Genomic DNA, 50,435 nt, shown 5'->3' with positions numbered 1-50,435 from the left:
GGGTCGTTTATCACACTTAAACAACTTAATAGACTCATTTGACAAATTTTATTTTGTGCAAAGTTAAAGTATTTTCAATATATCAAAGAACTTAACAGCCCTGCTCCATCGGAGAGGGGAGAAAAAAGCGGAAGAATGCTCCCCTCTCCATCGGAGAGGGGCTGGGGGTGAGGTTTTTAGGACTTGCATTAATAAGTATACAGTTCCGAAACAAAAAATTGAAACTGTACGGGAATTAATTTATTGGTCTTATGCAAATTTAGCAATGGCTCATTCTGCCGTGGACAAGGGAAATGAGAAATATGGGATGTTAAATTTCATGATTCGTGCCTATTCGCTAATCCACAACACTCAAATACAGACAATGATAACCATCTGCTCGTAATTTTGTTGTTTTAATGTACAGTTCAAATTTATAATTATTTTCCAAGAACCATGTTAAAACGCATTTCAACCCTCAGTATTTTTTTATTGGCAACGATGTTTGCCATTACCACTTTTGCCAAAAGCAAACCACAATACTACGAAACCAGAGTGTATAGTTTCAAGAATGCCGCTCAGAAAACCGTTGTAGAAGATTACTTCAAAAATGCGGCAATACCAGCCTATAATCGTGCAGGAATTACTTCAGTTGGCGTTTTTGACGAAGCCGACCAAAAAGATGGATTAAAATTATATGTCCTAATTCCATATAAATCGTTGGAAGAATTTAGTAAAATTGGTGCTAAATTATCGGCGGATGCAGTTTATCAACAAGCGGCAAAACCTTATTTGGATACTGACCACACAATGCCCGCTTATGAGCGATTTGAAAGTTCATTATCGGTTGCTTTTAAAGATTGGACGACCTTGAAAGTACCGACTACGACTGCCCCAAAATCGGAAAGAGTATATGAATATCGTTTGTACGAAAGTCACAGTGAAGCTAAAGGAAACAAGAAAGTTGATATGTTTAATGAAGGTGGGGAAATTAATATTTTCGTAAGATTAGGCTTCAATCCTGTATTTTATGCTCAGACAATTATTGGTGGAAAACAGCCTAATTTAGTATATATGACCACTTTTGATAATAAAAAATCAAGAGATGAGCATTGGAAAGCATTCGGTGCAGATTCAGAATGGAATCGAATTAAAGTTCTTCCAGAATATGACCACGCCATGACAAAAGCAGAAACTCACTTTTTGACTCCTACCGAATATTCGCAGATATAAAAATAGACCACAGATTTTACGGATTAGGCAGATTTACACAGATTTTTTTTGATAATTAATCTGTGTAAATCTGTTAAATCCGCAAAATCTGTGGTCTATCTTTTTGAGGACTATTTCCGATAATCCAACGCAGGTTTTCTATCTCCCAAAAGAGCCTCATATTTAAAGTCAGCTCCACGTTTTTGTAGCCATTCAGCCTTTGCTTTTTCAATGAGTACTGCATCTTTGTACAAATCCAAAGCCGTGCAAGCCAATGTTTTAGCTGCCACAATCATTCCTTTTTGCCCAATTGTCATACCACTCGCCGCCGTTGATTGCCAACTGTGTGCCGCCGAACCCGAAACCCAAGTAGCAGTCTGTAAACCAACCGTCGGTACAGTCCAACTTACATCGCCTACATCAGTAGAACCTCCACTGGTAGCACTTGCCGAACCATCTCTGAAATCTTTTACCTTCGCTGCATTTTCTACGGGTTGTTTTTGGTCGCCTAACGTTTCACTGATTTTTTCGGCAAATTTTTTCTCTTCCTCCGTATAAGTTACTCCGCCAACCATTGCTAAATTATTGTGCATCGTTTCAGCTAAGGTAACGTTTGGCAATAGGTTAAAAACACCACCCAAAACTTCCCATTCTACTTTTGTTCCCGTTCCTAAAGCAGCACCCTGAGCGGCATTTTCAATGCGTTTCCAAACACTTTGTAAAATGTCACGGTCTTTATGACGAGCGTAATAATACACTTCAGCGTAAGCAGGCACAACATTTGGAGCTTCGCCACCCTTCGTAATTACATAATGGATACGAGTATCTTGAGGAATATGTTCACGCATCATATTTACCATCATATCCATTGCTTCTACGCCGTCCAAGCCAGAACGACCTCTTTCAGGTGATGCCGCAGCGTGTGCAGCAATGCCTTTGAAACGGAATTTAGCGTTTTTATTTGCCAACGAAGTTCCCGCATCGGCTGAATTTTGAGAACCTGGATGCCAGTGCAAAACCACATCAACATCATTAAAAAGTCCTTCACGCACCATGTAAACTTTGCCAGAACCACCTTCTTCGGCAGGGCAACCATAAATTTTTACCGTTCCTTTTTGTCCAGATTTTTGTAACCAATTTTTTACCTCAATCGCTGCTGCAACTGATGCCGTACCGAATAAGTTATGCCCACAACCGTGTCCGCCTTTTTGATTTGGAATAGGTTTTATTTCTGGAACAGATTCTTGTGCTAAACCTGGAAGTGCATCATATTCTGCCAAAATTCCAATGGTTGGTTTGCCTTCGCCAAAAGTAGCCAAAAATGCCGTTGGAATGCCTGCTACACCTGCTTGAACGCTAAAGCCTTCTTTTTTGAGTAATTCTTGTAACAAAATAGACGATTTTTCTTCCATATATCCCAATTCGGCATAATTCCAGATTTGCTTTGAGATGCCTGCGTATTCGTCAAAACGTTTGTCGATGTTGGAAATAACAATTTGTTTATCCGTGTTTTGAGGAGGAGGAATTGCCATTTTCTTTTTTTGTGAAAATGCCGATAAGGTTGATAGTGTTAGGAGGATAATTAGGGCTTTTTTCATTGTTGTTTGTTGATATTTAAGTTGTTGATGATACAACAAATATAGCCTTTCTGACCAAAAAACAAAAAAGTAGGTCAGCCACCCGACATTCTAATATCTACAATTTCATAAATTGCGTGGGTAAACCCGTACATTTTACTTCGTAAAATTCCATGAAAAAACTGATACTTCTCTTAATAGTTCTTCATACTTCAATCAATATAAAGGCTCAAGTTATCTCTGGACAAGTTTTTGATTCCCGCACCAAAGAACCTTTGCCCTTTGTGTCGGTTTCTGTCAAAAATACGACAAAAGGAGTCTTGTCTCATGAAGATGGGCGTTTTTCAATTACAGTAAATAATAAAGATACTGAGCTGATTTTTAGTTCGATAGGTTATTTTCCGAAGGTCATAAAAGCCGTAAATGCGAATGCCATTTATCTGGAAGAAAAGGATAATCAACTATCAGGCGTAACAGTTCATTATATCAACCCCGCTCATCGAATTATAGAATCTGCCATTAAAAATAAGCCTTTCAATGACCCCGAAAATTACCTTTCTTTTAAGTACGAAGTTTATCATAAAAGTATTGTAACGGCAGATATTGACTCCTTGAATGCCAATAAAAAGTTAGGAAAAATACTTCAAAATAATGATTTATTTGTGAATGAAAGTTATGCTACTCGGCATTTTATTCGTCCCAATTTAAGCAAAGAAATCGTTGTCGCTTCTCGTACTTCAGGCACTAAAAGTACCCTTTTTACCAGTTTAACGCCACTTTTGCAACAATTCGGATTTTACCGTGATTTCATTCAATTTCAAGGCAGACAGCTAAGTGAGCAATTAATTTATGTAAATCCACTCGCCACAGGAGCAATCAATCGTTACGATTTTGATTTAATTGATACGCTTATTACTGAAATCGGTGATAGCACTTTTGTCATAGAATTTGCTCCCCAAAAAAACTCAAATTTTGAAGGGTTAAAAGGTGTTTTACATATCCATTCAGACAATTTTGCCTTGCAATATGTAGAAGCCGAACCTGCCGAAAAAGGACTTTTGAATTTCAAATTAGAGCAGGTTTATGAAAAAAACGGGGAAACCAATAGATGGTTTCCTAAAGATTTGTCGGCTGAATGGCTTTTGTCAGAATTTAAAATTGGCGGACAAAGTTTGAGATTTAACATCAGAAGTTCTATTAAAAATGTCGAATTAGATGTTCCTATTTTAGCTTCATATTTTGATGAAAATGCCCTTGAAATCAAACCAGATGCCATTTATCAAGATGATAATTTTTGGAAAAACCTTCGTCCTGATTCTCTTTCGGTAAGAGAGAAAAATACCTTTTTGTATCATAAATCAATGTCTTTGGCTAAGAAATTCAAGCAAACAGCCATCTTGAATGCGTCAGAATGGTTTGTGGCGGGCATGATTCCATTGAGCAAAAAGTTAGATTTATCTATTCAAAATCTTTTTGATGCAAATGTTTATGAAGGAATTCGTCCTACTTTTAATGTATTAACGAATGAAAATTTCTCAAAAATTATTCGATTAGACGCAAAGGTTGGTTATGGATTTAATGATAAGGCTTTTAAATATGAAGGGAGAATTAGATTGACCCTCAGCGAAAAACTAAGAATGCGATTGAGTTTGCAGTATCGTTCTGATATTTCCGAACCGGGTAACGTCCAGTTTTTTATCTGGAATTCTCCACAAATCCCATACGAATTAATCCGTACTTTTCAGATTGCAAAAGCGGATAGTTTGAAACAAATGAAAGCAGAACTCACTTTTAAGGCGTTGAAATATGGCGTTGTATCTGTCTCATTTACAGACGAATATCGAAATCCGACTTATAAATATAAATACCATAATCCGATGCACGACCCCGCAAGTCCGATGATGGACGACTTTCATACAACTGAAATTGGGGTTGGAATTAGGTATGCTTTTGGCGAACAATTTTCACAAGTTGGGCGTGGTTCAATTATTACAACCTTACCATCTCCCATTTTTGCTTTGCATCTGGCACAGGGAGTTTTGTACTTCCCTGAAGGAAAGACTAATTACACAAAACTCAACGCAAGAGTAGAATATACTTTGAATACGCCAAGTTTTGGGCAAACTTTCTTACATTTTACGGCAGGAAAAACTTGGGGTGAAGTTCCTTATCCTTATCTATACAATGGGCGTGGTGGAAAGGCTGAAGACGGTAATTTGATTTGGGTTGCCAATCATTTTAACACTATGGGACTATATGAATTTACGTCCGACCAATACACAAACTTATTCGTAACTCATAGTTTTGGTAGTTTATTGTCGAAACCCAATATTAAATGGTTCAGACCAGATGTGTCTGTTTTTCAGGGAATTGCATTTGGTAATTTTAATAATAATAACAATGCTCATGAAGGAATTGATTTTAAAACATTAGAAAAAGGCTATTTTGAATCAGGGCTGATGGTAGATAATTTATACCGAAAACGCATAATGAAACTGTTTTACGTTGGAGCAGGAATTGGTGTTTTCAGAAGGTGGGGAGCGAATGAACTATCCAATAATCAGGATAATTGGGCGTATCGTTTGGTTTGGAATGTACGGTTTTAAGAACTAAAGAGTTCTGTTGTCTTCATAATAAATTCCTTATTTATGCCTAAACCAACAGTCTGTTCGGTCATTTTGATAAACCTTAAAAATAGAATTGATAGGCGACCCGTGAAAAAAACGGTCATTAAATTGGGTGTGAATAAGATAATTAAAAGCTCCCATATCTCCTGTATAAGCAGTTTTATTATCATGATTATATTGTTGATGGATATTGGCTAATTTCTCAATGAACGTCTGCATCACTCCAATATTTCCTCCAATAATACCACAATTAAGTAAGGTTGCATTTTTGAAATTTTCTTCATAATTGGCGTAGTCAGCTATTTTACTTCTCAAATGATTGGAATGTTCTTGCATCCATTCATTATGGAGTGGTTTTGGTTCGTCACCACAAAAAATATGGGTGGGATTGTTCATAAAAAGTGGTTGAATAAATGGATTTTGTACCACCACAACGTCTGAAACATCAGTAACAAAAATACCTTTGATTTTAGCCGTATTTTCTAGTAAAAAATCTCGATAAACTAAGTATCGAAATACGTTTGGATTGAAGATTGTTTGATGTTCAATTTTGATGAAAATAAGATTTTTACTTTGGTATTTGCTACAAGTTTCTTCCGAAAAATTATTGTGAAAAAGCACACCTTGCAACCCTAAATGGGCAATAGCGTCTGCCCAATCTTTCACCAACGAAAAATCGTCATTTTGCAAAGTCATATTGCGGTTTACATCATAAATACCTGTAAGATGACAAGCTAAAATAAGATGTTTTTTCAAAGCAGGAACGTACATGGATAATTTAATTAAGCGAAGTGTAATTTTCTCTTTTCTTGATTGAGCAAATACTATTGGGGATATTTCGGTAGTAAACGTAGGTTCTCAAATTTACTTTTCGGACTTTATATGTTTGAGAAGCTCGCTCATAAAAATGAGCATCTGCTGCATAAGAATCTTGAAATGGGAGCGTCATGAAAACTTCTCTTTTGCCGAATAAAGTGGCAAATAAAATACATTCATCTACATGAACAACTCGGCTTGGGTCGTGTTTGTCGGGTACGTAATAGTCATCATCCTTATCCACAATAGTCTTGGTGGTGGAAGCAATCAAATCGGTAAATTTCATTTCTGCCAAACAAGCCATCAAATGGTTGTGTTTATACTCATCGTCAGCATCAAGAATTGTAATATATTCGCCTTTACTATTTTGAAGTCCTCGATTAATAGCTTGTGACTGTCCACAGTTTTTGTGACGAACATAAACTATTTTATCTTCATGACTTTTTACATAGTTGAGTAATTGATTTTCATTATCTTCCGTGCTACCATCATCAATAATAATTAGTTCAAAATCTTGAAAAGTTTGATTAAGTACAGAGTCGATAGCTCTTTTTACCAAGAAAAAATCGGTATTATAAACCGCCATCAACACTGATATTTGGATTTTATTTTCCATTACTAATTTTTAAATATTTACGAAGGTAAATTCTTGCCTTCACAAGGATGTTAAACTATTGTCATATTTCTAACACAAACATTAAGTTTTTGTTTCCAAAGATGAAGATTCTTTATGATAGTATTTATAGAGGAACAACAAAAATGCTTTTTTCTCGTATATTTATAAAGGATTAATGCTACAATTTCCATTTTTGTTCAATTAGTTATCTGTACGTATTTCGTCAATTGTTATAAAACATATTTTACTTTATCTTCACAATAAAATAAATATTTTTGCCCATGAAACCTTACTTATTCCTACTATTTGTTCTATTTTTTACAAAATCTTTTGCTCAGAATGTCACTACGTCAGAAGAGCAAGATGCAATAAAACAAGCTATTGCTACGGAAGCTAAATATTTTTATGCTCGAAATATAGAGAAATGGGCGAATTGTTACCGACAAACTCCGCAAACCTACTGGGCTTTGGTAGAAAAAGACTACACGAATCAAAAAGATGGCTGGGATAATATTTCCAGTTTCATGACGAGTTATTTTAAGGAAAACTCAAAAGCTGTCAAATCTACTTTCAAAAGAGAAAACTATAATTTTAGAAAAGTAAATCCAACCTATATTTGGGTAACATTCGACCAATCAAAAACTTCAAATGGTAAAAAAGATAATTCTAAAGAAACTCGAATTTTAGAATTAATCAAAGGGGAATGGAAAATTGTGAATGCAACAGGTTTTTTTAAGCCTTCTGAGAAAACGACGAAAACGGAAGAAATTGTCAAAGAAAAAGGTAAAAAAGCAGAAGTGGTAAAGGAGAAAAAAGAGGAAACATCCAAAACTAAAAAAGAAGAATCCGTAAAAGAGAAGAAAAGTAAAGATACAAAAAAGGCTTCCTGAGAAATCAGGAAGCCTTTTTTGTAGAGACGAATGGCATTCGTCTTTACTTGAAACTTATATTACTGGCATGGCAAATAATTTCACATCATCAAGTGTGATAACGTCGTTACACATAATCACTAAACGCTCAACAACGTTACGCAATTCACGCACATTACCCGTCCACGGAAGGCTCTGTAAATATTTCATGGCATCATCATCTACTTCTTTTGATGCTTGTCCGTATTCATTGGCAACATCCCCCAAGAATTTTTCAACCAATAAAGGAATATCATCAGGGCGTTGAGCTAATGCAGGAACATGAATTGGAATGACATTTAAACGGTGAAATAAATCTTCACGGAAACGTCCTTCTGCAATTTCTGTTTGTAAAACTTTATTCGTTGCAGCAAAAACCCTCACATTGATTTTGATTTCTTTATCGCCACCCACTCTCGTGATTTTGCCTTCTTGTAAAGCTCTTAATACTTTTGCTTGTGCCGAAAGAGCCATATCACCAATTTCATCCAAGAAAAGAGTTCCCCCATCTGCTTGTTCAAATTTGCCGATACGCTGTTTGATAGCCGAAGTAAAAGCACCTTTTTCATGACCAAAAAGTTCTGATTCAATCAATTCTGAAGGAATCGCCGCACAGTTTACCTCAATCAAAGGCATGTGAGAACGACCACTTCTTTCATGCAAACGCTTCGCTACCATTTCTTTTCCTGAACCATTTGGGCCTGTAATTAATACACGGGCTTCAGTTGGTCCAACACGGTCGCAGGTATCTTTCACACGCTGAATACTGGCAGATTCTCCGACAATTTCATTGAGTTTATAAACCCTTTTCTTCAAAACCTTCGTCTCTACAATCATTTTGCCACGTTCAATGGCATTACGAACAGTCACGAGTAGGCGGTTCAAATCAGGTGGTTTTGAGATAAAATCAAACGCTCCACGTTTAGTAGCTTCCACAGCGGTTTCTACATTACCAAAGGCTGAAATCATAATGAATTGAGCCCCTTTGCCCATTTCAGTAGCTTTTTGCAATAAGTCAAGCCCTTCAATTTTAGGCATACGAATATCACATAGCACTACATCATAGTCATTTTGGGTAACTAATTCCAGACCTTGTTCGCCATCGCTGGCTTCTTCGATAGAATAGCCTTCATATTCGAGGATGTCTCTCAATGCTCCACGAATCGCTTTTTCATCGTCAATAATTAATAATTTTGCCATAGGGCGAGGGTATAATTTGTGGCGGTTAATTGTCGGAAAAATATTTATAAGTGTGTGTTTAGCAAGTAATTGTCAAAAATACGTGATTTTCGCCTTTTTATTAAATTTTATCATAAGAAAACTTACTTATATATTTTATTCTCTATTTTACAACCTATTTTTTGCGATAAATTGATTGTAATATTTTGAGGCTGTTTAAACTTTCGGTATCGTTTAAAAATTAGACAATTTACATAGGGAGCGAAAATTTCAATAGCTTCTTTAGCATAATTGGATGAATTGATAAACTTTTGGGAATGGTCGTTTAGCTGACAAAAGATGTTTTAGATTTTTTACAATTTTGTATCAGAAATAAATCAAAAAGCCATGAAAAAAACATTATTGATGCTCGCTGTTGTTTGTACAATGGGAGCTTGCGTAAAAAACGAGACGCTCACGCCAGTGGTACAAACACCAGCTCAATCAGTGACGGATGGTAAACAAGAAGCTTTAGGGAGTTTTTTGCCTGCCGTTCATAGTGTGTCTGGTTCTGTTAAATTAATCATTGATAAAAACGATGCGAAGAAGAGGTTTCTTTCTTTTGAGAATTTTAAAACTGACGAAGGCCCCGACCTTTATGTTTATTTGGCAGAGGATAAAAGTTCGAAAGGTTTTATTTCGGTAGCCAAACTGACTAAAACAGGTACTTTTACACTTGAAATTCCAGAAGGGGCGGTTTTAGAAAAACAGAAACACGTATTGATTTGGTGTCAACAATTTTCGGTATTGTTTGGAAGTGCCAAATTGGAATAGCGATTTAATTTAATCCCTGAAATTTGTTTATTTAGCTTTAAATTTACTTTCAAAATATCGGTGATATTTAACCTCAATTCTCAATTAATATAAAATAATCATTAAAATCATGAAAAAAATCATTCTGTGCTTATTAGTAAGTTTTTTAACTTTTGATATTACCGCTCAAGGATTAGACAAATCCTATAAAACGCTTGACTTGGCTTTGGCTGGAGGCAATGGTTTTTCGCCAGCTTTGTCATACACGAAAATGTATGGTATCGGTAAATCGAATCGTTTTAAATTGGGCTATGGCGTTAGACTAACTTCTTTTTTTAGTAATTCTTCAACTGATTTCAGAACAGCACCTGCTAAATTAACATCGGGAAGTGCCAGTTTTGCAGCTCTTTTTGCAGAAGATATTGTGGCTAATATTGATACTTTTAGATTAAAATCAATTCAATCCAACACATTGAATATTTCGATAAATTTGCAATATGCTTTATCGCAAAAATTAGAAGTGGGTTTTAACATTGATGCTTTGGGTGTAGCTTTTGGAGGAAAACAAACGGGCGATATTGTTTCTGTGAAAAATAAAAGAAAATTCATAGATGGCTCAACACAGTCAACGGCAAGTCCAAGCGGATTAAATTTATTATTAGTGAGTGATTCTGACATTGGAGGCTTAAATTCAGAGCTTTATGGACGTTATTGGGTTTCGGATAAAATAGGAATTAGAGCAGGAGTAAGTTTTCTATTTGTGGAGTACATGACAGATAAAAATGTAAAAGTAAACACAGATGATAACAATCGTTGGAGATACAAAAGCCTTTTGCCAATGGTAGCAGTTTCTTATAAGTTTTAACCTAATCTAAATAATGAATACGCTGATGAAAAAAATCTTGTTCTTTTGTTTTTTCGTAAATTTAATGGCTATTTCCAGTTTTGCCCAAAACTGGAAACCTGTAACAGCAAGCGTTTCCTTCAAAATAAAAATGCTCGGAGCTACTGTTGATGGAAAGTTTAAGGGTTTTTCGGGGACAATGAAATTTGACCCTAATAATTTATCTGCATCCAGTTTCGTTGCAAGTGTAGATGCCAGTACAATTGATACTGACAACAACCTCAGAAATAAGCATTTGAGAGAAAAAACTGATTTTTTCAACGTCGCAAAATATCCTAATTTGAAAATGAAAACTACCAAAATAGAAAAAGAAGGTAGTAATTATGTTGGCTATTTTGACTTGACGATAAAAGAAACGACCAAAAATGTGAAAATTCCATTCACATTTAAACAAGATGGTGATAAAGCATCTTTTCAAGGTTCAACAATCATTAATCGACGAGATTGGTCGGTAGGAGGAGGGACTTTAGGAATGAACGATAATGTTACCTTTTCAATACTTGTCAATACCATAAAGGAATAATTTGCCCGAATACTCATTTTAACTAATAATAGCATCCAACAACTATGCTTCAGAAAACCAATATAGAAATAATTAATCAACTCATTGATTTACTGACTGATATAGATTCAGATGTGTATAGAGATAGTTTACGCCCTTTACATTACAGTACAGTGGGGCAACACGTCAGACACATTACAGAGTTTTATCAGTGTTTATTGAAAAGTCAGGCAAATGGACTTGTCAATTACGATGCTCGTGAACGAAATATTAACATTGAGGTTGATAAAAATTTTACTATTGAGTTATTAGAAGTCATAAAAAAACAATTGGATAACTTAAAAACTGATTACCCATTATCATTGAAAACAGAATTTGCGGCTGAGCAAGTAACTGCAGTTCCCAGTAGTTTTTATCGTGAATTAATCTATCTAATCGAACACACCATTCATCATTTAGCCATTATCAAGATTGGATTGAATGAAATGTATCCAGAAATTAAAATTCCACAAAATTTTGGAGTTGCTCATTCCACAATTAGGTTTAGAGTTATTGGCTAATGATAAATTGGAGTAACGCAACAAATAATGGCTGTTAATTTCTCCACTACTGATAACCAATTCCTAATAACCAGTAACTAATCCCCCAATGTGCGTCCTTACATATATTCCAAAAAGCAACAAAGGTTTTATCTTGACTAATAACCGAGATGAAGCACTTGCTCGACCGAAAGCAATACCACCCAAAAAATACATCATTAATGGTAAACAAGTATATTTTCCCAAAGACGCTCAAGCAGGCGGAACTTGGTTTGCCACTTCCGATGATTATACACTTTGCTTATTAAACGGTGCATTTGAAAAACACATTCATCAACCTCCTTATCGACAAAGTAGAGGGCAAGTCATTTTAGATTTTTTCAAATACGAAACAGTCGATGATTTTATCGGGAATTATTCTTTTGAAGGAATTGAAAATTGTACTTTAATCATTGTTCATACCAAGAACAATCTTCAACTTTGTGAATTTAGATGGGATGGGCAACAGTTACATTATGCCTCTAAAAACCCCAATGAAGCACACATTTGGTCATCTTCAACTTTATATCCAATAGAAATACGTATTGCAAGAGAAAAATGGTTTGCCGATTTTAGAACTCAAAATCCTAATCTGTCAAATAAGCAAGTGATTGACTTCCATCTAAATGGCGGCACAGGTGATACCCACAACGATATGCGGATGAATCGTAATGATGAGTTGCTGACACAATGCGTTTTTCAAGTAATGAAAGAAAATGAATATTTATCATTTTCTTTTCACGATTTACTTTCTGAGCAAGAGTTATATTATCGGGTTTTGTAGAATTTCTCAAATAAAAGTTTCGTTATATGGAAACTTTTATTACCTTTGTATGTGTTATTTGCACATTGCAAATAACAAGGTTACCTAAAATAGATAAAAATATGAAAAAAGAATGCAGACTAAATTTGAAGTCCAATTTTTAGAAGAAGCAAGAGTTTTTCTCTCTAAGTTAGATGAAAAAACTTCGGATAAAATCATTTACAATATTAGAAAATCTAAAGAACAAAATGACCCTAAATTATTTAAAAAGTTAAAAGGTGATATTTGGGAGTTTAGAACACGATTCAATAGTTTACAATATCGTTTATTAGCATTTTGGGATAAAACAGGAGAAGTAGAAACATTTGTGATAGCGACTCATGGATTTATAAAAAAAGTAGATAAGATTCCTAAGAATGAAATTGAAAAAGCAGAAGATATTCGAGAACTATACTTCGAAAACAAAAAATAAAATTCAGTAATCAATGTGATCTGAAAATTAATTTATTTTATAATAAAATGTGTATGAAAACGTATTCACTTGATGAAATACAAGATGAATTCATTGGGGTTAAAGGTACTCCAAGAAGAGATGAATTTGAGTTCAGATTACAACTCGACTTATTGGGAGATATGATAAAAAATACCCGAAAAGAGCGAAATCTCACTCAAGAAGCATTAGGGGAATTAGTTGGTGTGAAGAAATCTCAAATCTCAAAATTAGAGAAGAACGCCAGCAATGTTACCATACAAACAATTTTGAAAGTCTTTACAGCCCTAAGAGCTAACGTAAATTTCAAAATTCAATTGATGGATACAGAAATGAATATCTCCTGATATATTTTAATTTCAAGCAAAAGCCCTATGCAATTTTTGACATAGGGCTTTTTGCTTTACCATATTTCAGATATTTTTATAGTTATTCATCTTTTTTCTGGAATGTATAAACCTCAATTAGAATGCTCAAATCGTAATTTCTGATTACCCAAACTTAAACCAATCCAACAAAACGATACTTTTTGAGCAAAAAATATAGTAAAAATCCAAAAACAGCATTGTTAATCTGAAACTTACCAAGTAATTTTGCACCCTAAATGTGAACCAAATTTGTAGATTTTTATAATATTCTAAAAATCGGTAAATTATCAGTCCGCATTTAAGGATTAATAAGCATAATTCAGATAACAAAATCACAATACAAAATGGCAAATGCAGTCAATAAAGGAAAAGTTACGCAAGTAATCGGACCGGTTGTGGACGTGAGCTTCGAGGGTGCAGACTCTCATCTCCCCGCAATTTTGAATGCCTTGGAGGTTACAAAAGCCAACGGCACCAAAGTAATTCTTGAAGTACAACAACACTTAGGTGAAGACCGTGTTCGTACCATTGCAATGGAAGGAACAGAAGGACTTCAAAGAGGTAAAGAGGTAATAGACTTAGGGCAACCAATGTCAATGCCTACTGGTGATAGCATCAAAGGTCGTCTTTTCAACGTAGTTGGTGAGGCAATTGATGGTATTCCTCAACCAAAGTCTTCTAAAGGAATGCCTATTCACCGTCTTGCTCCAAAGTATGACGAATTGGCAACTTCAACTGAGGTGCTTTTCACAGGTATCAAAGTAATTGACTTACTTGCTCCTTATGTAAAAGGTGGTAAAATTGGTTTATTCGGTGGTGCTGGTGTAGGTAAAACTGTATTAATCATGGAACTTATCAACAATATTGCAAAGGCTTACGAAGGTCTTTCAGTATTTGCTGGTGTGGGTGAGCGTACTCGTGAGGGTAACGACTTATTGCGTGAAATGATTGAATCAAACGTAATTCGTTACGGAGAAGACTTCAAACACGCCATGGAAGAAGGACAGTGGGATTTATCTAAAGTAGATGAAGAAGCTCTTAAAGGTTCTCAAGCTACTTTGGTATTCGGTCAAATGAATGAGCCTCCAGGAGCGAGAGCAAGAGTTGCCCTTTCAGGTTTGACAGTTGCTGAATATTTCCGTGATGCAGAAGGAGAAGACCAAGGTCGTGATATCCTTTTCTTCATTGATAATATCTTCCGTTTTACTCAAGCAGGTTCTGAGGTATCAGCCCTTTTAGGTCGTATGCCTTCAGCGGTAGGTTACCAACCAACACTTGCTACGGAAATGGGTGCTATGCAAGAGCGTATTACTTCAACAAAAAGAGGTTCAATTACTTCGGTACAAGCGGTTTACGTACCTGCCGATGACTTAACTGACCCTGCTCCTGCAACAACCTTTACTCACTTAGATGCTACGACGGTATTATCTCGTAAAATCGCCGAGTTAGGTATTTATCCAGCCGTTGACCCTCTTGATTCATCTTCACGTATTCTTTCTGCGGAGGTTTTGGGAGATGTTCACTATAACACAGCTCAACGTGTAAAAGAGATTCTTCAACGTTATAAAGAATTACAAGATATTATTGCCATCTTAGGTCTTGATGAACTTTCAGAAGAAGATAAATTAGTAGTATCACGTGCAAGACGTGTACAACGTTTCTTATCTCAACCATTCTTCGTGGCTGAACAGTTTACAGGTTTGAAAGGTGTATTAGTTGATATTAACGATACAATCAAAGGCTTTAATGCAATTATTGATGGAGCGTATGACCACCTTCCAGAGGCAGCCTTCAACTTAGTAGGTAGCATCGAAGACGCTATCGCAAAAGGAGAAAGATTGATTGCTGAGGCAGGAAAATAATTCAGTTATCAGTTATTAGTTAACAGTTATTAGTTATGGATTCCCAATAATTTTATTGAGCATCGTTTACTAATAACTGTTTACTGCTAACTGTTTACTGCTAACTGATAAAAAAATGAATTTAGAAATTATCACTCCCGATAAAAAAGTGTTCTCTGGTGAAGTTGACGTAGTTACTTTACCTGGCACTAATGGTTCTTTTCAAATTTTGAAAGACCACGCTGCCGTAGTTTCGACATTAGGCAAAGGCACTTTGGCGGCTGACAAACAAGAGTTTACCATTGATGGTGGTGTTGTAGAAGTATTAAACAACAAAATTCTTGTATTAGCAGAAGCGGTATTGTAAGTTGTATAGAGTCCTAAGTATTAGGTATCAAAAAATTTAGGGAAGAAATATACTTCACTATTTTTTATACTTATTACATAACACTTGTTACAAAACTTAAACTAAAAGCACAAATTCTTCGGAGTTTGTGCTTTTTTGTTTAAATTGATACATTTGTTGTAAAATTATCCCCATCCTCCCAAAATGACTATTCTAAACATTTTTGAACCAGAAACTACCAAATTACTTACGGCAAGAATAAATGAACTTACAGCCAAAACTACACCTCAGTGGGGTAAAATGGACGTGGGGCAAATGTTGGCTCATTGTAGCGTAGCTTATGACCAAGCTTTTGACCCAAATACAAAGCGTCCGCCTCTGCCTGTGAGGTTTTTATTGAAGTTGCTGCTCAAAGGAAAATTGACCGATGCAAGAACCCCTTACAAGAAAAATTCAGGAACAGCTCCCGCTTTTATCATCAAAGATGCTCGTGATTTTGAGCAAGAAAAAAATCGTATTTTAGCTTATATTCAACGAACAGAAAAATCAGGAGTTGCTTATTTTGATAATAAAGAATCTGCTTCATTTGGCAAAATGACCGCTGACGAATGGAATAATTTGTTTTATAAGCACCTCGACCACCATCTTATGCAGTTTGGCGTTTAGTCTTTTCGATATTGCTATTAATAACCTAACTTTGTTTTATATTTAATCTATCCACAAAATCATGCTATATTATTTATTTGATTATTTAGATAAGCACTTCAATTTTCCAGGTGCTGGACTTTTTCAATACATTACTTTTAGGGCCTTTGCCGCAACGGTTACCTCGCTTGGAATAGCTGCAATATGGGGAAAAACTGTAATTAACTTTCTTAGAAAATTGCAAATTGGAGAAGACATTAGAGACTTAGGTTTGGAAGGACAAATGCAAAAGAAAGGTACGCCAACAATGGGTGGCTTTATCATTCTATTGTCCTTACTTGTTCCCACTTTACTGTTTGCCAAACTTCATAATATTTATATCATTTTGCTGATAGTAACTGCTCTTTGGCTTGGTGGAGTTGGTTTTTTAGATGATTATATCAAAGTTTTTAAAAAAAATAAAGAAGGACTATCTGGAAAGTTTAAGATTGTTGGACAGATTGGTTTAGGCTTAATTGTGGGACTAACCATGTGGTTCAATGACGATATAAAAGTGCGTTTTTATGAGAAAGCAAAAATTGCTTCAAATATTGGAGAAGTACAAAAATTTACCGATTCAAAATCTTTAATTTCTACCGTTCCATTTTTAAAAAATAATCAGTTTGATTATAGTAATTTAATCCCCGATTTTTTAGGCTTAGACCAATACACTTGGATTGTTTATGTGATTGCGGTTATTTTCATTATTACGGCGGTTTCTAATGGTGCTAATATCACCGATGGTATTGATGGTTTGGCGGCAGGCACGTCGGTAATTATTGGAATTGGTTTGGCAGTTTTAGCGTATGTTTCTGGGAATAAAGTTTTCTCGCAATATCTAAACGTAATGTTCATCCCCAATTCAGGAGAATTAGCGGTCTTTTGTGCCGCCTTTGTTGGGGCTTGTATTGGCTTTCTGTGGTACAATTCCTTCCCTGCACAAGTATTTATGGGCGATACAGGAAGTTTGATGTTAGGAGGCGTAATTGCAACGCTTGCCATTGTGATTCGTAAAGAGTTATTGATTCCTATTTTATGTGGTATTTTCTTGATTGAACTATTGTCGGTAATTATACAGGTGAGTTATTTTAAATATACCAAGAAAAAATTTGGAGAGGGTAGGAGAGTTTTCTTGATGTCACCATTACATCACCATTTTCAGAAAAAGGGGTATCACGAAGCTAAGTTGGTAACTCGTTTCTGGATTATTTGTATTTTGTTGGTTGTTATTTCATTGGTAACATTGAAAATGAGATAAAAGCAAATAACAACTAATCGCCAAATTAGGATTGTAAAATTTGCTTGTAACAAATCCATTTTTATTACCTACGATAAAATCAAGACTTCGGTTTGAAGAAATTCAGATTGAAGTCTTTTTTTTTTACTTTTTTCTTATCAAATAACAATAAAATTTTGGCACGAAAATTGTTTTAGATAAGACATCGCCAAAGTAGGATTTTAAAAAGTAACCAACCCATGAAAAACGTTAAAACATTGCTCACTGCGGGGCTAATCTTAGCTTCAGTGGCTTTTATCAATGCTTCAAATTCTTTTGATACTTTTCGTAATGTAGGAACTAACGACGCAAACACGTCAGTTGCCCCTGCGAATAGACCTTCAGCTAATCACTTAGAAAAAAATACAAATGCCAAGTTTATGGCAAAGCAATTGGCAAAATCTGCCTCTGCTAACGCTATTTTGGGCAAAACTTCTGACGTTTTAGAGCGTTATGGGTATCACACATCAGCAAATGGAACTTTTTTTAGTAGCTCAAATGCTGCGGTAGCTGGTTCTCCAACCGAATCTTTCTCTATTATTTCAATGTCACGTTCAGAAAGAGGAGATGTTGTAAGGCTGAAAGTTGAGTCAAATAAAGATTTACAGGTCTATTTCAATACAGAATCAGGCATGGGAGTACCTTTCGAAATCATGAATTTAGGTGATAATGAGGTGTTTATCTCTCCAGGTTATTCACTTCCAAATGGAGACTATACTATCAGATTGAAGACAAAAACAGGAGAAAGAAAGTTGAAGTTGAAAGTAGAACAAAGAGAATTGTTAGGGAAGAAATAAGTATTAGGCGTTTTTTAAACTCGCATAATATTAAAAATATATATTTAGGTTAGGTAATAGTTTGACAAAATGGACGGTCGGGGGGCTGTCGATTATTGTTGTTGTTAGAGAAAAAATCCATCTTACGTTTGTAGGATGGATTTTTTGTTTTTTCTATTTCGCTGTGATTATGCGTAAAAAGATTCTTGACCTAATTTAATCACTAAAAGAGCATAAAATACTGCTCTGTATTTGTTACGATTTGATGCTCCTAATTGTTCAATAACGCTGTCAATAGCAGCATCTAACTCAGGACCATCGGCTAAACCTAACTTTCCGATAAGGAAATTATTCTTTACACGTGCAATTTCCTCTGAGTCAGAAGAAGATACTTTTGATGAGTCTGCATTGTAAATAGAAGGGCCTAAACCTTTAGCGACTGCTGTAAGTAGGTCGGCATCAATAGTGATACCTAAATCTTTGAGAGACTCTTGGTAGGTCTCAATTGCTTCATCGAACTTGCTCATTTGATGTTATTTTAAATTAAATTGGTAAAAGACTGTTATTGAATATGAAAATGTTTTTTCAAACACGTCCGAAATAACAAATTATTGTTTGAATCACCAAATTTAGGGACTGAAATTAAACGGAGATTAAGCAAACGGCAGTTAGAGTGCCTTTTTTGGCTAAATCAATGATATTGATTTGAATAATGCTTTAGTTACTCATGTTTCACAATTGCCTGAAAACCTTTGTTTTTGAGTGTTTGAGCAACATTTTGAGCTTCTTCTTTTTCAAAATGCCCCGCACTAACTGCATTCATTGAAGATTTTGAAAAAATATATGCGTCAGCATATCCTAAGTCTTTCAATTTTTTAATTTCACGGTTAGCGTTTGCCTTCTGTCCAAACATTCCTGTGATGACCAAATACTCTTTTTCTTTATTTGATTTAGTGGTAACTGGCTTTGTTTCAGTAGATTGTGGTGTGGGAGCTGATAAGTCGATAGTATCATTTACCCAACCTTGCGTTGAATCTAAAGCAGTAATATTCGTGATAGTAACAGTATCAACAGGAGTTTGAGCTAAAAAGTTAGGGTCTTTGAGTGGATTTCCTTTTTCACGAATAAAAATCTCAGCTACCAACATTCCAAGTCCTAAGAAAATGAATGAAAACAATACAAACAACAGATTTTTAAGCCAATTTTTCATAAGATAGGGTTATAAATTCATGCGAATTTATCATTTCTATTCATATAACGATACGACCACTCGTAAAAACTTCATAAAAAAGGATATTGTGGAGTAAACTAATTCGTAATTTTAACGTTATTTTCCAAAGAACAATGTTATAATTGATAAGAGTAAGAGCAAATTTATCCATTTTACCCTTTTCTTTCTCTAATTTTAATTTCAAAGACCATGTTTAAGTTCATAATAATACTCGCTGTTATCTTCTATATATTGCCTAAATTGATAAAATGGGCATTAAAAGGCTTCATTGTGACCCAAGTTAATAAGGCTCAACAGGATATGCGGCATCAACAAAAAGCGTACCAAACTCAACAAAAGCGTGAGGGAGAGATAGATATTGATTTTGTTCCGAAAAAAAACGGAAAAAAATCAGAAAATTTTGGGGGTGGAGAATATGTAGATTACGAAGAAGTGAAATAGTTTTTAAAATATAACACTGCCCTTTTAATGTTCAATACCTAAAATCAATAAATGAAAAGAGATGATGCCCTTTGGAAAGGACTTATTGAAGACCTTTCCGATGATTTTTTGAAATTCTTTTTCCCGAATGCTGAAGAAGTTTTTGATTTTAACCGTAAAATCTCTTTTTTAGATAAAGAATTAGAGCAAATTTTTCCGAATAATCCTGACGAATTTAGCCCTAAATATGTAGATAAATTAATAAAGGTCTATCGCAAATCAGGGAAAGATGAATGGGTTTTGGTACATATTGAAGTACAAGGAAGCACAGATAAAGTATTTGAAAAGCGGATGTTTCAATATTACTACCGTATTTTGGATAAATATGACCGAGATGTTACCAGTCTGGCGATTTTGACCGATAAAAATAAATCCTTTCATCCAAGTACGTATAAAAAAGAATTTATTGGTTCTTCTGTTGAATTCAAATTCAATGTTTACAAAGTGTTGGATGCTGATGAAAAAGAACTTGAAATGAGTGATAATCCTTTTGCATCAGTCATGTTAGTAGTTTTGATAGCATTGAAGAAAGGTAAGATTTCTGAAAAGTCTTTGTTTGATTTGAAAATGCAATTGCTTAGAAAACTCTACGCAAAAAAATTTTCAAAGGAAAGAATAACTGCACTTCTACGCTTTTTAAAACTATATGTACGATTTGAAAGTAAAGAATTAATTGATAAATTTGATATAGAATTAGATAAAATCACAAACCGACCGAACACCATGGGCTTAAAAGAATTTGTATTAGATAGAGAAAGACGAATGGCGAGAAAAGAAGGAAGAGAAACTGGACTAAAAGAAGGAAGAGAAGAAGGAAGAGAAACTGGACTACAAGAAGGCAGAGAAGAAGGGATGAGCATCAAAGAAAAAGAAGAGAAAACTAAGTTTACTGTAAATCTTCTAACTCAAACTGATTTTTCAGATGAAAAGATAGCATTATTAGTAGGAATAGACATTGAATTTGTGAAAGAAACAAGAGCTTTATTATCTTAAAAAAATCCGTTTAGATACTTTCTAAACGGATTTTTGTATTTTACTCATTTCCCTTTGCCACCTCTCTATTTTCAGTTTTATCCAATAGTTTAGCAGTTTTTACCAATCTCAAAAACTCTGCACGATAGCCTTCTGAATCTTTTCCGATAGCATTTTTAGCTAAATTTTCAATTTGTTCATAAGTTGCAGAACCTTTAAAGTCTGAATTTCTGAGTAATAAACCGAATTCTGCCACAGCAACAGAGAATCTGAAATTTTCAGAAGTTTTATGAATGACATGATTTACGTCTTTCACAACGGTTTCCATTTGAACACTTTGGTCTTCGTTGGGTTGTTTATATCTGATTTTTACCATACAAACCTCATTTGAATTTGTGCCAACAACGGTATTAGTCAATTGTTGATATTTTAATTTATCAGGTAAAAAAGCACTTTCAACGCCCGTAGGAATAATTTCATAAATGGCAGTTACGGTATGTCCAGAACCCATTTCGCCTGCATCTTTTGCATCGTTTTTGAAATCTTCATTTGCCAAAGTACGGTTTTCATAGCCAATCAAACGGTAGGCTTTTACGTATTTTGGATTAAACTCTAACTGTAATTTTACGTCTTTTGCCACCGTAAAAAGTGTACCGCCAAATTCCTTGACGAACACTTTCTCGGCTTCTAATAAATTATCAATATAGGCGTAATTTCCGTTTCCTTTGTCGGATAAAGTTTCCATTTTTGAGTCTTTATAATTACCCATTCCGAAACCTAAAACCGAAAGGAAAATACCTGATTTACGTTTGATTTCGACTAATTTTTCTAAATCAGTATTGCTTGAAACCCCTACATTGAAGTCGCCATCGGTTGCTAAAATTACCCGATTATTTCCGTCTTTTACGAAATTTTCAAAAGCCGTTTTGTAAGCCAACTCAATACCTGCACCGCCAGCAGTTGAACCACCCGCCGACAAATTATCCAAAGCATCTTTGATTTTATTTTTCTCTTTCCCTGAAGTTGGAGGCAGTACTAAACCTGCTGCACCCGCATAAACTACAATGGCAACTTTATCTTTTTCACGCAGTTGGTCAGTTAATAATTTGAATGCTGTTTTTACCAAAGGCAATTTATTGGGGTCAGACATAGAACCTGAAACGTCAATTAAGAAAACCAAGTTTGATGCAGGTAAATTATCAGTCGAAATAGTCTTTGCTTGCAAACCTATATGCAAGATTTTCAAGCCTTTATTCCAAGGAGAATCCGAAACTTCAGTTTCAACATTGATTAGGTCTTTACCTTTCGGTTGTGCATAATTATAGTCGAAATAATTAATCATTTCCTCAATTCTTACGGCATCTTTGGGCGGTAATTGTCCATTCTGCATGATAAAACGACGCACATTTGTGTAAGCCGCTCTGTCCACATCAATTGAAAAAGTAGTTTGCGGGTCTTTGTCGGTAGCTTTGAAACCTATTTCTTTTTCAGCTTTATATTCTTCATTATCAGCAATTGCTTCGGGAACCATGCGTGGAGGCATTGACGGAGCGGGCATTGAATATACATCATAAGAACCCCCAGCTACCATAGCTTTTGCTTTGATTTTTGAGCTTTTTGTATTGGGTTGCATCACTGAAATAGCTCCTGTTATGTCCTGTTTTTTTTGTGTGGCATAACCAACCACAACAACCTCTTCCAAATGTTGGGTATCAGCAATGAGGGTAACATTTATAGTATTAGTAGTACCTATTTTAATTTTTTGGATTAAATAACCAACCATCGAAAACTGTAAAGTGTCATTTTTGTTTACTTTGAGCGTGTATTGTCCTTTAGAATCGCTTGTAGTTCCTAATATTTTATTGGTGGGAATACCTTTTATTATGATTGAAACTCCTGGAATGGACAAACCCGTTTGGTCGGTAATTTTTCCTGTGATAATTTTTTGTTGAGCATTTAACGAAATGCTGAAAATGAGTGCGAGCAATAAAAATAGTTTAGCTTTCATATTTTTGTTTTTAATGTTTTGAATACATGATGCACGTTCTATTTCAATTCCATAAATTTTATTGAAATATTTTTATTCAGTCAAAATATTTATCTTTCGTAGAAATATTGTAGAACAGGTTAAAAACCTGTTCTAAATGTTAGTTATACTCGTCAATGCTCTTTTTCAAGAAAAAACATAAACCTCAATCCGAAACTGACCTCCTAAAAGAGTATCGTCAGACGGGAGATTTGTCTGTTTTAGGAAAATTATATGAGCCACAAATGGAAATGGTTTTTGCCATTGCCATGAAATACTGTAAGGACGAAGACGACGCAAAAGATACCGTCATGCAGATTTTTGAAGAATTAATTCCAAAATTAAAACAGCATGAAGTAGAGAATTTTAAGGCGTGGTTGGGTATGGTAGCACGAAATTTTTGTTTGATGGCTTTGCGAAAGAAGAATTTAGTCGTTGCCGATGGCGAAATTTTTGCCGATGACGATTCCTCCGAAAATCATTTTATGGAATTTTCAACAATTGAGCATCTTAATGATGATTTCGATGTGGAACAGAATCTGACGAAATTAGAAGATTGTCTGAAAACCTTAAATTCAGAGCAGAAACAGGCGGTAGAATTATTTTTTATGCAAGAGAAAACCTATCAAGAAGTTTCACAATTGACTGGTTTTGAGATAAATAAAGTGAAAAGCTATTTGCAAAATGGTAAGCGAAATTTGAAGAATTGTATTGAAAACAAATAAAAACATATCACCCGAAATCATTAAAGCCTACCTCGCAGGCACGCTTTCGCACGCCCAAACGCATGAGTTTGAAAAGGCGATGCTCAATAATGCCGTCTTGCGTGATTTAGTGGAAGGATATGAAATTGCAAAAGAGCAAAAAGTTGATTTTGAAAAAGTAAAAGCTTCATTATCAGGAAGTTTGCAAGAAAGAATACGCAAAGAAGAATCCGAAATTTATCCACTTTGGAAACGTGTTCCTTTATACGCCAGAGCGGCTTCGGTAGTATTGTTTTTAGGACTTGGAATTTATATTTTGACCACTCAAAATAAGGTAAATTCGGAAGAAAAAATCGCTTTTATTTCGCCTCAAAAAGAAGAAAAAATTACTAACGCAAAACCGCAAATATCACCCCCAAATGCGACAGTTTCAGAGGAGAAAATTAAAGCAGAAATGACTGAAATTACTACCGAAAATAAGGTGGCAATTGTTATAAAAAAGGCTAAAAGAAAAGAAATAGTAAGTGGAGATAATGTTGGGGGTTATTCGCAAGGTGTTGTTAGTGAGTCTGTTATGAGTGAAAAAGAAGAGGTGGGGGAAATCCCAAAAGCTACTCCGCCAGTTATTTCTTATGACGCTCCAACTGTGGCGGCTGCTCCGTCTGCGGTAATGAGAAGTGCAGGAGGTACTTATGTCAAAAAAGCCACTTTATCTCCCACCATTGTCAGTGGCGTAGTCTTGGATGAAGATACGCAAAAACCAGTGCCAAATGTGGAGATTTTAGCCAATGAAAAAGTTATTGGAAAAACAGATTCAAATGGGCAATTTAATTTTGAAAAAAGGGAAGCAAAAGATAAGCTAAATTTGGTAGCACCCAATTTTGAAAACACAGAAATAAACCTAAATAATAATCTTGGAAGTGAGCTATTTATTCAACCAAAAGCAGAGTTGATTTTTATTGATTTGAAACGAAATAAAACTTGGAAATATAATCCTTCCGAACATCCAGCTCAGCCGTCGGTAAGTCCTGACGAGTATTTAGAATATTTGCAGAAAAATTTGAGAAAATCAGCACAAGTAATTGATAAACAGGTAGTTGGTGAAGTTGTTGTATCGTTTAAGGTAAATAAAGATGGAAAACTTTCAGATTTTAAAGTGATAAAATCATTAGGTTATGGATGTGATGAAGAAGCGATAAGAGTTATTTTGGAAGGACCAGTGTGGTTACCCAAAATGGTTGCGGGTGAACCTCGAAGACAAAGAGTGATACAGACAATTATTTTTTGAAAAATATAGAGAAATACTAATTTTGAAAAGGAGCAAGATAATTAGATTTGACGATATTTTAAATCTGACTAAAAATAAAAAAAAGAATGTAAGGTTCTGAATTTCAGAAAATTACATTCTTTGATAACGTACTTTTTTTTATGAGAATTAGGCGGATTACGCATCCGTTTAAGTGAATTTCAATAACTGTGCCAAAAAATGAAAATGCTTGAAGTTCTCTTTCGAAAGGTTGTTTTTAGTGCATAAAAATTGCTAAATCCAGAAATGTCAATCTTCAAAAAAAATGATTAATTTCGTAATAGTAAATCATCAACATAAAAAGTAAAATCAATACCGAATAATTGATTTAGAATCATTCCTAAAAAATTCATGAAAAAACTCACAAAAACCATCCTACTTCCACTAATTGCTACTTTACCGTTTGTTTCGTGTAAAACTGTTGCACAATTTAGTCCTGATTCATTGGCTAAAACTATTACCGTAGAAGACCTCAAAAAACATTTAACTTTTATTGCTTCCGACAGCCTAAAAGGACGAGATACAGGTTCTCCTGAACAAAAAGTGGCAGCTCAATATATTTCAAATCAATTTGAGAGTTATGGTTTGAAAGGAGTTGTTGGAACGGAAAAATCACACTTACAATTGGTGGATTTAGTAAAGCGTGGTTGGGGAGATTTTTATGTAAAAGCTAATAATAAAAAATTTAATTATTTGAGTGATTTTATCTCAAACTCTATCGCTCCGTTACCTAAAGAACAAAATTTTGAAATCGTTTTTGTTGGTTATGGCATTGAGGCAAAAGGCTTTAATGATTATGCAAATGCGAATGTAAAAGATAAGATTGTGGTGGTTTTTGAAGGTGAACCACGTTTGGCAGATGGAAATTTTATGATTTCGGGAACGTCTGAAATGTCGAAATGGGGAACTTCTGAATCTTGGAAAGAGAAAATGAATCTTGCCAAAAGTAAAGGAGCAAAAGGGCTTTTTATTATTTCAAAGCAGTCATTGGAAGAATTTGAAAAGACGGTAAAACAACGCCAAACCATGATGAAGCGTTTTGGAAATGCTCGTTTAGGTTTCCGTGAAGTGTCTGACCCACAAGGTTCTGATTTTGCCGTTTTGACCATTGGGCAGAGTATGGCAACAGAATTATTGAAAACTACTACTACGGAATTAGAAGCAGGTAAACAAAAAATTATTGATGCCCAAAAAACAGTTGATAATTTATTTTCCAATCAATCTTTAATCTTAAAAATTGAAAGAACCGCTGATGCCGTTGAAACTTACAACGTTTTGGGATATTTGGAGGGAACAGATAAAAAAGATGAAGTGGTTATCATAACTTCACATTATGACCACGTGGGAATTCAAGATGGAAAAATTTATAACGGAGCAGACGATGATGGTTCGGGAACGGTTTCGGTTTTAGAAATTGCTCAGGCTTTTGGTGAAGCCGCCAAAAATGGCACAAAACCTCGCAGAAGTGTTTTATTTATGACGGTAACAGGTGAAGAAAAAGGACTTTTGGGGTCTGAATATTATGTAAAACACCCCGTTTTTCCCTTAGAAAATACCGTTTGCGACCTTAATATTGATATGGTTGGGCGTACCGATAAAGACCACGAAGGTAAAGGCGATTATATTTATGTAATTGGTTCGGATAAACTTTCTTCGGAATTGCATTCGTCTCTTTTAGAACAAAATAAAGCTCATGGTTCGCCAATGGATTTAGATTTTCAATTCAATGACCCCAATGACCCAAATCGTTTTTATTACCGTTCAGACCACTATAATTTTGCCAAAAATAATATTCCTGTGGCATTTTTCTTTAATGGAGTTCATGACGACTATCACCAACCAACCGACGATGTAGAGAAAATTGAGTTTAGTAAAATGGAAAAACGTGCGAGATTAGTATTTTATTTAGCATGGGACGTTGCCAATCGTGAAAAACGTTTAGCGGTAGATTCAAATAAAAAATAACGGAACGGTATTTATTATCTCGTAAAATTATACCCTGACTAATGTTGGACATTCCAGCATTAGTCTTTTTTATAACAAAACAAAATCATGGCATTAATCTCAAAGAAGAAAGTTCCTTTCAAAATCAACTTACAACTCCGAAAATACCTTACAAAATATGGACGTGAAACCACAATGCCTATTCAATATACAGATTTATTAAGATTTGAAAGTTCAATAAGTCTGTACGACCGTTTTGGAAATGATACGCTTTGGCTAACGGTTTTTTTTCCATATAGCGAGATTGAACACATCTATGAAGGTCTTAAAAAGATTTATGCAGACCTTAAAACAGATGGTGATGAAAAAGTAATAAAACACCTTACCGTTGACCGCATAGATTTGTGTACCTACGGAAATACACAGCCTTTCAGAATCAGAATTGTAAACCGTGTAAATGACAACTTCGACTATTTTTACATTAAACGTGCCGATAGTTCAAGGGTTTATGGCATGGAATTGGAACATTTATTATCGCCTAACAGAATCAGTTATATGACCTACCAAAACTCGCTGGTAGAAGAACATATTGCTGGAATTCCTGGTGACCAATTTTTTAAAACCTATTTAAACGACCCCAAAATCAATCAAATTCGTTTGGCAAAAGAGTTTGTAAAATTCAATGAAAGATGCTTCGTATTACTTTTGGGAGATATGCACTCTTCTAATTTTGTGGTAGATATTACACCTGATTTTGAGGAAGATTATTACCGAATCCGTGCCATAGATTTTGACCAACAATCTTACGAAGGCAAACGAACGGTTTATCAACCTCAGTATTTCAAACAAAACAATCCACTGATAGAATTAGGAATGAAACACATGACTCCTGAGTCGGTGAAGCAATACCAAATAGAGGAACGTTCATTGATTTCTAAGCGACTAAAAGTAGAAACACAACGAGTTTATGAATTGATGTCGGTCATGGCAAAAGACGATATTTCTACCGAAGAAAATACCAATCAATTGAAAAAGGAACTTGCCAAATATTATAAGTCAGATAAATTTTTGAAGTGTAAAACAATGGGTGAAATCGTATGGGCGAGCTTAGAACAAGTTATGATACATTAGTTTATTAACATATAGTCATAAGTTTTAAATGACAAGGCAATAAGAAATACTGAAAAGGTGTATTCTTGGTTAAAATAGAGTTGTTGATTTGTTTTTCATTATTTAAGTATCTCATTTTCAGTGCATTGGATAATTTTTGAGCAACTTTTGAAAATCTAATTAAACAGTTTCTGTAACAAAGCCAATACATTACGATATCCATTATTAATTCAAAACTATGACTCGCTACGAATTTCTCAAATCATTAGGTTTTTCAGGTGCGGCTTTGATGGCCGCCTTAACATCTTGCACTAAGGCAGAAGATGCTGTGTTGGATGCTCCAAGAATTGATGTAGGTGCTACCACTGTCACCACGCCAACAGTACCCGTTACACCCGTAACTGGAACATCAGAATTGGATAAAATTACCAATCCTTTAGTGAAAGTTGATATTTCTTCAACCTCAACATCAAAGCTCAAAACGGTGGGAGGATACGTGATTTCTAATAATATTGTGGTAGCTCAAGTAAGTGCAGGAACATTTGCAGCAGTGACAAATTTGTGCAGCCATGAGCCAAAACGTAAAGTTATTTTTAGTCAAGGAGAATTTTATTGTACAGACCACGGTGCAAGATTTGACCTTACAGGAAAAGGACTTAATGCCAACGGAAGTAAAGGAATTACAGCTTACAAAGTCGCAACAGATGGAAAATTAGTTGTGGTTTATTCATAGAAAACATAGCGAAAAGCGAACGTATCAATCGTATCTAACATTCGTTTATTTTCGCAAATCGCTTACCATAACACTAAAACTCCTTTATTAAGTCATGAAATTATTGAGCATCGTATTTTTTCTTTCTCTATCTTTTTTATCGCCAATAGAATGGACGACTGATTTTGCCAAAGCCAAAACAGAAGCCAATAGTCAGCACAAATATATTTTGTTGAATTTTTCGGGTTCAGATTGGTGCGGGCCTTGTATAAAACTAAAAAAAGAAGTGTTGGATTCTCCCGAATTCTTACAATATGCTGACAATAAATTGGTATTAGTGAGAGCTGATTTTCCAAGAAACAAGAAAAATCGTCTTTCGCCCGAACTTACCAAACACAACGAAGCACTCGCCGAAAAATACAATAATCAAGGTAAATTTCCTTATACCGTTTTGATTGATGCCGATGGTAAAATCGTCAAATCTTGGGAAGGTTATACCGCCAATATGACGATAGCAAATTTGAAAGTTGAAATCGAACAATTGGTGAAATTGAAGTAATGACACAAATATTTTCGAGAGTTCAAAAACTGATGGGTAATCGGTTTGAATTAAGTGTTGTTTCCGAAAATGAAAATTGGGCAAATGAAAGAATTGATTCAGCCATTGCCGAAATCAGTCGGATAGAACAATTATTAACCACCTTCAAACCCGATAGCCAAACCAATAAAATCAATGAAAATGCAGGAATTGCTCCCGTAAAAGTTGATAATGAAGTTTTTGAACTTATCCAACGCTCGCTCCGTATTTCAGCCCTCACACAAGGTGCATTTGACATTACCTATGGCTCAATTGACAAGAGCCTCTGGAATTTTGATGCTAAAATGATAGCTCTTCCTGAGAGAGAAATTGCCTTAAAGATGGTTGAATTGATTGATTATCAGAAGGTTATTTTAAATAAGGATGATTCGTCTGTTTTCTTACAGGAAAAAGGAATGAGAATAGGTTTTGGAGGAATTGGGAAAGGTTACGCTGCCGAAATGGCTAAAAGATTGATGATTCAAGAAGGCGTAAAAAGCGGAATTGTGAATGCTTCGGGAGATTTAACAACGTGGGGACTTCAGCCCGATGGCAAGCAATGGACTATCGGTATTGCCGACCCCAATCATAAAAACCGACCATTTTCATATCTCAATATCAGTAATATGGCAGTTGCGACTTCTGGAGATTACGAAAAATTTGTAATGATAGACGGAAAACGATACTCGCACACCATCAATCCTCAGACGGGTTTGCCAGTAACAGGCATCAAAAGTGTAACTATTATTGCTCCCAATGCCGAAATTGCCGATGCACTCGCCACACCCGTAACGGTTATGGGCATAAAAGTTGGCTTAGACCTTATCAATCAAATTAAAGGAATTGCCTGTGTAATTATTGATGACCACGATAAAATGTTCACCAGCAAAAATATTAATATCCGATAGATGAAATTTAAGTAATTGGTTATTCGTGATTGGAAAATGGTAAGATGTTTATTACCAGTCAGTTATATTCAGCAATGCTTTCTATTGATAAATACACTACAAATTTACCAATAACTAATAACCAATTACCAAACCCTGCGTGCCAATCAAAAATCAAAAAATATGAAATCGAAACTCTTTAAACAATCGCTTTTTTTTGCTTTAGGCGTATTGGGATTGTCTTCATGTGTGAGCGTGAAGGAATACCAAAAAAGTAGAATTAATGATTCTGAAATGGAATTATCCGCCCGAAAAGCAGAAAAATTTGAAACCAGTTTTTACCTATATCGAGAAGGTGCAGCAGGTGGAAATGGTGGCAAAAGTGGAGGAGGATGTGGGTGTAATTAAGATGTAGGGCTTAGTTTATAGGTGAATTGGTTAGTTAAATTGTACTCATATTAGTGTTAACTATTGCAACAAAATGCTTTACTAAAACGAAACGTTTAAAATTCTATGTTTTCTATCCTACCTCAATGGTAATAAAATAAACCATGTAGAGAAAATAGAACACATAGATTTACAGGGATTGTGAAATCATTAATTGGGTACAATATAACTAACCAGTTCATATAGGGTTTAGAATTTGGTAAAATAAATCTTCCTGTGCGACCCTAATTCCTAAAACCTATCCATTATCAATTAAACAGAATCAAATGAAAAAAATAATAATAACTGCTGGATTATTAGTGAGTATGTTATTCAGAACTTCCGCACAAAGTAGTTCTGGAGAAGAAAATGCTTACGAAAAACGAAAACTAAAAATTGATGAAATCAATCTTGTGTCAAGTTACTATCAACAAGATGGGAACAATTCTGCCGTAACGGGTGGAATTGGTACAGAACAATTGACTGATTATGCTAATTCATTTGACTTGAAAATGTCAACTTATGACAAAAAAAATCGTCAGCATAATATTACTGTTGATTTGAACTTAGATTATTACACCTCAGCATCTTCGGATAATGTTGACCCACGCTCAATTTCGGGAGCTTCAGCGGCAGACCTTCATATTTATCCATCCATTGCATGGAGTATGAAAGACCCCAATACTCGTATAACCAAAGGTTTGGCATATTCATTTTCAAAAGAATTTGACTATCAATCACATGGTTTTACAGCAAGTTGGGCAAAAGCATCAAAAGATAATAACCGAGAGTTTAGTATAAAAGCAAGTGCCTTTTTTGATAAAGCAACTATTATTTTACCCACCGAACTCAGAACATCAACTAATTCATCGGGTAGGAGTGGAACGGGTGGAACAAAACCCCGAAATTCTTATGCACTGGCATTGTCATTGTCGCAGGTGATTAATGAGCGTTTACAACTCATGTTAGTGGCAGAGCCATCATATCAAGAAGGGTTTTTGAGTACCTCATTTCACCGAGTATATTTTACGGATAATACCATGACGGCTGAAAAATTACCTGGCACTCGTTTTAAATTGCCAATTGCCCTAAGAGCCAGTTATTTTCTGGGTGATAATGTAGTATTGAAAGGCTTTTACCGATATTATATGGATAATTGGGGCATGACTGCCCACACCGTAAATATGGAAGGTTCATATAAATTAACGCCATTTGTTTCATTAACGCCATTTTATCGTTTTAGTAAGCAAACTGCCGTGAAATATTTTGCCGCTTATGGAAAACACGCTCCCGCTGAAACATATTATACCAGCGACTACGATATTTCTGGAATGACTACCAACTTTTTAGGAACAGGAGTTCGTTTAGCCCCTGTAAATGGTGTTTTGGGCATCAAACATTGGGCAAGTGTAGAACTTCGATATGGACATTATACACGTTCAACAGGTATGGTTGCCAATATCGTGACCTTGCACATGAAGATGAAATAATATATAGAAATAGAGATTAGGGTATTCCTAACAAATAAGTAAAAAGAGGGGAGAATTTAATCATTCTTCCCTCTTTTGTAATAGGGGTAAAATTAAATTAGATTGTCATAAAGATGAAATATCAGAGAGGAATTGTATTTTTGCGGAAAGCATATAGCTTCACCTCTTTACATGATACAAATTCAAGATTCAGATATTTTATTGGCTATCCGTCAGGGTAATGAACGTGTTTTTGAAACAATTTTCAAAAAACATTATCAAACCCTGTGCAATTATGCCTGTGGTATTTTGAAAGATATGGATGATGCCGAGGAGGTTGTCCAAAGTATTTTTCTGAAATTTTGGGAACAAAGAGAAGAAATTGAAATAAATGTTTCGCTAAAATCATACTTGTATCGTGCCGTCCATAATACTTGTTTGAATAGGTTAAAGCATTTGAAAATTCAAGAAACTTACCGTCAATATGTAGGCGATTATTTAGAAAATACACATGATTCTGCAACAGATATTTTGGATAAAGTAGAATTAGAAAGTAGAATTGCGAATGCTCTTGAAAAACTTCCAGAACAATGCCGACTGATTTTTAAAATGAGTCGCTTTGAGGAATTAAAGTATCAGGAAATTGCCGACCGTTTAGGACTTTCTATCAAAACAGTAGAAAATCAAATAGGAAAAGCATTGAAAATTATGCGTACAGAATTGTCGGATTATCTGCCAATTCTGTTATTTATGATGATGTTTTTTTAATACATCGCAGGTACAAATAAAAAATAAACATGAACCAAGACCAGACCATAGACGACTTATTGGCAAAATATCTTGCCGACGAGACTGATGCTCACGAATCTGATACGATTAGCGAGTGGATAATTGCGTCTGAGGACAATCAAAAGACTTTTGACCATTCTAAATTAATTTGGGATGGCGTAAAGGGTGTTCAGCATCAACAAAAAGTTGATGTGGATGCGGCTTGGAAGAAATTGAATATTACGAAAAAAGAGAAGATTGAAGTAGTTGATTTATCAGAAAGAAGACCCCTTAAAAAACTCAATTGGGTGACTAATTTCTTGAAAATTGCAGCCGTTTTTGTACTTTTATTTGGACTTTGGTATGTTGCGGCTAAACAATTTGCTACACCCAAAAATGATGTTTTAACCTTCCAATCTGGCAATCAATCAGTTGAACGAGTTTTACCTGATGGTACAAAAATTATTTTGAGCAAAAACTCAACGGTAACTTATCCTGTAAAATTTGAAGGTGAAAATAGAGAAGTCAATTTAATAGGAGAGGGCTTTTTTGATGTACACCATGATAATGCTCATCCATTTATTATTCACACGCAAGGAACGGATGTGAAAGTTTTAGGGACTTCTTTTAATGTACGAGCTTATAATGCACAAGTTCAGGTAGTTGTGAAAACGGGGCGAGTGCAGTTTTCAAAAAATAATAGTCATGTTATCTTAGAGAAAGGTCAAAAAGCAGAGGTTTTGGCTAATGTCAATACCATTGTCAAATCGGAAGATTTAGACAGAAATACTGATGTACAGGCAAATGCTAAATCTTTTATTTTTGAGAAAAAATCATTGGCAGAGGTTACCGAAATCTTATCGCAAAAATATGATATACAAATTATTATAAGCCAAGACAAAATTAAAAATTGTAAGTTAACCGCTTCATTCGAGCATGAGAATTTAGAGAATATCATTACAGTAATTGCGGAGACTTTTAATCTGAAAATTCAATATCAAGATGATCGTATTATTTTGAGTGGAGAAGGTTGTGAGTAATAAATACGTAACACAGGAATCCTTCCTGTGAATTGAACTGTTCTAAAATCATGGAAAGAGCTTCCGTGAAACTGTATCCAAGACCTAATTGCCAATAACGCTAACTCAGACGGGGTTTCCTGTTTCAATTTCCTACTATTTACATGAAACGCTACTCCTTCAAATATTTATTTTTATTTGCCCAATTCTTTTGTATAAAGTTTTTCACTTTTGCTCAAACTCCCATCCTTGAGCGTTCCATAAGTTTAAAAGTCAATAATGTAAGTGTTTCAAATGTTTTGGACATGATTGCGAAACAAGGTGATTTCTCTTTTTCCTATAATTCAGAAATCATTGAGGTTAATGATAGAATTGATTTAACGATTACCAATAAACCAGTTCGGGAGGTTTTAAGTCGAATTTTTAAGGGAACACTCAATTATAAAGCTCGTGGGCAGTATCTCATTCTACAAAAAAATGAACAAACAGAGAAAGCAAAAACCTTTGTTTTGACTGGTTATGTACTCGACGACCAAAGCGATAAACCGTTGCGGAAAGTTACAGTCTATGACAGAAAAAGTTTATCGTCGAGTATCACAAATCAATATGGTTTTTATCGGATTAAACTGTATCAGAATCAGTTGCCGATTAGATTAACCATCTCTTGTCCCAATTACGAGCAAGAAAGTATCTTGATAAAATCTTCTCAAAACTCCTATCAAGATATTCGTTTACAGCCTATTAAACGAGAAACACATTTCAATCCACCCATTGAAGATAATTCAATTGAGAAGATGGATTCCTATAAAAATCTTAAACCCAAGCATGAGGAGTCCTCATTAATTTTACCTGTTTCCCCAAATGCTTTCCCCGATATTACCGACGAAAGTATATTTCCAACCTCCCCAATTTTTGATTCAACTCTTTATGAAAGCCGATGGGATATGTTCAAAAAGCGTTTAGGAAAAGTTCTCGTGAGCCGTTCTCAGCGAATAAATGCCCAAAATATTAAAGATTCCTTAAGCCGAAACTATCAATTTTCGGTTTTGCCATTTTTAGGCACTAACCGTTTACTTTCTGGAAGTATTAAGAATGATTATTCTATAAATCTTTTGATGGGTTATGCGGGTGGAGTACGGAAATTAGAGGTAGGAGGTTTAATAAATGGTATCCGTAATGATGTACAGGGCGTTCAGTTGGCAGGTTTAGCCAATATTGCTGGTGGAACTCTTTCGGGCTTACAAAGTAGTAGTTTACTCAATATTGCAGGACATAATGAGTCAGGTGTACAATTATCAGCAGGTTTAAATACCGTCATAAAAGAGTCGAGTGGTTGGCAAATTGCCCCTATAAATTTTGCTCATCGAGTATTGAAAGGAGGAAAGCAAATTGGTTTGATAAATATCTGTGATTCAACGGATACCACTCCAATTGGTTTTTTGAGTTTTGTTGGAAACGGAACAGGCTACAAACGGTTGGAATTAGCAATTGATGAAAATGAAACCGCTACATTTACTTTTAAGACAGGTGTTAAAAAGTTTTACAATATTTTAGCTCTTCATTATAATTTTTTAAGACCCAGAGAAATATTTGGATTGGGTTATGGCATGGGTAGAGCCTACGAATTGGGGCGTGCATGGATGTTTAATACTGATTTAACTGCCAATATTTTGGTAGAATATGATGATTTAAGTCCAAATGTTGCAGCCCTTTGGAAATTTGATATGATGTTTGAAAAACAAATAGCTCAGAACGTTGCCATAACCTTAGGCCCATCTATTAAATACCTCATTATCAACCAATATAATTCAGCCAATTGGCAAGCCCAACCTTTTAATAGAATTCCTGCTTTTGAGCCACTTGCCGCAACTGAAAAATCATCTTTCTGGATAGGTTTTCAAATGGGAATACGCATACGTTCAAGATGATTTGTTAGGATAAATGTTTGAAAATGTGCAAATTGAAAAAATAAATTACAATTACTTTAACGCTGATACTAAAACTACATTTCTGCTCAATTATATGAAATCCAAATTAATATTTTTCATCATTTTCACTTTTTGTCGGCAGGTTTACGCTCAATCTTTAGCGGAGGAACAACTCAAAATTGAGCAAAAAATTATTAGGTCATGGGTTAAATATCGGATAGATGCCAAAGATGGAAGTCAATTGCAAGATGAAAATGTTGCCAGAAAAACAGCTTCTATGATTATTTTTAAGAAAGGCGGAGGTAGTGTTGTTATTTTTGGGAGTAAGGCAATTCAAGCACGATATGCCATATCAAGTAATATCATTGTGATTGATGGGACTCGTTATGCCATTGAAAAACTAACTGATTATGAGCTCGCTTTTAGTGAAATTAATGAAAATAAGCTTGAAAATGAGTTGATTAGGTATCAATATATGGTAACTACCGAAAGCTCAGGAGAATATTTTTACCGACAATTCATCAAGCCATTCGTCCGAACTTTGGTTAATGGAGATACTGCGTATGCTTTCAATGAGCATATTTTTCCTACTTTTAAGAATGAGACACAAGGTTATCTTGTCCCACTTGAAAACTTTGATGATACTTATGAGGCTTCCTACAATTTTATTGAAAAACATTTTGCCTTTCCTGCCAAAAAGAAAGGCAACTTTAGCGTATCTTTTTCCGTAGGTAAAAAAGGAGAAGTAAAAGATGCCGTTGTAAAAGTGAGTAGTGATTCAAGTTATAATGAACGGTTAATACAAGCGGTTTATCAAACACAAAAGAACTGGAAACCAGCAGAATACAATAACAAAAAAGTAGAAATATTATTCAATTATGTTTTTAGGTATGATGCCGAAGGAGAGACAATTGATAATTTTGACACAGAGGTTTTCCTTATCAAGAAAGAGCGAGCCAATCGTTTTTTTGAAAAAAAAGAATACATCAAAGCCATAAAACTTTATACAGAGTGTATTCTAATGCAAGATGAAGATATTGAGCCGCTTTTCAAACGTGCAGAAAGTTATTTTGCCTTAAAAGTCAATAAAAATGCGTGTTTAGATTGGAGCTATTTAGCCCAAAAAGGACAAAAAAAAGCTGAAAAATTATTCATGGATAATTGCATGAAATAAAAAACGCAATGAAATATCACCATACTTACCAAAAAGACAAACATGAAAAAAAGCCTACTAACACTCCTTTCGCTTGGAATTTTGGCTAATGCTCAGGCACAAATACGTCGCCCTTTGGGCCCGCCAGTCAATTCTCCGCAGTTCAATGAGTACGCACCATCAATTAGTGCCAATAACAAAACAATGATTTTTGAGACGGATAGAGCGGGAGAGGGGAAGTGGGAATTATATTACACCACCAAAAATGAAAAAAATAAATGGACTCCACCCAAACCCATTGTCAATATTAACAAAGTAGCCAGCGAAAATGATTTAATTGGTGGGCCTTCTATTAGTTACGACGGTAAAACACTCTTCTTCTTTTCATCTTTTGACGGTGGTCAGGGTGATATGGATATCTATCATTCCAATTGGGATGGCACAGATTGGTCTGCTCCCAAACCTGTTGGGAACAATATCAATACCAAAGCTTATGAAGGTTTTCCATCGGTTGCGGCAGATGGAAAAACTTTATATTTTATCCGTGATAATTTCTCAAAACGTAAGGATAAAGCACTTTGTTACACCATTTGGTCTTCCAAAAAACAAGAAGATGGCACTTGGGGCGTAGCCGAGAAATTACCTGCTCCCATCAACGGAGATTGTGAAAAATCACCCCGCATCATGGCGGATAATCGTACCCTGATTTTCAGTTCAGTTCGGAAAGATGGCGTTGGCGGTTTTGACCTTTATCAATCTTTTCAAGAGGATGATGGTACATGGGCGACTCCCGTAAATTTGGAGTACATTAATACCGAAGAAGATGACCAATTTGCGTCGGTTTCTGCCGCAGGTGATTTGATGTATTATTACACCGCAGGTGATATTTATACGGTAACAATTCCAGACAAATACCGAAAATATAAATTAGTAACGGTGGATGGAAAAGTAATTGATGCCATTACAAAACAGCCAATTGCTACAAAAATTACCTCAAAAAGTAATAATGCAAAAGAAAAAGCTATTTCAACGATTGTTGATGCAAATGGTTTATTTTCAATGATTTATCGGGTTGGAAGTAAGTACGAATTGAGTACAATACCATTGAATGATTATTTTCCGTATAAAGGCTCAATGGATATGTCAACGGCTAAAGAAACTGATAATATTGAGAAAAATATTGAGCTAATACCAAAGAAAATTCCTTATCAATTTCAATTATTGGACAAAGAAACCAAAGCCATTTTGAAAGACCCCAAAGTGAAAGTAATGGACGTGGAGACGAAGCAATTGTTGGAAGTGAAAGTTGAAAAGGACATTGCAACGGTGACAGTAGAAATAGGGAAACAATATAAATTTGCGGCAAATGCTTTAGGTTATGCCTTTTTCTCTCGTGCTTTCAGGCCAGATACTGCTGATGTTTTTAAAGACCGCTTGAAAAAAGTACCATTGGCGATTCTGAAAAAAGATGCCGTTGTTCAATTACAAGATATTACTTTTGAAACGGGCAAAGCAGAGTTAAAACCAGAATCAAACGAAGAGTTAGACCGCTTGGTAAGTTTATTAGAAGGAAATCAGACAATTAAAGTTGAAATTTCTGCCCATACCGATGATGTTGGAAACGATGATTCTAACTTGAAATTATCCGAAAAAAGAGCCAAAACCGTAGTTGATTATTTAACGACCAAAGGAATTAAAGTTGATAGAATGACTGCCAAAGGTTACGGCGAAACACAACCATTAGTACCTAACGATACCGACGAGAACAAAGCGAAAAATAGACGTGTGCAGTTTAAGATAAATTAAGTAACGCAGACTTTAGTCTGCATATAAATCAAACAGACTAAAGTCTGAGTTACATAAAAAAATCCCCATAACATTTTGCTATGGGGATTTTTTTGTAACTCAAAAAAAAATATCTCTTAGTTTTTTCAATCTTTAGTTTGTTTCATTTCCAAACAGACTAAAGTCTGTGTTACATAAAAAATTATTTCTTAACTTTTTCAATGATAATCACGTCTTCAACATCTGCTAAAATACGTCCGCAGTGTTCACAAACGATGATTCTTTTCTTGTCTTTAATATCTGCCTGACGTTGTGGTGGAACTGCACTAAAACAACCTCCACAAGCACCACGTTTTACCAAAACTACGGCTAATCCATTTGGATAGTTACCACGTAATTTGTCGTAAGGACGCAATAAACGCTCTTCAACGTGTTTTGCTGCTTTATCACGGTCTTTGTTTAATTTCTGCTCGTCGTCTTCACTTTCAGCAATTAAAACATCTAATTCTTTCTTTTTAGCGTCAAGGTCTTTTTTACGAGTATTCAAACGTGTTTCAGTTTCAGAAACATCGTCTTTCTTGTTCAAAATCTTGAATTCAAACTCACGAGTACGTTTGTCTGCCAATTCCATTTCAAGTTGTTGCAATTCAATTTCTTTCGAGATTGCATCATACTCACGGTTATTGCGGACATTCATTTGTTGGTCTTTGTACTTATTTACCAACTTCTCAGCATCTTTTTTAGCGTTACGGTTTTTTGAAATTTCCTCATCTAAAGCAGCAATTTCTTTGTTGAATTTACTGATACGAGTTTCAATCCCTGCTACTTCATCTTCTAAATCACGTACTTCTTCTGGCAAATCGCCACGCATTTTCTTGATAGCATCTAAAGATGAATCTATATTTTGAAGCTTCAATAGGGCTTCTAACTTCTGAGCAATGGTTGTTTCGGTTGCTACTGCTGCCATTTGGTTGTATTTGGTTTATATTCAGTGAGTTGTGAACGGTCCGCCGTAGCGGTTATGAATTGTATTTGGGTTTAAAATAGGTTGCTTAATTTACAAAATGAACAACGTATGCCTTTACAAATACAATTTACTAAATCACTAATCACAAATTTCTAAAATAACGGACAGGATTGGTATTGACCTGACTTTTGAGAACCGCAAAATTACTAAATTTTTCAGATAAATACCTAACAATTAAGTCCTTTGTGTAAACTTCTGATTCATAATGTCCAATATCGCAGATGATGATTTGATTATCAGCATCAAAAAACTCGTGATATTTGTAATCAGCAGTGATGAAAACGTCTGCACCTTGCCTGATAGCATCACCTAATAAAAAGCCCCCTGCACCACCACAGACCGCAATTTTCTTGATTTCTCGACCTCTCAAAGGCGTATGTCGGAGGGTTTGTAAGTTCATTTTTTCTGCCAAATAATTTAAAAAATCTTTTTCTGATAAACTATTTGATAATGTGCCAATTACGCCCGAACCAACCTCTTGATTCTCGTTTTCTAAGAGACTCAAATAATAGGCAACTTCTTCGTAAGGATGTGCTGATTTTAAGGCTCTTAATATTTGGCTTTCAAGGTGCGAATCAAAAATAACTTCTAAGCGATTTTCTCGTACTTCTTCGGGTTTATGGAGCGTTCCAATGTGCGGATTGGCTTCTCCCGTAGGCGTGAATGCACCTGTACCTTCTACCCGAAAACTACAATTTTTATATTCGCCAATTTGTCCTGCTCCCGCCGAATGTAAGGCATCCAAAACCGTTTGCGAGTTTTCGATGGGAACAAAAACGACTAATTTCTTCAAAATCTGTTTTTGAGGAGATAGAATTTTAGGTCTTTCTAAACCCAATTTCTCCGCAATCATATAATTTACGCCTCCTTTCACGCTGTCGAGATTAGTATGCGTAGCATAAATAGCAATGTCGTTTTTAATGGCGAGCATCACGGCACGTTCTACGTAATTTTTGCCATTAAACCGTTTCAAGCCTTTAAAAACGATGGGATGATGAGCCACGATAAGGTTACAATTACGTGCGATAGCTTCTTCAATAATTTCTTCGGTGCAATCAAGCGTAGCCAACACGCCCGTAACTTCTGTTTGTGGATAACCCACAATTAACCCTGCATTGTCGTAACTGGCTTGGTATGAAAGCGGTGCGAGTTGCTCCAAATAATTAGTAATATCTTTGATGGTCATTCTTTCGGTATTCATTAAAACAAAACGTCTCGAATTTAGAGAAAAAATCGAGACGTTTTGTGATTATTTTAAATTCGAGTAGAATAATTAGTTCATTGTGTGATGTTTCACTTCCAACATTTCAAAAAGCCTTTGAATCTGTTGAAGATGTTTTGTATTTTGAGCTTTTAATTCCTTTATCTCCTCTCTCAACTCTGTAATGACAATTTTGGATAAATTTAATTCTTCTTCTGATGTATCTTGTTTATAATTTACCTCTTTGATTTGTTTGAAATTATTACCAATCAACACCATGTTTCCTTCATGTTTTAGTATGTCCTCTGGTTTAATTCCAAGGCTTTTAATGAGTTTTTCAACCTGTTCTGCATTTAACTCTTTGTCTTCGTTCTCCATTCTGCTTAATGTTGATTGTGAAACTTGCATAACAGGTGCTAATATTTCCTGTTTTACATTTAATAATTTTCTAAAATTTCTAATGGTGATTCTTTTTTCAAAGGTAGGGGTTTGAATTGTTTTTTTCATTATAAACTGTTATTTAAGGTTTAAGTGTCAATATTTGAGTATAAGATGTAAAAATTAGTGTTGTGATATTTGCAAAAGTAATTATATCGAAGTGGAAATAAAGTTTTTCTGATGAATATTTTATTCATCAATTTGGATAAAATATCTGTTTTTTATGCAAATTATTCATGATTGATGAGAGAAATTTGATGCAGAAATACACAGAATAAACTCGCTCAAAAATGAAAAAATCTACTATTTTAACATTTCTATTTTTTTTGTCACTACAAGCATTTTTTTCTTGTCGTTCAGAGGATATTTCTCCACATAGTGTTTTAAAACCAATTGAAATATCTGGCATTAAGCAAAAGCTAATACAGACGAAAAATACCGTAGGTGAAAATTGTATTCTACTAAAAAATACTAATTCAATTCGTCGATTTTTTGCACACATAGACAGTTTATCAGTCCCTAAACCAGTTACCACTGATGTTTGGATTAGACCTCGGTCAAAACAAAATTTGGTTGTTAAGGGTGTTTTTTCGATGCCAATGACTGAAAAGGTTGTCAATATGACATTTGATGAAGTTGGAAGTATCTCTGACTTGAATTATGATCATGAGACATCTATTACTTTTTCTTATGATTTTACAAATGGCTATTTAGAAATAATCAAATGGGGAGTTGTTGGCGTTCCTGTGAATGAAGATTTACTGACATCCTATGTTTACTTTGAAACTCCAATACGTATTTTAAATATCAATCTTGTAACTGGGTGGTTTCGAGAACGATTATTCCAGATAGAAGCGAACTTAGAAACAGAAGGACATGGGAATTTAGAATTGTTCTATTTGACAACAGGTCCTGCAATAAAAAACGCTAAGGCTCAATAAAAAATAAAAATTCGACTTTAAATTTTGAAATTATGCAAAAATCATATAGAATTGTTAAAATAATCATTGTTACACTATTATTTATGTGTCAATATACTTTACAGGCTCAAAAGTATTGTGAGGAATGTAAATCAAATATAAAAGTTGTATCGAATGAACAAGTTCTTTTAGAAAAAATTGACATAAAAGAAGGAACATTAGTATCTAATGTTGATATTAACCTTTATGCAAGTTATCGGTCAGGAAATTTACAAAAATTTTGGACGAATTTAGCAATTGCGACCGCAGGTGTGGTCGTAGGTAATAAATTAAACAACGTAAATTTGGTTGAAGGAAAAGGAGTAAATAGTATTTCTCCTTTATTGCCCCTAAGTGTAAGTACAGCGATATTACCAAGTATTTGGAAAAACAGACCAAGGAATGTACCACAAGCGGGTCTTTGGATACAGTATCGAAATACTCATGGAAAACTATTAGAAACTTGGGAAGAACCTATCAGTAGCGAAGCAAAGAATGATGCTGAATTATTAACAGTTTCGATTGATAAGTCCCTTTCGGCGGGAACATTAGAAATTTATTTGCAAAATGGAAGTAAAAATAATGTGTATTATTGGGGTTATAACACTAATTTTAAAAATAAAAAAGTAGATAATTTTGCTTTACCAAACTCTCCTGTATTGTTAAGTATAGCAGGTTGCCCAGCTGGTTATTTGCCAGATGGGAGTGGAATGTGTTGTAATCCTTTTACAGGAGAATGTGTAAGTGAGGGAGTAGTAACACCAACACCAACACCAACACCAACACCAACACCAACACCAACTCCAACAAATGTAGGTTGTCCAGAAGGATATTTACCAAATGGGAGTGGAATGTGTTGTAACCCTTTTACAGGAGATTGTAAAACTGTAGGGGGAACAAGTGGAAGATTTATAAGAACGGAAACAAGAGTTTCTTCAATTACAACAGAAGGTAGTGGCAGTGGAACTGGTGGTTGTCCAGCTGGTTATTTACCTAATGGAGAAGGAATGTGTTGTAACCCTTTTGAAGGTATATGTGTTAATGAGGCTCCTGTAACAATGAGTACAGCAAATGTATGCGTAACAACTACCACTTGTATTGATACTTACTCTTGTGCATATTCGCTTGCATATCCTGAAAATGGAGTAGATTGTGTCCTTATAGGTACAGAATGTTCTTCTTCAACTTCTTGTACAGGTGGCGGAGATGGTGGAACTGGTGGTGGTGGAACTGGTGGTGGTGGAATTGGTGGTGGCGGTGGAACTGGCGGTGGCGGTGGAACTGGTGGCGGAGGTGGAACTGGTGGTAGTTCAGGTAAAAACTGTGTAAATGGGCGAGATATAAATAATCAACCCTGTGGTGCTTCTATTTGCAATAGTGCAACTGGCTATGACCAATATGGAAATAAGTGTGGGCGTGATTGTAATGAAACTACTGGCTATGACCAGTTTGGAAGCCCTTGCGGACCTTCTATTTGTGGTGCTGGTATTATGCCAGAGTCAAATAATCAAGGGCAAGCAAGAATGGCATCAGTGGTTAGTGATCAGTATGGGAATGAGTGTGCTAAAATTGAGGACTTACTTGTAACAAACTGTTTTAAAAATACATTATCATTACTAAAAGATAGCAATCTAAAAGGTAAAATATCTTCCATTTTTCAGAACTATAATAAAAGTAGGAACAATAATTTTACAATAAAAGAAGCAGTATTCACAGGAGTAAATGCACAAGATTTAGCTTACACGGAAGGGGATGTAATAACATTAAATACAGCAGTATTAAAGGATGCTTCAAAAGAATTGATAGCCCTTATTATTATCCATGAAATGCTACACGTTTATATTGGAGAAGATGAATTTACAGATCATACTATAACCTCGCAAAAATATGTTATACCCATGACAGAGTACTTAAACTCAGTTTTTGGGATAGATAAAAGTATAGCAGAATCTATGATTTGGGATGGGTTACAAGATACAGATGCTTACAAACAACGGACTGAACAAGAAAATTGGCATTCTCAGAATTACGTTAGATTACATAAAAACTTAAACAACTCTAATAATGGTCAAACTGGCACTCACTGTAATTAGTCTTTTCCTTTTTTTTAATTGTGGATATTCACAAAAGGAAAGACATAAATTTTGGATTTATCAAGATTCTTCTATTCCTAAAATGGGAATAGAAGGATTACTAAAAAAAGGTATTGGTCCGATGAAATATACCGACATCAATCATTGTGAAATGTCTTGGGCTGTTTTTTATTTTACGGTTGATTATAAAGGACGGATAAAAGATTTTGAAATAGATCAAAATGGTAACTTAGATACAAATGTGATAAACATAGTCAAAAGAAATATCTATGCTACGGAGGGACTATGGCATATCCCCAAACATACTTCCAAGAATGAAGTTTGTAAATTTGCCTATCCATATTTTAGGTCTATTCCAGATGACACGACTTGCACTGATTTTCAAAATCAATTAAAGAGTGAAAAGGGTAAGTTTATACGCATACTTTCTAAGTTAAGTGGTGTTTTAGAAAAAGAGAAGGGTGGCGTATATGTGATTATTCCAAGACATGATAGACCTGGGGAGTATTGATGTATTTCCTCATCTAGCGCAAGTGTCCGCCAGATGGCTGGTCTCTCGTCCCCTTGGCTGGTCTCCCGACCAGCCATCTGGGGGCAGCACCCCGAGGAGAGATTCCCGCCCTTGTTGGTGTTTTCCACCAACAAGCCGTGCTAAAGCAAGCCCGATGAGAGGATTTATAAGTACCCAAAAATGCAAAAAGAGGTCGTTGATTTATTTCAGCGACCTCTTTTTGATATTTTGTAGTATGAATTGTTGTTTGTGAAAACATAAACAATGGCATAAAACACATTCATTTAAAAACTAAACTAATCTCTTTCAACGGTACTTGCTCCAGAGGTACTAATGGTGGTTGTAGGATTTCCTCTATAACGGACTCTACTCGCTCCAGAAGCATTTACTTTTAAGTATTTATAGACATCAACACGGGCTGAACTTGCTCCCGACACTTTAATATCCATTTCGTCGGAAGGGAAATTTAGCGTATTTAACAATGATGCACCGCTGATTTCACCTGATATTTTTTGAGCATCTCCCGAAGGTGTAAATTGTGATGCTCCCGAAATATCCATGTAAAGTTTTGTTACGTCTATATCCAGAAATAATTTGGATGCTCCCGATAAAATAACATCAAAAGTATTGGTATAAAAACCGCTAACATCTGCCGTTGTTGCTCCCGAAAATTGAACGGATGAAAGGGCGGGAACGGTAATGTCAATTCTCATGGTGTAGTGTTTATTTCGAGCATTATTTCTGTAACCTCCATAAAGCGTTCCATTACGAACGTATAAATCCAAATCGTCAATATCAGTTTCATCACCAATGGCAGTGACTTTGTAATAAGTTCCTTGAATAATATTTACTTTAAAAGCACTTCCAGTTTTGATTCCATCGAAATTTGATAAATTGAAATTTTGCCGTACTTCATAATACGCCGATTGTGGCAAAGGGTCATTGTCAACTTTAATGATACAACTATTGAGTATAACCATTAAAAGAATTAGCGAAGTTTTTAATAGATTTTTCATCGTTTCTAAGCGTTTAATTTTTATGTTTGTCAGAATAACGTTTTTGAGGTTGTTTTGAAGAAAAAATGAATTTTCCTTAACGTTGGTATGACAATCGGTAGAATAATTTACCCCTACTTAATCACAAAAAATATGAAAGTACGTCCAAGTGTAGCAATTGTTGAAAATAACCGAATTTTACTGATGCGGTATCGTTACGGCAATACTGATGTTTATAATTTAGCGGGTGGAAATGTGGATAAAGGAGAAACGCTTGCCTCGACCGTTGTGCGAGAGTTACAAGAAGAATTAGGGATTGATATTGAATTAGAAGAAATGCTTTTGACGGGTGATGTCATCATGCCTGAAGGCAAAGAAGACGTTTTACATTGTGTTTTTAGGGCAAAAATTTTGAATGGAACGCCTGTGTTGAATCCACAAGAAACCTCAGCTTTGGAAGTGCTTTGGCAACCCATTGAAGAACTGAACCAATTGGATATGTACCCAAATGTAGGACTTGAACTACAAAAGGCTCTCAATCAAGGATTTGAGTATATTGGCAAGATTAGACAAGAATGGAAGTAGCTTTCAGATAAATTCTTTCCCCTGATTTGAAGGTGCAAATTAGGGGAAAGAATTTTATTATATACAACTCAATCTGCCACCATCAACGGGTAAATTTACACCATTGATATATGCAGCGGCTGGGCTACACAAAAAAGCGACGGCTGCTCCAAATTCATGGGCTTCGCCAAAACGTCCCGCAGGTACGTCCGACATCATCATTTCTGCAACTTCACCAACTGCAATATCCGCAGATTTTGCTCTGGAATTTACCACAAAATCTAAACGAGCCGTTTTGGTATAACCTGGCAAAACGTTATTGACCGTTATTCCGAATTGCCCCAACTCATTTGCCAGTGTTTTTGACCAAGAAGCCACTGCTCCACGAGTAGTATTGGATACGCCCAAACCGTTGATTGGCTCTTTTACCGAAGTAGAAATAATATTGATAATTCGTCCAAACTGTTCAGCTTTCATACTCGGCACACAGGCTTGTACAAGAATATGATTACAAATCAAGTGATTAGAAAATGCTTGGGTAAATTCCGCCAAATCAGCTTCAATAATTGCTCCACCCGCTGGACCTCCCGTATTATTGACTAAAATATGTACAAGTGGATTTGCCTTTAAATGATTTTCGATGCCTAATTTTAGTTCATCGGGTTTTGAAAAATCTGCAACAAAATAAGAATGCTTCTGCCCCTGTGAACTATCCAAGCGATGAAGGGTTTCATTAAGAGTATCTTCATTCCGAGCAACAAGTGTTACATTTGCTCCTAACAGAGCCAATTCAATGGCGGATGCACGCCCAAGTCCTTGCGTACTACCGCATACAATGGCGTTTTTATTTTTTAAATTTAGATTCATAAATTGTACTTCGATTTTCCAAAATCGAAAAATTGTATCTCGATTCTGGAGAATCGAAAAAAATGTACTTCGATTCTCCAGAATCGAAAAAAAATGTGCTTCGATTCTCCAGAATCGAAAAAAAATGTACTTCGATTTTCCAGAATCGAAAAAAAATATACTTCGATTTTCCAGAATCGAAAAAAAATGTACTTCGATTTTCCAAAATCGAAAAAAAATGTACTTCGATTTTCCAAAATCGAAAAAATGTATAATAATTACGATTCTGGAGAATCGTAATACAATTACAAATATATGCCAAATCTATCATACCGAAGTAACGAAAACGAGTTAATTGACGACCTCGAATTGGACAATGACGCTCTCCGTCAGAATCTTGAAGAGTTAGCCATCATCAATAAATATTTGGGCGGAAACCAAGTAACGGTTAGTGGATTGAAGAAATTAACAGCAAATTCCAATTCACCAATCACTAATCACCAATCACAATTAACCATCGCCGACCTTGGTTGTGGCGGAGGAGATATGCTAATGGTAATGGCAAATTGGGCAAAAAAGAAAGGAATTAAATCTCAATTTATCGGGATTGATGCCAATGATTTTATGATAGATTTTGCCAAGAAAAGAACCGCTAATTATCCAGATATAAGTTATTTACACGAAAATATTTTCTCGGAAGAATTTAAAGAAAAGTCCTTCGATATTATTACCATGACGCTCTTTTGCCATCATTTCGACGATGAAAGTTTGGTCAAAATATTTAAGCAGTTCAAAAAACAAAGTCGTATCGGAATAGTTATCAATGATATTCACCGCCATTGGTTTGCCTATCATTCCATCGCTTGGATTACCAAACTCTTTCTCAAATCTTATTTGGTTAAGAACGACGCTAAATTGTCTGTTTGGCGTGCTTTTCGTCGTAGTGATTTAGAGAAAATTATTCAAAAAGCAGGTTTTACCAAGTATTCTATTCGTTGGAAATGGGCATTTCGTTGGGAGGTAGTATTGTTCTCGTAACACAGGCTTTAGCCTGTATGCGATGAAGAAAATCAATCAATTACAGGTTAAAGCCTGTCTCTCGAAATGAAAATCTTACTTTGGTATCGCAACGACTTGCGGATTCACGACCACGAAGCACTTTTTAAGGCATCCGAAAAAACTTCGGATGTTATTCCTGTCTATATTTTTGACCCACGTATTTTTAAAGAACATCATCTTGAATTCCCCAAAACTGGTGAATTACGGCATCAGTTTTTGATAGAATCGGTGGAAAATCTTCGTCAAAATTTACAAAAAATCAATTCTAATCTTATCGTCAGAACGGGCTTCCCCGAAGACATTATTCCAGTTTTAGCTAAAGAAATTCAAGCCGATGAGGTTTATACTTCGGAAGAAGTTACGCAAGAAGAAATCGACGTGGATTCAGAAGTAGAAACACGACTAAAAGCGGATGGGCGAAAAATGAAATTATTCTGGCAATCAACACTTTATCACGTTGATGATTTGCCAATGGATGTAGATAATTTACCCGATATTTTTACCCAATTTAGAAATAAGGTTGAACGAAATACAAAAGTTCGTGCTGTTTTTAAAACGCCCACAAATTTGGTTTTTAAGGAGAAAATTGATGTAGGACAGGATTTCATCCTGTCATTGCAAAATCAGTCTATTGATTCTATCCTGTCAGTAGAAAAGACAGCTTGGAAAGCCGTCCTATGTGGTGGAGAAGACGAAGGAATCAATCGTTTGAATGATTATTTCTGGAAAAAAGACCTGCTGAAAGTCTATAAAGAAACTCGGAATGGAATGTTGGGACTTGATTATTCTTCCAAATTCTCGCTTTGGTTAGCTAATGGCTGTATTTCCCCGAGGTATATTTATGAAGAAATCAAGAAATATGAAGCCGAACGCACCCAAAATGAATCGACTTATTGGTTGATTTTTGAATTAATTTGGCGTGATTATTTCCGATTTGTTGCGATGAAATTTGGCAGTAAAATCTTTTATAAGTCTGGATTGAAAGAAAACCCCACCCAACCCTCCCCGAAAGGGAGGGCTATCGACATCAAAAGCCCTCCCTCTCGGGGAGGGTTGGGTGGGGTTTTTCCCATCTTTGAAAAATGGCGTTTAGGAGAAACGGGCGTGCCTTTAATAGATGCCAATATGAAAGAATTATTAGCAACAGGTTTTATGTCGAATCGAGGAAGACAAAATGTGGCGAGTTTCTTGGTAAAAGATTTACAAATTGATTGGCGTTGGGGAGCCGCTTGGTTTGAGAGTCAGTTGATTGACTATGATGTTTGTTCTAATTGGGGAAATTGGCTTTATGTTGCAGGTGTAGGCAACGACCCACGAGAAAATCGTTATTTTAATATTTTGAAACAAGCAACCAATTATGACGGCAAAGGCGAATACGTAAAATATTGGTTGCCAGAATTATCGGGAGTTCCTGCCGAAAAAATACATTTAGTTGGACTGTTGACAAATGAAGAACAAAAGAAATTTGGCGTGCGTTTGGGTGTAGATTATCCAAATCCGATTGTTGATATAAAAAAGTGGATTAAAGGTTAGATTTTACGAAAATGTGAACTTTGTCAATTTTTAAAACTTATTAAATACTGTGGTAAAGCTCATTTATTTTCCCTTCAAAATCTCTAATTCATACTCAAAAACAACCGTTACCCCCTAAAACTCAAATATTCAACATAGATTTTGTTTGGATGTAAAAAAAATATCTACATTTGGACAGAATTTGAAGAACCAATAAATAAAACAGATTAGAGAGTATCCAAATTGCTTTTTTATCGTTTCAAAATTGATTTTCAAATTCAAACAAATTCAAATTAAAAATTAATCAAAACTATGTCAAGAAACCTTCTTATCGGATTAGGAATTGCAGCTTTATTATTATTCTGGGGTATCGGTGTTAGAAACGGTATGGCTACCAGTAATCAAGATGTACAAGCATCATGGGCTAAAGTACAAACAGCTTATCAACGTCGTGCGGATTTAATTCCGAATTTGGTAAAAACGGTGCAAGGAGTTGCCA

The 50,435-nt window shown here is 35.2% G+C and carries 50 protein-coding genes (1 of these 50 only partly in view); 38 read left to right on the top strand and 12 right to left on the bottom strand.

What is annotated here, in order from left to right; genetic code table 11:
- Window positions 1-435 precede the first annotated feature (435 nt).
- The gene (locus VB796_RS09745) at window positions 436-1,212 is read left to right on the top strand and encodes an NIPSNAP family protein (protein WP_323346336.1); all 777 of its coding nucleotides are present in this window, start codon (window positions 436-438) and stop codon (window positions 1,210-1,212) included.
- Between the two features lie 110 nt (window positions 1,213-1,322).
- Here the strand turns inward: VB796_RS09745 and VB796_RS09740 are convergent, their stop codons facing one another.
- Window positions 1,323-2,789 carry an amidohydrolase gene (locus VB796_RS09740; protein ID WP_323346335.1) on the bottom strand — a complete coding sequence of 489 codons (1,467 nt, stop codon included), beginning with the start codon at window positions 2,787-2,789 and terminating at the stop codon, window positions 1,323-1,325.
- 152 nt (window positions 2,790-2,941) lie between these two features.
- On the opposite strand from VB796_RS09740, the gene VB796_RS09735 reads away from it, so the two are divergent.
- Window positions 2,942-5,374, top strand: a complete 2,433-nt coding sequence (locus VB796_RS09735; protein WP_323346334.1) for a DUF5686 and carboxypeptidase-like regulatory domain-containing protein — start codon at window positions 2,942-2,944, stop codon at window positions 5,372-5,374.
- 36 nt (window positions 5,375-5,410) lie between these two features.
- Here VB796_RS09735 and VB796_RS09730 read toward each other — a convergent pair whose 3' ends face one another.
- Together VB796_RS09730 and VB796_RS09725 are read right to left on the bottom strand one after the other, a co-directional pair.
- A complete protein-coding gene (locus VB796_RS09730; protein ID WP_323346333.1) occupies window positions 5,411-6,166 on the bottom strand; it encodes a hypothetical protein in 756 nt (251 codons plus the stop codon).
- 7 nt (window positions 6,167-6,173) lie between these two features.
- Entirely contained in the window at window positions 6,174-6,827 is a 654-nt protein-coding gene (locus VB796_RS09725) for a glycosyltransferase family A protein (RefSeq protein WP_323346332.1), read from the bottom strand.
- Window positions 6,828-7,108: 281 nt separating this feature from the next.
- Between VB796_RS09725 and VB796_RS09720 the strand changes: the two genes are divergently transcribed.
- Window positions 7,109-7,717 carry a hypothetical protein gene (locus VB796_RS09720; RefSeq protein ID WP_323346331.1) on the top strand — a complete coding sequence of 203 codons (609 nt, stop codon included), beginning with the start codon at window positions 7,109-7,111 and terminating at the stop codon, window positions 7,715-7,717.
- A 54-nt stretch (window positions 7,718-7,771) separates the two neighbouring features.
- On the opposite strand, the gene VB796_RS09715 is transcribed toward VB796_RS09720, so the two are convergent.
- Entirely contained in the window at window positions 7,772-8,935 is a 1,164-nt protein-coding gene (locus tag VB796_RS09715; protein WP_323346330.1) for a sigma-54 dependent transcriptional regulator, read from the bottom strand.
- A 366-nt stretch (window positions 8,936-9,301) separates the two neighbouring features.
- Here VB796_RS09715 and VB796_RS09710 point away from each other — a divergent pair, with 366 nt between their 5' ends.
- From VB796_RS09710 to VB796_RS09655, 12 genes are all read left to right on the top strand, one after another.
- Complete coding sequence (locus VB796_RS09710) at window positions 9,302-9,727, top strand: DM13 domain-containing protein (protein ID WP_323346329.1); 426 nt, start codon at window positions 9,302-9,304, stop codon at window positions 9,725-9,727.
- A gap of 109 nt (window positions 9,728-9,836) precedes the next feature.
- The gene (locus tag VB796_RS09705) at window positions 9,837-10,571 is read left to right on the top strand and encodes a hypothetical protein (protein ID WP_323346328.1); all 735 of its coding nucleotides are present in this window, start codon (window positions 9,837-9,839) and stop codon (window positions 10,569-10,571) included.
- Window positions 10,572-10,635: 64 nt separating this feature from the next.
- Complete coding sequence (locus tag VB796_RS09700) at window positions 10,636-11,133, top strand: YceI family protein (protein WP_323346327.1); 498 nt, start codon at window positions 10,636-10,638, stop codon at window positions 11,131-11,133.
- A gap of 44 nt (window positions 11,134-11,177) precedes the next feature.
- Entirely contained in the window at window positions 11,178-11,672 is a 495-nt protein-coding gene (locus tag VB796_RS09695; protein WP_323346326.1) for a hypothetical protein, read from the top strand.
- Window positions 11,673-11,760: 88 nt separating this feature from the next.
- Entirely contained in the window at window positions 11,761-12,474 is a 714-nt protein-coding gene (locus VB796_RS09690) for an NRDE family protein (RefSeq protein ID WP_323346325.1), read from the top strand.
- 112 nt (window positions 12,475-12,586) lie between these two features.
- A complete protein-coding gene (locus tag VB796_RS09685) occupies window positions 12,587-12,925 on the top strand; it encodes a type II toxin-antitoxin system RelE/ParE family toxin (RefSeq protein ID WP_323346324.1) in 339 nt (112 codons plus the stop codon).
- Window positions 12,926-12,978: 53 nt separating this feature from the next.
- The gene (locus VB796_RS09680) at window positions 12,979-13,290 is read left to right on the top strand and encodes a helix-turn-helix transcriptional regulator (protein WP_323346323.1); all 312 of its coding nucleotides are present in this window, start codon (window positions 12,979-12,981) and stop codon (window positions 13,288-13,290) included.
- Window positions 13,291-13,655: 365 nt separating this feature from the next.
- A complete protein-coding gene (gene atpD / locus VB796_RS09675; RefSeq protein WP_323346322.1) occupies window positions 13,656-15,173 on the top strand; it encodes a F0F1 ATP synthase subunit beta in 1,518 nt (505 codons plus the stop codon).
- Between the two features lie 115 nt (window positions 15,174-15,288).
- A complete protein-coding gene (locus VB796_RS09670; RefSeq protein WP_323346321.1) occupies window positions 15,289-15,519 on the top strand; it encodes a F0F1 ATP synthase subunit epsilon in 231 nt (76 codons plus the stop codon).
- A gap of 183 nt (window positions 15,520-15,702) precedes the next feature.
- Window positions 15,703-16,164, top strand: coding sequence for a DUF1569 domain-containing protein (locus VB796_RS09665; protein WP_323346320.1), 462 nt, complete (start codon window positions 15,703-15,705; stop codon window positions 16,162-16,164).
- A 61-nt stretch (window positions 16,165-16,225) separates the two neighbouring features.
- Window positions 16,226-17,440, top strand: a complete 1,215-nt coding sequence (gene mraY, locus VB796_RS09660; protein WP_323346319.1) for a phospho-N-acetylmuramoyl-pentapeptide-transferase — start codon at window positions 16,226-16,228, stop codon at window positions 17,438-17,440.
- A gap of 218 nt (window positions 17,441-17,658) precedes the next feature.
- A complete protein-coding gene (locus VB796_RS09655) occupies window positions 17,659-18,255 on the top strand; it encodes a hypothetical protein (RefSeq protein ID WP_323346318.1) in 597 nt (198 codons plus the stop codon).
- 167 nt (window positions 18,256-18,422) lie between these two features.
- Here the strand turns inward: VB796_RS09655 and VB796_RS09650 are convergent, their stop codons facing one another.
- On the bottom strand, window positions 18,423-18,761 hold the full coding sequence (locus tag VB796_RS09650; RefSeq protein WP_323346317.1) for a DUF2853 family protein: 339 nt from the start codon (window positions 18,759-18,761) through the stop codon (window positions 18,423-18,425).
- Window positions 18,762-18,955: 194 nt separating this feature from the next.
- Window positions 18,956-19,444 carry an SPOR domain-containing protein gene (locus VB796_RS09645; protein WP_323346316.1) on the bottom strand — a complete coding sequence of 163 codons (489 nt, stop codon included), beginning with the start codon at window positions 19,442-19,444 and terminating at the stop codon, window positions 18,956-18,958.
- 210 nt (window positions 19,445-19,654) lie between these two features.
- Here VB796_RS09645 and VB796_RS09640 point away from each other — a divergent pair, with 210 nt between their 5' ends.
- A complete protein-coding gene (locus VB796_RS09640; RefSeq protein WP_323346315.1) occupies window positions 19,655-19,906 on the top strand; it encodes a DUF4834 family protein in 252 nt (83 codons plus the stop codon).
- A 51-nt stretch (window positions 19,907-19,957) separates the two neighbouring features.
- The gene (locus VB796_RS09635; RefSeq protein ID WP_323346314.1) at window positions 19,958-20,938 is read left to right on the top strand and encodes a hypothetical protein; all 981 of its coding nucleotides are present in this window, start codon (window positions 19,958-19,960) and stop codon (window positions 20,936-20,938) included.
- 40 nt (window positions 20,939-20,978) lie between these two features.
- On the opposite strand, the gene VB796_RS09630 is transcribed toward VB796_RS09635, so the two are convergent.
- Entirely contained in the window at window positions 20,979-22,925 is a 1,947-nt protein-coding gene (locus tag VB796_RS09630) for a vWA domain-containing protein (protein ID WP_323346313.1), read from the bottom strand.
- 155 nt (window positions 22,926-23,080) lie between these two features.
- On the opposite strand from VB796_RS09630, the gene VB796_RS09625 reads away from it, so the two are divergent.
- From VB796_RS09625 to VB796_RS09560, 14 genes are all read left to right on the top strand, one after another.
- Complete coding sequence (locus VB796_RS09625) at window positions 23,081-23,668, top strand: sigma-70 family RNA polymerase sigma factor (RefSeq protein ID WP_323346312.1); 588 nt, start codon at window positions 23,081-23,083, stop codon at window positions 23,666-23,668.
- Window positions 23,655-24,935, top strand: a complete 1,281-nt coding sequence (locus VB796_RS09620; protein ID WP_323346311.1) for an energy transducer TonB — start codon at window positions 23,655-23,657, stop codon at window positions 24,933-24,935. Before VB796_RS09625 ends, VB796_RS09620 begins: the two co-directional genes overlap by 14 nt.
- 369 nt (window positions 24,936-25,304) lie before the next feature.
- Complete coding sequence (locus VB796_RS09615; RefSeq protein WP_323346310.1) at window positions 25,305-26,918, top strand: M28 family peptidase; 1,614 nt, start codon at window positions 25,305-25,307, stop codon at window positions 26,916-26,918.
- Between the two features lie 87 nt (window positions 26,919-27,005).
- On the top strand, window positions 27,006-28,028 hold the full coding sequence (locus VB796_RS09610; RefSeq protein WP_323346309.1) for a hypothetical protein: 1,023 nt from the start codon (window positions 27,006-27,008) through the stop codon (window positions 28,026-28,028).
- 217 nt (window positions 28,029-28,245) lie between these two features.
- Window positions 28,246-28,740, top strand: coding sequence for a Rieske (2Fe-2S) protein (locus VB796_RS09605; RefSeq protein ID WP_323346308.1), 495 nt, complete (start codon window positions 28,246-28,248; stop codon window positions 28,738-28,740).
- A gap of 94 nt (window positions 28,741-28,834) precedes the next feature.
- A complete protein-coding gene (locus VB796_RS09600; protein ID WP_323346307.1) occupies window positions 28,835-29,278 on the top strand; it encodes a thioredoxin family protein in 444 nt (147 codons plus the stop codon).
- Window positions 29,278-30,204, top strand: coding sequence for an FAD:protein FMN transferase (locus VB796_RS09595; RefSeq protein ID WP_323346306.1), 927 nt, complete (start codon window positions 29,278-29,280; stop codon window positions 30,202-30,204). Before VB796_RS09600 ends, VB796_RS09595 begins: the two co-directional genes overlap by 1 nt.
- A 162-nt stretch (window positions 30,205-30,366) precedes the next feature.
- On the top strand, window positions 30,367-30,591 hold the full coding sequence (locus tag VB796_RS09590; RefSeq protein WP_323346305.1) for a DUF4266 domain-containing protein: 225 nt from the start codon (window positions 30,367-30,369) through the stop codon (window positions 30,589-30,591).
- Window positions 30,592-30,896: 305 nt separating this feature from the next.
- Window positions 30,897-32,099, top strand: a complete 1,203-nt coding sequence (locus tag VB796_RS09585) for a DUF3570 domain-containing protein (protein ID WP_323346304.1) — start codon at window positions 30,897-30,899, stop codon at window positions 32,097-32,099.
- 171 nt (window positions 32,100-32,270) lie between these two features.
- Window positions 32,271-32,846 (top strand): RNA polymerase sigma-70 factor, encoded by a 576-nt coding sequence (locus VB796_RS09580; protein ID WP_323346303.1) that lies wholly within the window; start codon window positions 32,271-32,273, stop codon window positions 32,844-32,846.
- A 29-nt stretch (window positions 32,847-32,875) separates the two neighbouring features.
- The gene (locus VB796_RS09575) at window positions 32,876-33,886 is read left to right on the top strand and encodes a FecR family protein (protein WP_323346302.1); all 1,011 of its coding nucleotides are present in this window, start codon (window positions 32,876-32,878) and stop codon (window positions 33,884-33,886) included.
- 143 nt (window positions 33,887-34,029) lie between these two features.
- Window positions 34,030-35,793, top strand: coding sequence for an STN and carboxypeptidase regulatory-like domain-containing protein (locus VB796_RS09570; protein ID WP_323346301.1), 1,764 nt, complete (start codon window positions 34,030-34,032; stop codon window positions 35,791-35,793).
- 94 nt (window positions 35,794-35,887) lie between these two features.
- Window positions 35,888-36,967: a hypothetical protein gene (locus VB796_RS09565; protein ID WP_323346300.1), complete on the top strand. Its 1,080-nt coding sequence runs from the start codon at window positions 35,888-35,890 to the stop codon at window positions 36,965-36,967.
- A gap of 42 nt (window positions 36,968-37,009) precedes the next feature.
- Window positions 37,010-38,752 carry an OmpA family protein gene (locus VB796_RS09560; protein WP_323346299.1) on the top strand — a complete coding sequence of 581 codons (1,743 nt, stop codon included), beginning with the start codon at window positions 37,010-37,012 and terminating at the stop codon, window positions 38,750-38,752.
- A 181-nt stretch (window positions 38,753-38,933) separates the two neighbouring features.
- Here VB796_RS09560 and VB796_RS09555 read toward each other — a convergent pair whose 3' ends face one another.
- The 3 genes from VB796_RS09555 to VB796_RS09545 all read right to left on the bottom strand — a co-directional run bounded on the left by VB796_RS09555 (window position 38,934) and on the right by VB796_RS09545 (window position 41,466).
- Window positions 38,934-39,698, bottom strand: a complete 765-nt coding sequence (locus VB796_RS09555) for a zinc ribbon domain-containing protein (protein ID WP_323346298.1) — start codon at window positions 39,696-39,698, stop codon at window positions 38,934-38,936.
- Between the two features lie 142 nt (window positions 39,699-39,840).
- Window positions 39,841-40,959 carry a Nif3-like dinuclear metal center hexameric protein gene (locus VB796_RS09550; protein ID WP_416233522.1) on the bottom strand — a complete coding sequence of 373 codons (1,119 nt, stop codon included), beginning with the start codon at window positions 40,957-40,959 and terminating at the stop codon, window positions 39,841-39,843.
- Between the two features lie 72 nt (window positions 40,960-41,031).
- Window positions 41,032-41,466: a helix-turn-helix transcriptional regulator gene (locus tag VB796_RS09545; RefSeq protein WP_323346297.1), complete on the bottom strand. Its 435-nt coding sequence runs from the start codon at window positions 41,464-41,466 to the stop codon at window positions 41,032-41,034.
- 221 nt (window positions 41,467-41,687) lie between these two features.
- On the opposite strand from VB796_RS09545, the gene VB796_RS09540 reads away from it, so the two are divergent.
- Genes VB796_RS09540 through VB796_RS09530 form a run of 3 tightly spaced genes read left to right on the top strand, consistent with a single transcriptional unit; the run spans window position 41,688 to window position 44,960 of the window.
- The gene (locus VB796_RS09540) at window positions 41,688-42,338 is read left to right on the top strand and encodes a hypothetical protein (RefSeq protein WP_323346296.1); all 651 of its coding nucleotides are present in this window, start codon (window positions 41,688-41,690) and stop codon (window positions 42,336-42,338) included.
- 32 nt (window positions 42,339-42,370) lie between these two features.
- Window positions 42,371-44,449, top strand: coding sequence for a hypothetical protein (locus tag VB796_RS09535; protein WP_323346295.1), 2,079 nt, complete (start codon window positions 42,371-42,373; stop codon window positions 44,447-44,449).
- The gene (locus tag VB796_RS09530; protein ID WP_323346294.1) at window positions 44,421-44,960 is read left to right on the top strand and encodes a hypothetical protein; all 540 of its coding nucleotides are present in this window, start codon (window positions 44,421-44,423) and stop codon (window positions 44,958-44,960) included. Before VB796_RS09535 ends, VB796_RS09530 begins: the two co-directional genes overlap by 29 nt.
- A gap of 296 nt (window positions 44,961-45,256) precedes the next feature.
- Here the strand turns inward: VB796_RS09530 and VB796_RS09525 are convergent, their stop codons facing one another.
- A complete protein-coding gene (locus VB796_RS09525) occupies window positions 45,257-45,976 on the bottom strand; it encodes a head GIN domain-containing protein (protein ID WP_323346293.1) in 720 nt (239 codons plus the stop codon).
- 132 nt (window positions 45,977-46,108) lie between these two features.
- On the opposite strand from VB796_RS09525, the gene VB796_RS09520 reads away from it, so the two are divergent.
- Window positions 46,109-46,540, top strand: a complete 432-nt coding sequence (locus VB796_RS09520; RefSeq protein WP_323346292.1) for an NUDIX hydrolase — start codon at window positions 46,109-46,111, stop codon at window positions 46,538-46,540.
- A gap of 57 nt (window positions 46,541-46,597) precedes the next feature.
- Here VB796_RS09520 and VB796_RS09515 read toward each other — a convergent pair whose 3' ends face one another.
- A complete protein-coding gene (locus tag VB796_RS09515; RefSeq protein WP_323346291.1) occupies window positions 46,598-47,386 on the bottom strand; it encodes an SDR family oxidoreductase in 789 nt (262 codons plus the stop codon).
- A 294-nt stretch (window positions 47,387-47,680) separates the two neighbouring features.
- Here VB796_RS09515 and VB796_RS09510 point away from each other — a divergent pair, with 294 nt between their 5' ends.
- From VB796_RS09510 to VB796_RS09500, 3 genes are all read left to right on the top strand, one after another.
- Complete coding sequence (locus VB796_RS09510; RefSeq protein WP_323346290.1) at window positions 47,681-48,403, top strand: methyltransferase domain-containing protein; 723 nt, start codon at window positions 47,681-47,683, stop codon at window positions 48,401-48,403.
- 66 nt (window positions 48,404-48,469) lie between these two features.
- Complete coding sequence (locus VB796_RS09505) at window positions 48,470-49,957, top strand: DASH family cryptochrome (protein WP_323346289.1); 1,488 nt, start codon at window positions 48,470-48,472, stop codon at window positions 49,955-49,957.
- A 291-nt stretch (window positions 49,958-50,248) separates the two neighbouring features.
- Window positions 50,249-50,435, top strand: partial view of a LemA family protein gene (locus VB796_RS09500; RefSeq protein WP_323346288.1) — the 5' portion only. It continues 407 nt past the right edge of the window; only the first 187 of its 594 coding nucleotides appear in the window; it begins with the start codon at window positions 50,249-50,251; the stop codon falls past the right edge of the window.

The sequence above is a fragment of the Arcicella sp. LKC2W genome (genome assembly GCF_034931005.1).
Lineage (GTDB): Bacteria > Bacteroidota > Bacteroidia > Cytophagales > Spirosomataceae > Arcicella.
The sequence above is the reverse complement of the archived record's forward strand: the minus strand, read 5'-3'. Positions and strand labels throughout refer to the sequence as shown.

Excerpts from the sequence above, each read along its gene's own strand:
- VB796_RS09745 (WP_323346336.1), top strand. The coding sequence starts at position 436 with ATGTTAAAACGCATTTCAACCCTCAGTATTTTTTTATTGGCAACGATG.
- VB796_RS09740 (WP_323346335.1), bottom strand. The coding sequence starts at position 2,789 with ATGAAAAAAGCCCTAATTATCCTCCTAACACTATCAACCTTATCGGCA.
- VB796_RS09735 (WP_323346334.1), top strand. The coding sequence starts at position 2,942 with ATGAAAAAACTGATACTTCTCTTAATAGTTCTTCATACTTCAATCAAT.
- VB796_RS09730 (WP_323346333.1), bottom strand. The coding sequence starts at position 6,166 with ATGTACGTTCCTGCTTTGAAAAAACATCTTATTTTAGCTTGTCATCTT.
- VB796_RS09725 (WP_323346332.1), bottom strand. The coding sequence starts at position 6,827 with ATGGAAAATAAAATCCAAATATCAGTGTTGATGGCGGTTTATAATACC.
- VB796_RS09720 (WP_323346331.1), top strand. The coding sequence starts at position 7,109 with ATGAAACCTTACTTATTCCTACTATTTGTTCTATTTTTTACAAAATCT.
- VB796_RS09715 (WP_323346330.1), bottom strand. The coding sequence starts at position 8,935 with ATGGCAAAATTATTAATTATTGACGATGAAAAAGCGATTCGTGGAGCA.
- VB796_RS09710 (WP_323346329.1), top strand. The coding sequence starts at position 9,302 with ATGAAAAAAACATTATTGATGCTCGCTGTTGTTTGTACAATGGGAGCT.
- VB796_RS09705 (WP_323346328.1), top strand. The coding sequence starts at position 9,837 with ATGAAAAAAATCATTCTGTGCTTATTAGTAAGTTTTTTAACTTTTGAT.
- VB796_RS09700 (WP_323346327.1), top strand. The coding sequence starts at position 10,636 with ATGGCTATTTCCAGTTTTGCCCAAAACTGGAAACCTGTAACAGCAAGC.
- VB796_RS09695 (WP_323346326.1), top strand. The coding sequence starts at position 11,178 with ATGCTTCAGAAAACCAATATAGAAATAATTAATCAACTCATTGATTTA.
- VB796_RS09690 (WP_323346325.1), top strand. The coding sequence starts at position 11,761 with ATGTGCGTCCTTACATATATTCCAAAAAGCAACAAAGGTTTTATCTTG.
- VB796_RS09685 (WP_323346324.1), top strand. The coding sequence starts at position 12,587 with ATGCAGACTAAATTTGAAGTCCAATTTTTAGAAGAAGCAAGAGTTTTT.
- VB796_RS09680 (WP_323346323.1), top strand. The coding sequence starts at position 12,979 with ATGAAAACGTATTCACTTGATGAAATACAAGATGAATTCATTGGGGTT.
- atpD (WP_323346322.1), top strand. The coding sequence starts at position 13,656 with ATGGCAAATGCAGTCAATAAAGGAAAAGTTACGCAAGTAATCGGACCG.
- VB796_RS09670 (WP_323346321.1), top strand. The coding sequence starts at position 15,289 with ATGAATTTAGAAATTATCACTCCCGATAAAAAAGTGTTCTCTGGTGAA.
- VB796_RS09665 (WP_323346320.1), top strand. The coding sequence starts at position 15,703 with ATGACTATTCTAAACATTTTTGAACCAGAAACTACCAAATTACTTACG.
- mraY (WP_323346319.1), top strand. The coding sequence starts at position 16,226 with ATGCTATATTATTTATTTGATTATTTAGATAAGCACTTCAATTTTCCA.
- VB796_RS09655 (WP_323346318.1), top strand. The coding sequence starts at position 17,659 with ATGAAAAACGTTAAAACATTGCTCACTGCGGGGCTAATCTTAGCTTCA.
- VB796_RS09650 (WP_323346317.1), bottom strand. The coding sequence starts at position 18,761 with ATGAGCAAGTTCGATGAAGCAATTGAGACCTACCAAGAGTCTCTCAAA.
- VB796_RS09645 (WP_323346316.1), bottom strand. The coding sequence starts at position 19,444 with ATGAAAAATTGGCTTAAAAATCTGTTGTTTGTATTGTTTTCATTCATT.
- VB796_RS09640 (WP_323346315.1), top strand. The coding sequence starts at position 19,655 with ATGTTTAAGTTCATAATAATACTCGCTGTTATCTTCTATATATTGCCT.
- VB796_RS09635 (WP_323346314.1), top strand. The coding sequence starts at position 19,958 with ATGAAAAGAGATGATGCCCTTTGGAAAGGACTTATTGAAGACCTTTCC.
- VB796_RS09630 (WP_323346313.1), bottom strand. The coding sequence starts at position 22,925 with ATGAAAGCTAAACTATTTTTATTGCTCGCACTCATTTTCAGCATTTCG.
- VB796_RS09625 (WP_323346312.1), top strand. The coding sequence starts at position 23,081 with ATGCTCTTTTTCAAGAAAAAACATAAACCTCAATCCGAAACTGACCTC.
- VB796_RS09615 (WP_323346310.1), top strand. The coding sequence starts at position 25,305 with ATGAAAAAACTCACAAAAACCATCCTACTTCCACTAATTGCTACTTTA.
- VB796_RS09610 (WP_323346309.1), top strand. The coding sequence starts at position 27,006 with ATGGCATTAATCTCAAAGAAGAAAGTTCCTTTCAAAATCAACTTACAA.
- VB796_RS09605 (WP_323346308.1), top strand. The coding sequence starts at position 28,246 with ATGACTCGCTACGAATTTCTCAAATCATTAGGTTTTTCAGGTGCGGCT.
- VB796_RS09600 (WP_323346307.1), top strand. The coding sequence starts at position 28,835 with ATGAAATTATTGAGCATCGTATTTTTTCTTTCTCTATCTTTTTTATCG.
- VB796_RS09595 (WP_323346306.1), top strand. The coding sequence starts at position 29,278 with ATGACACAAATATTTTCGAGAGTTCAAAAACTGATGGGTAATCGGTTT.
- VB796_RS09590 (WP_323346305.1), top strand. The coding sequence starts at position 30,367 with ATGAAATCGAAACTCTTTAAACAATCGCTTTTTTTTGCTTTAGGCGTA.
- VB796_RS09585 (WP_323346304.1), top strand. The coding sequence starts at position 30,897 with ATGAAAAAAATAATAATAACTGCTGGATTATTAGTGAGTATGTTATTC.
- VB796_RS09580 (WP_323346303.1), top strand. The coding sequence starts at position 32,271 with ATGATACAAATTCAAGATTCAGATATTTTATTGGCTATCCGTCAGGGT.
- VB796_RS09575 (WP_323346302.1), top strand. The coding sequence starts at position 32,876 with ATGAACCAAGACCAGACCATAGACGACTTATTGGCAAAATATCTTGCC.
- VB796_RS09570 (WP_323346301.1), top strand. The coding sequence starts at position 34,030 with ATGAAACGCTACTCCTTCAAATATTTATTTTTATTTGCCCAATTCTTT.
- VB796_RS09565 (WP_323346300.1), top strand. The coding sequence starts at position 35,888 with ATGAAATCCAAATTAATATTTTTCATCATTTTCACTTTTTGTCGGCAG.
- VB796_RS09560 (WP_323346299.1), top strand. The coding sequence starts at position 37,010 with ATGAAAAAAAGCCTACTAACACTCCTTTCGCTTGGAATTTTGGCTAAT.
- VB796_RS09555 (WP_323346298.1), bottom strand. The coding sequence starts at position 39,698 with ATGGCAGCAGTAGCAACCGAAACAACCATTGCTCAGAAGTTAGAAGCC.
- VB796_RS09550 (WP_416233522.1), bottom strand. The coding sequence starts at position 40,959 with ATGAATACCGAAAGAATGACCATCAAAGATATTACTAATTATTTGGAG.
- VB796_RS09545 (WP_323346297.1), bottom strand. The coding sequence starts at position 41,466 with ATGAAAAAAACAATTCAAACCCCTACCTTTGAAAAAAGAATCACCATT.
- VB796_RS09540 (WP_323346296.1), top strand. The coding sequence starts at position 41,688 with ATGAAAAAATCTACTATTTTAACATTTCTATTTTTTTTGTCACTACAA.
- VB796_RS09535 (WP_323346295.1), top strand. The coding sequence starts at position 42,371 with ATGCAAAAATCATATAGAATTGTTAAAATAATCATTGTTACACTATTA.
- VB796_RS09530 (WP_323346294.1), top strand. The coding sequence starts at position 44,421 with ATGGTCAAACTGGCACTCACTGTAATTAGTCTTTTCCTTTTTTTTAAT.
- VB796_RS09525 (WP_323346293.1), bottom strand. The coding sequence starts at position 45,976 with ATGAAAAATCTATTAAAAACTTCGCTAATTCTTTTAATGGTTATACTC.
- VB796_RS09520 (WP_323346292.1), top strand. The coding sequence starts at position 46,109 with ATGAAAGTACGTCCAAGTGTAGCAATTGTTGAAAATAACCGAATTTTA.
- VB796_RS09515 (WP_323346291.1), bottom strand. The coding sequence starts at position 47,386 with ATGAATCTAAATTTAAAAAATAAAAACGCCATTGTATGCGGTAGTACG.
- VB796_RS09510 (WP_323346290.1), top strand. The coding sequence starts at position 47,681 with ATGCCAAATCTATCATACCGAAGTAACGAAAACGAGTTAATTGACGAC.
- VB796_RS09505 (WP_323346289.1), top strand. The coding sequence starts at position 48,470 with ATGAAAATCTTACTTTGGTATCGCAACGACTTGCGGATTCACGACCAC.